Source organism: Arthrobacter sp. zg-Y1219 (genome assembly GCF_030125545.1).
Lineage (GTDB): Bacteria > Actinomycetota > Actinomycetes > Actinomycetales > Micrococcaceae > Arthrobacter_B.
On the sequence record NZ_JASKLY010000010.1, the window covers coordinates 55250 to 112329 of the forward strand.

Annotated in this window: 52 protein-coding genes (2 of these 52 running past the window's edge); 22 read left to right on the plus strand and 30 right to left on the minus strand. The window is 67.8% G+C overall.

Annotated elements, in window-relative coordinates:
- Positions 1–8, plus strand: the final stretch of a protein-coding gene (locus tag QNO00_RS06570) for an AMP-binding protein (RefSeq protein ID WP_229964710.1). It extends 1135 nt beyond the left edge of the window; 8 of the gene's 1143 nt are visible here — the last part of the coding sequence; its start codon lies beyond the left edge, outside the window; the stop codon is at positions 6–8.
- An 86-nt stretch (positions 9–94) separates the two neighbouring features.
- Positions 95–979, plus strand: a complete 885-nt coding sequence (locus QNO00_RS06575) for a 1,4-dihydroxy-2-naphthoate polyprenyltransferase (protein ID WP_229964709.1) — start codon at positions 95–97, stop codon at positions 977–979.
- Positions 980–1003: 24 nt separating this feature from the next.
- On the opposite strand, the gene QNO00_RS06580 is transcribed toward QNO00_RS06575, so the two are convergent.
- A complete protein-coding gene (locus tag QNO00_RS06580) occupies positions 1004–1312 on the minus strand; it encodes a DUF4229 domain-containing protein (RefSeq protein ID WP_229964708.1) in 309 nt (102 codons plus the stop codon).
- Between the two features lie 121 nt (positions 1313–1433).
- Between QNO00_RS06580 and QNO00_RS06585 the strand changes: the two genes are divergently transcribed.
- On the plus strand, positions 1434–1814 hold the full coding sequence (locus tag QNO00_RS06585; protein WP_229964707.1) for a PLD nuclease N-terminal domain-containing protein: 381 nt from the start codon (positions 1434–1436) through the stop codon (positions 1812–1814).
- 387 nt (positions 1815–2201) lie between these two features.
- Here QNO00_RS06585 and ccsB read toward each other — a convergent pair whose 3' ends face one another.
- From ccsB to QNO00_RS06610, 5 genes are all read right to left on the minus strand, one after another.
- Positions 2202–3287 carry a c-type cytochrome biogenesis protein CcsB gene (gene ccsB, locus QNO00_RS06590; RefSeq protein ID WP_229964706.1) on the minus strand — a complete coding sequence of 362 codons (1086 nt, stop codon included), beginning with the start codon at positions 3285–3287 and terminating at the stop codon, positions 2202–2204.
- Complete coding sequence (gene resB / locus QNO00_RS06595; RefSeq protein WP_284024013.1) at positions 3287–5146, minus strand: cytochrome c biogenesis protein ResB; 1860 nt, start codon at positions 5144–5146, stop codon at positions 3287–3289. The genes ccsB and resB overlap by 1 nt, the downstream gene beginning before the upstream one ends.
- A 39-nt stretch (positions 5147–5185) precedes the next feature.
- Complete coding sequence (locus QNO00_RS06600) at positions 5186–5989, minus strand: cytochrome c biogenesis CcdA family protein (protein WP_229964704.1); 804 nt, start codon at positions 5987–5989, stop codon at positions 5186–5188.
- A 5-nt stretch (positions 5990–5994) separates the two neighbouring features.
- A complete protein-coding gene (locus tag QNO00_RS06605) occupies positions 5995–6594 on the minus strand; it encodes a TlpA family protein disulfide reductase (RefSeq protein WP_229965045.1) in 600 nt (199 codons plus the stop codon).
- 93 nt (positions 6595–6687) lie between these two features.
- Positions 6688–7350 (minus strand): histidine phosphatase family protein, encoded by a 663-nt coding sequence (locus QNO00_RS06610; protein WP_284024014.1) that lies wholly within the window; start codon positions 7348–7350, stop codon positions 6688–6690.
- 143 nt (positions 7351–7493) lie between these two features.
- Between QNO00_RS06610 and QNO00_RS06615 the strand changes: the two genes are divergently transcribed.
- The 3 genes from QNO00_RS06615 (at position 7494) to QNO00_RS06625 (ending at position 10784) form a co-directional block, all read left to right on the plus strand.
- On the plus strand, positions 7494–8036 hold the full coding sequence (locus QNO00_RS06615) for a YceI family protein (RefSeq protein WP_284024015.1): 543 nt from the start codon (positions 7494–7496) through the stop codon (positions 8034–8036).
- A gap of 306 nt (positions 8037–8342) precedes the next feature.
- Positions 8343–9212 (plus strand): hypothetical protein, encoded by an 870-nt coding sequence (locus QNO00_RS06620; protein ID WP_284024016.1) that lies wholly within the window; start codon positions 8343–8345, stop codon positions 9210–9212.
- 375 nt (positions 9213–9587) lie between these two features.
- Positions 9588–10784, plus strand: coding sequence for a hypothetical protein (locus tag QNO00_RS06625; protein ID WP_284024017.1), 1197 nt, complete (start codon positions 9588–9590; stop codon positions 10782–10784).
- Between the two features lie 8 nt (positions 10785–10792).
- On the opposite strand, the gene QNO00_RS06630 is transcribed toward QNO00_RS06625, so the two are convergent.
- Both QNO00_RS06630 and QNO00_RS06635 read right to left on the minus strand, forming a co-directional pair.
- Complete coding sequence (locus QNO00_RS06630) at positions 10793–11503, minus strand: redox-sensing transcriptional repressor Rex (RefSeq protein ID WP_229964700.1); 711 nt, start codon at positions 11501–11503, stop codon at positions 10793–10795.
- 132 nt (positions 11504–11635) lie between these two features.
- Positions 11636–11890 (minus strand): glutaredoxin family protein, encoded by a 255-nt coding sequence (locus QNO00_RS06635; RefSeq protein ID WP_284024018.1) that lies wholly within the window; start codon positions 11888–11890, stop codon positions 11636–11638.
- 88 nt (positions 11891–11978) lie between these two features.
- On the opposite strand from QNO00_RS06635, the gene QNO00_RS06640 reads away from it, so the two are divergent.
- Positions 11979–12791, plus strand: a complete 813-nt coding sequence (locus QNO00_RS06640) for an HAD family hydrolase (RefSeq protein WP_229964698.1) — start codon at positions 11979–11981, stop codon at positions 12789–12791.
- Positions 12792–12873: 82 nt separating this feature from the next.
- Here the strand turns inward: QNO00_RS06640 and QNO00_RS06645 are convergent, their stop codons facing one another.
- From QNO00_RS06645 to QNO00_RS06665, 5 genes are all read right to left on the minus strand, one after another.
- Positions 12874–12972 (minus strand): 30S ribosomal protein bS22, encoded by a 99-nt coding sequence (locus QNO00_RS06645; protein WP_003792170.1) that lies wholly within the window; start codon positions 12970–12972, stop codon positions 12874–12876.
- Between the two features lie 147 nt (positions 12973–13119).
- Positions 13120–13332 (minus strand): helix-turn-helix domain-containing protein, encoded by a 213-nt coding sequence (locus QNO00_RS06650; protein WP_210227694.1) that lies wholly within the window; start codon positions 13330–13332, stop codon positions 13120–13122.
- 194 nt (positions 13333–13526) lie between these two features.
- Entirely contained in the window at positions 13527–14867 is a 1341-nt protein-coding gene (gdhA, locus tag QNO00_RS06655) for an NADP-specific glutamate dehydrogenase (RefSeq protein ID WP_284024019.1), read from the minus strand.
- A gap of 86 nt (positions 14868–14953) precedes the next feature.
- A complete protein-coding gene (locus tag QNO00_RS06660) occupies positions 14954–15583 on the minus strand; it encodes an ArsR/SmtB family transcription factor (RefSeq protein WP_284024020.1) in 630 nt (209 codons plus the stop codon).
- Positions 15584–15667: 84 nt separating this feature from the next.
- On the minus strand, positions 15668–16876 hold the full coding sequence (locus QNO00_RS06665) for an acetoin utilization protein AcuC (RefSeq protein WP_442860460.1): 1209 nt from the start codon (positions 16874–16876) through the stop codon (positions 15668–15670).
- Positions 16877–17017: 141 nt separating this feature from the next.
- On the opposite strand from QNO00_RS06665, the gene QNO00_RS06670 reads away from it, so the two are divergent.
- Positions 17018–18427, plus strand: coding sequence for a TrkH family potassium uptake protein (locus QNO00_RS06670; protein ID WP_229964695.1), 1410 nt, complete (start codon positions 17018–17020; stop codon positions 18425–18427).
- Positions 18420–19088 (plus strand): potassium channel family protein, encoded by a 669-nt coding sequence (locus QNO00_RS06675; RefSeq protein WP_229964694.1) that lies wholly within the window; start codon positions 18420–18422, stop codon positions 19086–19088. The genes QNO00_RS06670 and QNO00_RS06675 overlap by 8 nt, the downstream gene beginning before the upstream one ends.
- A gap of 462 nt (positions 19089–19550) precedes the next feature.
- Here the strand turns inward: QNO00_RS06675 and proC are convergent, their stop codons facing one another.
- From proC to QNO00_RS06705, 6 genes are all read right to left on the minus strand, one after another.
- Positions 19551–20405, minus strand: coding sequence for a pyrroline-5-carboxylate reductase (gene proC, locus QNO00_RS06680; protein WP_229964693.1), 855 nt, complete (start codon positions 20403–20405; stop codon positions 19551–19553).
- A 43-nt stretch (positions 20406–20448) separates the two neighbouring features.
- Entirely contained in the window at positions 20449–21279 is an 831-nt protein-coding gene (locus QNO00_RS06685; protein WP_229964692.1) for a sugar phosphate isomerase/epimerase family protein, read from the minus strand.
- Positions 21276–22313, minus strand: coding sequence for a Ppx/GppA family phosphatase (locus QNO00_RS06690; RefSeq protein WP_229964691.1), 1038 nt, complete (start codon positions 22311–22313; stop codon positions 21276–21278). The genes QNO00_RS06685 and QNO00_RS06690 overlap by 4 nt, the downstream gene beginning before the upstream one ends.
- Before the next feature lie 91 nt (positions 22314–22404).
- Positions 22405–25137 (minus strand): type I DNA topoisomerase, encoded by a 2733-nt coding sequence (gene topA, locus QNO00_RS06695; RefSeq protein ID WP_284024021.1) that lies wholly within the window; start codon positions 25135–25137, stop codon positions 22405–22407.
- Positions 25138–25309: 172 nt separating this feature from the next.
- Complete coding sequence (locus tag QNO00_RS06700) at positions 25310–27031, minus strand: DUF7059 domain-containing protein (RefSeq protein WP_284024022.1); 1722 nt, start codon at positions 27029–27031, stop codon at positions 25310–25312.
- Between the two features lie 88 nt (positions 27032–27119).
- On the minus strand, positions 27120–28892 hold the full coding sequence (locus tag QNO00_RS06705; protein ID WP_284024023.1) for an FAD-binding protein: 1773 nt from the start codon (positions 28890–28892) through the stop codon (positions 27120–27122).
- A gap of 568 nt (positions 28893–29460) precedes the next feature.
- Between QNO00_RS06705 and QNO00_RS06710 the strand changes: the two genes are divergently transcribed.
- The 10 genes from QNO00_RS06710 (at position 29461) to QNO00_RS06755 (ending at position 42900) form a co-directional block, all read left to right on the plus strand.
- Positions 29461–31668 carry an acyl-CoA dehydrogenase family protein gene (locus tag QNO00_RS06710; RefSeq protein ID WP_284024024.1) on the plus strand — a complete coding sequence of 736 codons (2208 nt, stop codon included), beginning with the start codon at positions 29461–29463 and terminating at the stop codon, positions 31666–31668.
- A gap of 71 nt (positions 31669–31739) precedes the next feature.
- Positions 31740–33893 carry an acetate--CoA ligase family protein gene (locus QNO00_RS06715; RefSeq protein WP_284024025.1) on the plus strand — a complete coding sequence of 718 codons (2154 nt, stop codon included), beginning with the start codon at positions 31740–31742 and terminating at the stop codon, positions 33891–33893.
- Between the two features lie 80 nt (positions 33894–33973).
- The gene (locus QNO00_RS06720; RefSeq protein WP_284024026.1) at positions 33974–34588 is read left to right on the plus strand and encodes a TetR/AcrR family transcriptional regulator; all 615 of its coding nucleotides are present in this window, start codon (positions 33974–33976) and stop codon (positions 34586–34588) included.
- 25 nt (positions 34589–34613) lie between these two features.
- Entirely contained in the window at positions 34614–35438 is an 825-nt protein-coding gene (locus tag QNO00_RS06725; RefSeq protein ID WP_229964684.1) for a VOC family protein, read from the plus strand.
- 86 nt (positions 35439–35524) lie between these two features.
- Complete coding sequence (locus tag QNO00_RS06730; RefSeq protein WP_284024027.1) at positions 35525–36730, plus strand: thiolase family protein; 1206 nt, start codon at positions 35525–35527, stop codon at positions 36728–36730.
- A gap of 11 nt (positions 36731–36741) precedes the next feature.
- Entirely contained in the window at positions 36742–37173 is a 432-nt protein-coding gene (locus QNO00_RS06735; RefSeq protein ID WP_284024028.1) for a Zn-ribbon domain-containing OB-fold protein, read from the plus strand.
- 2 nt (positions 37174–37175) lie between these two features.
- On the plus strand, positions 37176–38642 hold the full coding sequence (locus tag QNO00_RS06740; RefSeq protein ID WP_284024029.1) for an aldehyde dehydrogenase family protein: 1467 nt from the start codon (positions 37176–37178) through the stop codon (positions 38640–38642).
- Between the two features lie 131 nt (positions 38643–38773).
- Positions 38774–40261: an MFS transporter gene (locus QNO00_RS06745; protein ID WP_284024030.1), complete on the plus strand. Its 1488-nt coding sequence runs from the start codon at positions 38774–38776 to the stop codon at positions 40259–40261.
- A 129-nt stretch (positions 40262–40390) separates the two neighbouring features.
- Positions 40391–41875, plus strand: coding sequence for an MFS transporter (locus tag QNO00_RS06750; protein WP_284024031.1), 1485 nt, complete (start codon positions 40391–40393; stop codon positions 41873–41875).
- 131 nt (positions 41876–42006) lie between these two features.
- A complete protein-coding gene (locus tag QNO00_RS06755) occupies positions 42007–42900 on the plus strand; it encodes a MaoC/PaaZ C-terminal domain-containing protein (protein WP_284024032.1) in 894 nt (297 codons plus the stop codon).
- A gap of 87 nt (positions 42901–42987) precedes the next feature.
- Here QNO00_RS06755 and trhO read toward each other — a convergent pair whose 3' ends face one another.
- Entirely contained in the window at positions 42988–43881 is an 894-nt protein-coding gene (gene trhO, locus QNO00_RS06760; RefSeq protein ID WP_284024033.1) for an oxygen-dependent tRNA uridine(34) hydroxylase TrhO, read from the minus strand.
- A gap of 82 nt (positions 43882–43963) precedes the next feature.
- On the opposite strand from trhO, the gene QNO00_RS06765 reads away from it, so the two are divergent.
- Both QNO00_RS06765 and QNO00_RS06770 read left to right on the plus strand, forming a co-directional pair.
- Positions 43964–44614 carry a GNAT family N-acetyltransferase gene (locus tag QNO00_RS06765; RefSeq protein WP_229964676.1) on the plus strand — a complete coding sequence of 217 codons (651 nt, stop codon included), beginning with the start codon at positions 43964–43966 and terminating at the stop codon, positions 44612–44614.
- Positions 44615–44694: 80 nt separating this feature from the next.
- Positions 44695–47082, plus strand: coding sequence for a DEAD/DEAH box helicase (locus tag QNO00_RS06770; protein WP_284024034.1), 2388 nt, complete (start codon positions 44695–44697; stop codon positions 47080–47082).
- Here the strand turns inward: QNO00_RS06770 and QNO00_RS06775 are convergent.
- The 7 genes from QNO00_RS06775 to ssd all read right to left on the minus strand — a co-directional run bounded on the left by QNO00_RS06775 (position 47048) and on the right by ssd (position 52594).
- On the minus strand, positions 47048–47344 hold the full coding sequence (locus tag QNO00_RS06775) for an Rv3654c family TadE-like protein (protein ID WP_349643469.1): 297 nt from the start codon (positions 47342–47344) through the stop codon (positions 47048–47050). The two genes, QNO00_RS06770 and QNO00_RS06775, sit on opposite strands and share 35 nt — an antisense overlap.
- 158 nt (positions 47345–47502) lie before the next feature.
- On the minus strand, positions 47503–47862 hold the full coding sequence (locus QNO00_RS06780) for a TadE family type IV pilus minor pilin (protein WP_284024037.1): 360 nt from the start codon (positions 47860–47862) through the stop codon (positions 47503–47505).
- Between the two features lie 3 nt (positions 47863–47865).
- Positions 47866–48360, minus strand: coding sequence for a DUF4244 domain-containing protein (locus QNO00_RS06785; RefSeq protein ID WP_284024038.1), 495 nt, complete (start codon positions 48358–48360; stop codon positions 47866–47868).
- Positions 48361–48556: 196 nt separating this feature from the next.
- Positions 48557–49222: a type II secretion system F family protein gene (locus QNO00_RS06790; RefSeq protein ID WP_284024039.1), complete on the minus strand. Its 666-nt coding sequence runs from the start codon at positions 49220–49222 to the stop codon at positions 48557–48559.
- On the minus strand, positions 49222–50055 hold the full coding sequence (locus QNO00_RS06795) for a hypothetical protein (protein WP_284024040.1): 834 nt from the start codon (positions 50053–50055) through the stop codon (positions 49222–49224). Before QNO00_RS06795 ends, QNO00_RS06790 begins: the two co-directional genes overlap by 1 nt.
- Positions 50052–51305 (minus strand): TadA family conjugal transfer-associated ATPase, encoded by a 1254-nt coding sequence (locus QNO00_RS06800; protein WP_502863178.1) that lies wholly within the window; start codon positions 51303–51305, stop codon positions 50052–50054. Before QNO00_RS06800 ends, QNO00_RS06795 begins: the two co-directional genes overlap by 4 nt.
- Positions 51302–52594 (minus strand): septum site-determining protein Ssd, encoded by a 1293-nt coding sequence (ssd, locus tag QNO00_RS06805; protein ID WP_284024041.1) that lies wholly within the window; start codon positions 52592–52594, stop codon positions 51302–51304. Before ssd ends, QNO00_RS06800 begins: the two co-directional genes overlap by 4 nt.
- Positions 52595–52783: 189 nt before the next feature.
- Between ssd and QNO00_RS06810 the strand changes: the two genes are divergently transcribed.
- Entirely contained in the window at positions 52784–54499 is a 1716-nt protein-coding gene (locus QNO00_RS06810) for a bifunctional 3'-5' exonuclease/DNA polymerase (RefSeq protein WP_284024042.1), read from the plus strand.
- Positions 54500–54562: 63 nt separating this feature from the next.
- Here QNO00_RS06810 and QNO00_RS06815 read toward each other — a convergent pair whose 3' ends face one another.
- From QNO00_RS06815 to QNO00_RS06825, 3 genes are all read right to left on the minus strand, one after another.
- The gene (locus QNO00_RS06815; protein ID WP_442860502.1) at positions 54563–55246 is read right to left on the minus strand and encodes an NUDIX hydrolase; all 684 of its coding nucleotides are present in this window, start codon (positions 55244–55246) and stop codon (positions 54563–54565) included.
- Positions 55243–56040, minus strand: a complete 798-nt coding sequence (gene nth / locus QNO00_RS06820; RefSeq protein WP_284024043.1) for an endonuclease III — start codon at positions 56038–56040, stop codon at positions 55243–55245. The genes QNO00_RS06815 and nth overlap by 4 nt, the downstream gene beginning before the upstream one ends.
- A 73-nt stretch (positions 56041–56113) precedes the next feature.
- Positions 56114–57080, minus strand: the 3' portion of a protein-coding gene (locus QNO00_RS06825) for an MFS transporter (protein ID WP_284024044.1). It continues 407 nt past the right edge of the window; the window shows 967 of its 1374 coding nt (coding positions 408–1374); its start codon lies off the right edge, out of view — the gene reads right to left on this strand; its stop codon occupies positions 56114–56116.

A 57080-nucleotide genomic window follows, 5' to 3' on the forward strand; every position in this document is an offset into this window, starting at 1 on the left:
ACCCCTGAGCCGCAGCGCCCGGGTCTTTCGCACCGCACGGCTGCGGAAGAATAGAACGTGAACAAACCATTACTCGAGTTAAAGGACTTTGATTGTGGCTACAGCCGCGCAGTGGTTAGAAGGAGCCCGCCCCCGCACCCTGCCGATGGCGGTGGCGCCAGTCATCATCGGTACGGCCGCGGCGTACGACCTGGGTTCCTTCAAGCCCCTGCACGCCGTCCTGGCGGCGCTGGTGGCGATGCTGCTGCAGGTGGGCGTGAACTACGCCAACGACTATTCCGACGGCATCCGCGGCACTGACGACAACCGGGTGGGCCCGCTGCGGCTGACCGGTTCCGGCGCGGCGCCCGCCAAGCAGGTCAAGTACGCGGCCTTCGCCTGCTTCGGCGTGGCCATGGTTGCCGGGCTGGCCCTGATCATCCTGTCCTCCACCTGGTTCCTGATCCTGGTGGGCGTGGGCTGCGTCGCTGCGGCCTGGGGCTACACCGGCGGCCGGAACCCCTACGGCTACATGGGCCTGGGCGACATCTTCGTGTTTGTTTTCTTCGGCCTGGTGGCAACCCTGGGCACCACCTACACGCAGGCCGGGCAGGTCAGCGTTCCGGCGCTGATCGGCGCCGTGGGCACCGGACTGATTGCCATGGCCCTGCTGATGGCCAACAACGTGCGGGACATCCCCACCGACCGGGAAGCCGGCAAGCGGACCCTGGCTGTGCGGCTCGGCGACGAGGCCGCCCGGATCAGCTACGTCATGATGCTGGCGCTGGCCATCCTGCTGCCGCTGTTCCTCGCGGCTGACTATCCCTGGGTGCTGCTGGTGCTGCTGCTCATCCCGGCCTGCCTGATGCCGAGCTGGCTCATGCTCAAGGGCAAGAAGCGCCGGAGCCTCATCCCTGTGCTGCAGCAGACCGGGCTGATCAACCTGGGCTTCGCCCTGCTGTACAGCCTCGGACTGGTACTGACCCGGGTGCTCGCCTAGCTTCCGGCTGACGTTTCGCGGCGGTTAGTTGTCGCGGGGCTTGCGGTCGTTGTCGATCTTGATGTCGGGGTGGGCATCGAGCATGCTGTCTTCGGCGCCGGCGTCCTCGAGCTCGCCGCGGTTGCGGGTCGGGGGCGCGTCACCGTGGAAGCGCTTTTGCACGTTGCGGGCTGCAGCGTCGCGCATGTCGCGGAAGAACAGGTACGTGACGCACCAGGCGAGGACTGCTCCGACGATCGCCGAGAGCACCAGGCCCAGGCCCAGCCAGACGCATGCTGCGAAGAAGATGGCCACCAAACCAAGGCGGAGAGCGGTAAATTTCCAGAAAGCCACAGGGCCATTCTAGTTCCTCTTCAGCTTTGGGATGTCGTCGCTTCGGCCTCCGGGCCATAACCGACCCGCCCGGTCCGAACCGGGAAGACACAGCTGTGCCCTGCTCCACTACAATTGGTTCATGCCTCGCCTCGTGCTTTTCGGTGTCATCATCGTCGCCGCCGTAATCATCTACGCCATCATCGACTGTGTCATGTCCCGGGCCCAGGAGGTGCGCAGCATCTCCAAGGTCGCCTGGCTCTTCACTATCGTGCTGCTGCCGGTGCTCGGCGCCCTCCTGTGGTTCCTCTTGGGCCGCCCAAGAAGCGGTCCGGCGCCCAAGAACCGGGCACCCCGCCATCCCACCGCCCCGGACGACGACCCCGATTTCCTGCGCAACCTCGAGATCCGGCGCCGCCAGCAGGCGAAGGAAGCAGAGCTTAAGCGCCGTGAAGCCGAGCTGCGGGCGCGCGAGAAGCAGTCCGGGCACAAGAAGAACGACGACGAAAAGCCCAGCGCCTAGAAGCCTGCCTTAGCTCGACTCCAGCGAAACCCGCCTTCCGGCCAATCCGGGGGCGGGTTTTTTGTTGGTGCGGGGCCGGGCTTCCGGTTGGCGGGGCCGGTTTCCGCACTGGTTCCCACCGTTTGTTGACCCGTGGGGCTGATGTGGTCACACCAGTCACACCAGCCTCAAAGACTGGGAAGCCGTGCGCCCCGGACCACACGCCTGGCTCCCGCCGGCCCCCGGACCACCCGCCGGCCCCCGGACCACCCGCCGCCCCGCCGGACGCGCAGCGACCCAGCGACCCCCGCGCCGGCAACAACACGAGACAGCAAAAAACCCGCCTGCCGGCGAACCGGGAGGCGGGTTTGGAGCTGCGGGCACCGGGCCCGCGGGAAATCGAACGGGTCAGACGCCGGAGTAGCTGTGCAGACCGGCGAAGTACACGTTCACGATCGTGAAGTTGAAGATGATGCACAGGTAGCCGACGATCGACAGCCAGGCGGCACGGGTGCCGGTCCAGCCGCGCGTGGCACGGGCGTGCAGGTAACCGGCATACACCACCCAGATCACGAAGCTCCAGACTTCCTTGGTGTCCCAGCCCCAGTACCGGCCCCAGGCCTGCTCGGCCCAGATCGAACCGGCCATCACGGTGAAGGTCCACAGCACGAAGGCGACGGCGTTGATCCGGTAGGCGAAGTTCTCAAGGCTCTGCGCGGAGGGCACGATTCGCAGGAACGCCAGCTTGGACGCTCCGCCGGCGCGGATCTTGGACTCGCGGTCGGCCTGCAGCAGCTGCAGCACGGACATGGCGAAGGTCAGCGTGAACAGCGCCGACGCAATGACGGCCACCGAAACGTGGATGACGAGCCAGTAGCTCTGCAGCGCCGGAATCAGGTGGGCCACCGGCGTCGGGAAGCCGATCGTGGCCACCATCATCATGATCAGGACCAGGGCCAGCACCAGGGTTCCCAAGAAGCGCAGGTCGCGCCGGAGCAGGACCAGGAGGAACACCACGGCCACCACCAGGGCGCCGGTGGTGCAGAACTCGTACATGTTGCCCCAGGGCACGCGGTGAGCCGCGAGGCCGCGGGCGACGACGGCGGCAGTGTGGATCACTGCGCCCAGGACCGTGAGGGCGACGGCGACGCGCGCGCTGTTGCGGCGGGCCCCGACGTAGCCCATGGAGGCGTCGGCGGTCTGTGCCACCGGTGAGCCGTCGGCGTCCCAGCCGCGGACGTTGCCGTCAGCCAGATAGCTGTCGTCGCCGGAGGTTCCGGAGCGGCCGGAACCCGTGGAGCGCGAACCGGACACCGCCCCGGCCGGAACCGCTGCGGAGCTCTGCTGCGTCAGCTTGGACTCCACTGCCTTGATGGCCTTGCTGCTCTGCGCGAGGTCCCAGGTGAAGGCCAGGAACGCCACCGTATAGGCGAACGCCGCCAACAGCATGAACAGCTCGCTGTACTCAGCGAGGGTGTAGTCAATGGAGGGCATTACGAGTCCTTACCTGTTTCCTTCTCCTGAGCGGCTTTGCTGTCCGCCGCTGATGCTCCGGGCGCTGAGTCCCGGCCTGTGCTGTGTGCTCCGGTGTCCGGAGCGGATGTATCCCCCGCGCCATTGTCCTCCACCGCTCCGCTGCCCGCCAACCACTGCTTCTCCAGCAGGGTCCGGACGGCGGCTGCCTCGCTGGTGAGGCGCTGGTCTTCGCCGCGTGCCAGCAGGCCGTATTCGACCATGAGGCGCCCGTCGTCGTGGGTGCCGGTGCGGATCCAGACCCGGCGCCGCGCCAGGAACAGGGAAGCGGCCAGGCCGGCGAGCGAGAGCGTGGCAAAACCGAGGACCCACATCTTGGCGGGGTCATAGTGGATGTCCAGGGCGGCGTAGCGCTTGATGCCCTCGAACGTGATGGATCCCTTGCCCTCGGGCAGGTCGTACGTCTGGTTGGCGCCGAGGACGATGCCGCCGGCGTCCAGGGTGCGGCTGTTGAGCTCGGTCAGGTTCTCGGTGTCGAGCACGTAGACGTTGCTCGGCACTCCTTCGTCCAGGCCGAGGTCACCGTAGTAGGCGTTCAGGTTCAGCTGGGGGTTGAACGGATCCGGATCGCCGGAGTAGGAGACGCCCTGCTCATCCAGCATGGCCGTTGGCAGGAAGAAGCCCACAAAGCCCAGCTGGTCCGGCTTGGCGTCCGGAGCCTTGATCACCATCAGGGAGGTGTACATTCCGTCGCTGGGGACCGTGACAACCGGACCCTGCAGCGCAACGTTGCCTTCGCCGTCGCGCACCGTGACGACGGGCGCGTACCCGTTGCCCACCAGGTAGACGCGGCTGCCGCCCACGGTCAGCGGCGCGTTGACCTTCAGCGTTTCAGCGTGCTCGGCGGCGTCCGGGCTCTCCTTCACGGTCATCTTGGCCTCAAAGTCGAGGGGCTGGCCGTAGTGGGTCTGGGATTCCCGGTCGAACTGGACGTTGAACTCGTCGAGCTTCAGCGAGTAGGGCTCCAGCTGCTCCTCGGTGAAACTGGTGCCGGGAGTGAACGAGTCGTAGCCGACCAGGGTGTTGACGAACGACTCCCCCTCCACCACGATCTTCTGGCCGCTGTAGCCGAACAGCCCGCCGACGGCGATTGACACCAGCACGCCGATCAGGGCGGTGTGGAACACGAGGTTCCCCACCTCCTTGGCGAAGCCGCGTTCCGCGCCCACGGACGGCCGGGCGCCGTCGAGGTCGCGGACGTCCACCCGGTAGCCGCGCTTGCGCAGCAGCTGGGCCGCCTGTTCGACGGCGGAGCCGGCGGTCAGGCCCGACGACGCCGGGATCACCAGCGTGCCGTATTCCGGCAGCCGGGACAGGCGCTGGGGCGTGCGGGGAGGCTTGGACCGCATGGCCCGGTAATGGGCTTTCGCCCGCGGAATGACGCAGCCGATCAGCGAAACGAACAGCAGCAGGTAGATCGCGGAGAACCAGACGGAGGAGTAGACGTCAAAGAGCTGGAACCGGTCCAGCCACGGGCCGGTGTCCGGGTTGTCCTTCAGGTACTGGGTGACGACGGCGGGGTTGGCCGGCCGCTGCGGAAACAGCGATCCCGGCACCGCCGCCACTGCCAGCAGCAGGAGCAGGAACAGCGCCGTGCGCATGCTGGTCAGCTGGGTCCAGGCCCAGCGCAGCAGGCCCAGCGGTCCGAGGGAGGGCAGCTGGACATCGCCGGCGCCGCCCTTGCGGCCGCCTTTGCCGCCCTTGCCGCCTTTGCCGCCCTTTCCGGACGCGCCGGCAGCACTGCCGCCGTTTTTCTCGGCTTCGGTCAAAACATCCGGTTCACGGTTCAACTGGTTCTCATAGTTCTTTGAAGGGTTCATGCTGGGCAGGAGCTTTGCCAGACTGCGGTTCAAGGTTCATCAAATCGGCAGGGTCACACTATCCAACCAACCTTGGAGATTGTTGATCCAGATGTTCCAGACACCTGTGAGCATCAGGACGCCCAGGACAATGAGCATGCCGCCGCCGAACCGCTGGAGGGCGAGCCGGTGCCGGCGGAAGACGCCGAGCGCACCCATCCCCCGCCGGAATCCCAGCGCGATGAGCAGGAAGGGAAGCCCCAGGCCGAGGCAGTAAATGAAGGTCAGGAAGGCGCCCTTGGCGGCCGTGGCGTCATCACCGGAGAAGGAGAGCAGCTGGACGGCGGACAGGGTCGGGCCCAGGCACGGCGCCCAGCCCAGCCCGAAGGTGATGCCCAGCAGCGGCGCGCCCCAGAGCCCCGCCGGCGGGCGGGCGGCGATTTTGCGGTCCCGCTGGAACCAGCTCAGTCCGCCCATGAAGACAATGCCGAGCAGGATGATGGCCGCTCCCAGGACCTGCGGAATCCAGGCCTGGTCGGAACCGCGCAGCCAGCCGCCGAGCTGCCCGACGCCGGCACCGATAATGACGAAGACGGCGGAGAATCCCAGCACGAACAGACCGATTCCGGCCAGCATCCGCCCGCGGCGCTGTTTCTGCAGATCGACGCCGGTCAGCCCGGTGACGTAGCCCAGGTAGCCCGGGACCAGCGGCAGCACGCACGGTGACAGGAACGACACCAGCCCGGCCAGAGCGGCAACGGGAATGGCCAGCAGCATGGACCCGTTGAGGATGGTCTCGGCGAAGACGTTGGCTGCGGGCAGGGCTGCCGCGGGAACGGCAGCGGTTACGGCGGAGGGCACCATACCGGCTAGGCTGCCAGCGCGTCGGAGATCAGGGCCTTCAGGGTGCTCTTGTCAGCCAGCCCGAGGATGCGGGCGGCAACGCGGCCTTCGCGGTCCAGCACCAGGGTGGTGGGAACGGCCGACGGCGGCACGAACTGCGTCATGGCCAGCAGGATTCCGCCGTCCTTGTCCTGGAAGCTGGGATAGGGAATGCCGAAGGAGCGTTCAAAGGCTTCAGCCGTGCTGCGTTCGTCGCGGATGTTCACGCCGTAGAAGCGTGCCCCCTCGGGCTCGAACATTCCGTGCAGTTCCACCAGGTCCGGAGCTTCCTTCCGGCACGGGGCGCAGGCCGCATACCAGAAGTTCAGAACCACCACGTCGCCGGCAAATTCGGCGGATGAAACGGCGGTGCCGTCAAAGAGGGTGCCCTCAAGCCGCACCGCTTCACCGCGCTGGTCTGCGGCATACTCGGTGACCGATCCGTCCCCGGCGATGTAGTTCTTGTTGTCGCCGGCCTTGGCCTGGGCAGCCAGCGGATCCTCGACGGCGCAGCCCGCTGCTGCTGTCACCAAGGGCACGCCAAGAGCCAGGCCGGCGCCGAGCTTCAGGAAGGAGCGGCGGCGCATGGCATCCGGCTGGGGAGTGCTCTGAGGGTTTTTCAACTATTTCCAGCTTTCATCGCGGCGGGGCGGCCACTTCTACAACGCGTAGTAAGTCTATTATGCGCCCGGAATATTCGCAGCACCGGGCAGAAGGTCGGCGGAGGGCTCCGCATACCGGACCCCGATCAGCTTGTCGCCGTCGAACTCCAGCGTAGTGACCGAGGTCAGCGTGCACTGGCGCTGGCGGGGATCGTGCCAGAGCTTGCGACCCTCGGCGGCAAGCCGCGTGACCCAGATGGGCAGCTGGTGGCTGACCAGCACGGCCTCGGCTCCGTCCCCGCCCAGTACAGCGGCCTGCATCCGGGCATCATTGACGGCGGTCATCACGCGTTCCACCTGGGCTGCGTACGGTTCACCCCAGGACGGCTTGAAGGGGTTGTACATCAGAGGCCAGTACCGCGGGTTCCGCAGCCGGCTGGTGACGCCGGAAAGGCCTTCGAAGCGGTTGGTCGCTTCCAAAATGCGCTCGTCGGTGGTGATTTCCAGCCCAAGGGCGGCCGCGATCGGCGCCGCCGTCTCCTGGGCCCGGGTCAGCGGTGACGCGACCAGATGCACCAGCTTCGCGCCGTCGTTCTTCCGGCTTTCAAAGTGGCCGGCCACCCGGCGGGCCATCTGCTCCCCCAGGTCGGACAGGTGGAACTCGGGCAGGCGCCCGTAGAGGACTCCGTCCGGATTGAAAACTTCTCCATGGCGGACAAGGTGGATCGAGGCTCGGGACATGTCGTTAAGTTTCGCAGAGAGAGCGCGCTGAACTAAATCTGCTAAATACTTGAAGCTTGAACGAATCCGTGCAACAGTAGATGCAAATGCATGAACATGCACCGGGGATCCGCCCCGGCACCCACCAGCAACAGGAGAACAGCATGACCCCCAACGGGCTCACCACCGGTACGTGGAACCTCGATGCCTCGCACAGCGAGATCGGTTTCGCCGTCCGTCACGCCGGCATCAGCAAGGTGCGCGGAAGCTTTGACAAGGTCACGGCCGTGATGGAAATCGGTTCCTCCATCGAAGAGTCGACCATCAACGCCGTCATCGACGCCGCGTCGTTCAACTCGAATGACGCCAACCGCGATGCCCACGTCAAGGGCGCCGACTTCTTCGACGTCGAGCAGTTCCCCGAACTGACGTTCGCCGTCACCGGCATCGAAGGCTCCGGTGAAACCTACAAGGTTGCCGGGGACCTGACGATCAAGGGCACCACCCTTCCGGTCATCCTGGACACGGAGTTCAACGGCGTGGCTGTGGACCCCTTCGGCGCCACCCGCGCCGGATTCTCCGGCACCACCGTCATCAGCCGCAAGGACTTTGGCCTGACCTGGAATGCCGCACTGGAAACCGGCGGCGTCCTGGTCGGCGACAAGGTGACCATCAGCGTCGACGCGGCGTTTGTGGCGGCAGCCTGAGCCTGCCTCCGCGCACGGCCTGAACAGGCCACCTCAAAGGACATTCCGGCCACCGGCCGGGGTGTCCTTTGCCGTTTCCCCAAACCGCGTGTCCGCGATCGGCCGAGCCCCGGCGACGGACGGCGCACGCCGCGATAGGCTGGAGAAATCCGGTTGTGGTTTCCCGGCCGAGATCCGGGGCTTCGGCCGACCGGAATCTCGCGGTGCCTGACCGCACCCGACACCCAGGACCCAGACACCGCTGGAACGGAAGGACCCTCACATCCGACCAAAGCAGCGTCTGCACCAACTAGCAAGTAGGCGGCAATGAGCACACCTCCGAATAGTCCGGACCCCCGAGACCCGAACCGTCCCCGAGATTCCAACACTGCCGCCGACGAGCCGAAGTACGGCCAGCGGCTCCCCCAGACTCCCCAGCCGGGGCAGCCGGGGCACGGCCAGGGACAGTACGGCCAGGGACAGCCCGGCCAGGGACAGCCCGGCCAGCCCGGCCAGGGCCAGGGCGACCAGCCCTACACCCCGTACGGGCAGCCGGGGATGCCGAATGCCGCCGGGCAGCAGACTCCCACCTCCGGGCAGCCTTACGGACAGCAGCCGTATGGACAGAACCCCTACGGGCAGCCGCAGAGCCCGTACGGCTATCAGTCGGCGCAGCCCTCCGGGTATGGGTATCCGGGTCCCGGACAGGCCCCGGGCAGCAAAGGGGCACCACCCCGCGAGGTCATGACCGGATTCTGGCTGATCCTGGCCGCCGGGATCCTGACCCTCATCTACATGATCGCCTCGTCGCTTTCCATCTCGGCGGCAGATATTTTCAGCACGGTGTCCCCCGAGGACCGGCAGGTGTTTGAAGACGCCGGCATGACGGAAGAGACGGTGCGGAGTTTTGCCGCCACCACCGGGATCGTCATATCCCTGATCGTCCTGGGCATCTACGTCCTGATCGCTTTCCTGATCCGCAGCGGCAAGAACTGGGCGCGGATCATCGGAACGGTCTTTGCCGCGCTGTCCGTCGTCGGCGTGCTGCTCTCCCTGGTGACCGGTCTGGCGTTCTCCTCCCCCATCGAGCTGATCTCGCTGCTCGGTTCGCTTGCCGGCATCGCCGGCATCGTCATGCTCTACCGCCCGCAGGCGCAGCCGTACTTCCAGTCGCGGCCGCGGTTCGGCCCCTACTAAGCGGTACACCTCAGCTGCCGATCAACGGCACAGTTCAACGGCGAAAAGGGTCGGTCCGGAAAACGGGCCGGCCCTTTTTGTCACCTGCGCAGGCTTCAACCGTCCTCTTCTGGTCACACCGCAGGGGAAGCGCTGTAGCGTTTGATCACCCGCTGGGATGGCAGCTCAAACCCGGCGCGGAGCGTATCCCTTTTCCCGAAGGCGGCACCGAGGATGAGTCCACTTCACGCTTCCCCAAATCCACTGCGGCGCCGTGTGCAGGTGCTCGGCAAAAAGGCCCGCGGCGCCCTCGGCTCCCGGATTCGGTCCCTCCGCCGGCGGCGGCGCGCAACCACTTGGCCGACAGTGGCCGTGATCCCGCCAAGGGTGGAACCAGTGACGACGGCGGCAGAACCGGCGGTGGCGACCCTGACGGCGGAACCGGACGGGGCAGAATCGGCGGTGGCAGAACCGGCGGTGGCAACCCTGACGGCGGAACCGGAAGGGGCAGAATCGGCGGAGGCTGAAACGGCGGTGGCAACCCTGACGGCGGAACCGGAACCTGAAACGGCGGAGGCAGAACCGGCGATCGAAACGACGGCCGAGATCCTGATAGCCGAACCGATGATCGAGGAAACTCCGGCGGACCCGGACCCGGCCCCCGGGACGGCGGTGGCAACAACCCTGACGGCGGACCCGGAACCGGAGCCCGAGACGGCGGTGCCAACCCTGGTCTCGGAACCGGACCCGGAGCCCGATACGGCGGCGCCAACCCTGACGGTGGACCGAGAGCCAGAAACGACCCCCCTGACGGCTGATGAACCGGCGACGGCCACGGCGGTGCCGACCCTGACGGCAGAGCCGGCCCTCGAGACAACGCCGTCGGACCCGGGCCTGGGCCCGGAGCCCCGAACGGCGGTGGCGACCCTGACGGCGGAACCGGAAACGGACCCGGCCACACACTCCGGGACACCACCGGACGCACCACCCATCACCGCACCTGAAACCCCGCAGATGCCTCCCGGCGAAGAGGCGGCTGCACTCCCCCTGTCCGGCCGAATCCCGTTTGGCCGCACGGCGGGCGGCGTTTCAGTGCCCGCACCGCCCGCAGCCACTCCACGGCCGGCGGTGCCGGCACGGATTCCCTACCGGGAGTGGAAGGGCCGACGTCCGCGGGCAGTGGGACTGTCTTTTGCCGCCATCGTGATGGCCGGCATCATCAGTCTCGGCGGAGGCATAGCGGCGAGCCGCGCCCCGGTCACGGAACCTCCGGCCTATGCCGGCCTGCTCGAGATATTCGGCGTCGACGCCGCAGAATATGTAACCACCATCCAGACGGTCACACTCGCCACGGCCCTGGTGGTCTTCGGTCTCTATCTGCTCGTCGCCGTCCTGATACGGGAGGGCCGGAACTGGGCGCGCATCGGCGCCTCGGTCTTGGCTCCCATGGCACTGGTAGCGACCATGCAGGCCGCGGCCGTGTTGCAGGTGTTTGCCGTGCTGGTGGCAATCGCGGGACTGTCGCTGCTCTATCTGGACGAATGCAACAGGTACTTTCGACCCCGGCGCAGCCGGTACTTGAGTATGCGCTGACGGCGAGGCTAGGTGGCCAGCCGGGACCGGGCTTCGGACGCGATGTCCGAGACTTGGGCCCGCTGTGCGTGATAGGCCAAAATCTGCAATTCGGTGGCCATGTCCACCTTGCGCACCTGAACGTGGTCCGGAACCTGCAGCACCACTGGCGCGAAGCTCAGAATACTGGTGATGCCGCACGCGACCAGCCGGTCGCAGAGGTTCTGGGCCACGTCGGCGGGGACGGATAGGACGGCCATGTTGGCCTTGGCACGGTCCAGGACGCTTTCCATGACGTCGACGGAACTGACGCGCAGCCAGCCGACTTCCTGTCCGATCACCAGCTGGTCGGCGTCGAACAGGGCAACCACCTCAAATCCGCGCGACCCGAATCCCGGATACCCGGCAAGGGCCCTGCCCAGGTTTCCGGCACCGACGATCGCCACCCGCCAGTTCCGGGTCAGGCCCAGGGCGGCCGCAATCTGCTCGCTGAGGTAGGACACGTCATAGCCCACGCCGCGGGTGCCGTAGGAACCCAGATAGGAAAGGTCCTTGCGGAGCTTGGGGGAATTAACCCCCGCCGCTTCCGCCAGCTCATCCGATGAGACCCGCTCAATGCCCTCGCCCAGCATGCTGCTCAGCGCCCGCAGGTAGATCGTCAGGCGGGCCAGCGACGCAGGCGGAATATGCCGGGCGGTAACTGCACCGGCCGGTCGGCCTGGTTCCTCGGAGATGCTCACATGTCCCTATCATTTGTTGGGTACTCCCGCGGCGGGCGCGAGCCTGTGCCGCACCTGATGCTGCCCGGTACGCCAGGTCTACCCGGTTTTCCCACTCTAAGCCCGAGGCAGGGCGGGACAAAGCCCCGGATCCTAGGCTCCCAGGAGCCGGCGGATCCGAGCCTCATCAAGCTGCCAGAAATCACGCTGGACCCCGTCGATCAGGAGCACCGGTATCTCCTCCCCAAACCGGGACGTCAGTCCCGCATCGCCTTCAATGGACTGTTCGCGCCAGCTGATGGCGAGGTCAGCACGAATCCGTTCCAGAACCGCACGGGCCGCTTCGCACAGGTGGCAGCCCGGCCGGGTGAGCAGGAGGAGATCTGGGGACGTGTCCGAGGAGGTCATACTTCTAAAATAGCCGCCCGGTCCAGTACCTGCGTTCCGCCGAACGGGCGACCGTGACCCCGGCGACTTAATGCGTAGACTCAGGGGTATGCCCCGAACCACCGCAGTACGAGCCGCCGAGCCTCCGGCAGCGGCGGTCAAACCTGGCGAGGCTGCGTTCTTTGATGTGGACAACACCCTGATGCGGGGAGCCAGCCTGTTCCATGTGGGCCGCAAGATGTACCAGCGCAAGGTTTTCACGCTTCGGGAGGCGTTTGGCTTCGCCCGCAAGCAGGCACGGTTCATGCTGCAGGGCGAGAACCTCAAGGACGTGCACTCGGTGCGCGACGCCGCCCTGACTTTGGCCACGGGCCTCGCCGCGGCAGATATCAGGGTCCTCGGCGAAGAAGTCTACGACGAGATGATCGAATCCAAGATCTGGCCGGGAACCCGGGCGCTGACCGAGCAGCACATGAAATCCGGCCGTCCCGTCTGGCTGGTCACCGGCACGCCCGTTGAGGTGGCTTCAGTGATCGCGGACCGGCTGCACCTGACGGGCGCCCTGGGAACTGTGAGCGAAATCGACGACGGGCTTTACACGGGCCGTTTGGTGGGCGAATTCCTGCACGGCCCGGCCAAGGCCGAAGGCGTCAAGGTCCTGGCGGAAAAAGAAGGCCTCGACCTGGGCCGCTGCTGGGCCTACAGCGATTCCTACAACGACGTGCCCCTGCTCAGCATTGTCGGGCACCCGGTGGCCATCAACCCGGACTCCCGGCTGCGCCGGCATGCGCGGGACCGCAATTGGCCCATCTATGACTTCCGCTCGGGACGCCGGGCCGCCACCCTGGGCTTGAAGAGCGCCACCGTGGCCGGGGGCGCCTACGGGCTGTGGCGGGGCTTCTCCTGGGTCAGGTCCCGCTAGCGCCGGGAAGGCGCCCGCGCGTTTAAACAACAAACCCGCCGGCTCCGAAGTGCACGGCGGGTTTGTCCAGGAAAGATCCTGGTTACTTCTTGTTGCGACGCTGGTGGCGGGTCTTGCGAAGCAGCTTACGATGCTTCTTCTTGGCCATACGCTTGCGGCGCTTCTTGATTACTGAACCCACAGAGTCCTCACAAACTTGAAATAGTCAGACGCCGGCTCCAACGCTTCGGCACCGTTGGCACCCGCGCGTCGACACCGGCAGATAGTTGCCACGATGTAAAACGTTCTTTAACAGGGTACCGCCTCGCCGCGGTATCCAGTGACAGCGCTACGCAGTGTCCGAGCGACGGTCAATCACGGCGTTTTTCAGCACCTGCTGGACCGCTGATTCGGGCACACGGTAGGAGCGCCCGAAACGGACAGCGGGCAGCTCGCCCGAATGCACCAGCCGGTACACGGTCATCTTGGACACACGCATGACATCCGCGACCTCTGACACGGTCAGAAACCGTACGTCCGAGAAATTGCCCTCGTCTGCCATTTGCCTTGAGTTCCTTTGCTGATGTGCAACAACCGGCTGCAATGCAGCGTCAATCCGAAGACGCGGGTGCCTGCTGGGGACTGCCACTGGGTTTAACCGTCCGGTCTTCCACTCTAGTGTCTGAGGTCACCATAGTGGAAGTTCACCCGCCATCTTCAGCTGTCGACCGACCGCTTCCGCCGGGGTGCGGCGGGTTAGATTACGCCTTGGGCGAGCATGGCGTCGGCCACCCGCACGAAGCCGTTGATGTTCGCCCCCACCACGTAGTTGCCGGGAGAACCGTATTCCTCGGCCGTTCGGGCGCAGTTGTCATGGATGTTGACCATGATTTCCGTCAGCCGGCGCTCGGTGTGTTCAAAGCTCCACGAATCGCGGCTGGCATTCTGCTGCATTTCCAGCGCCGAAGTAGCCACTCCGCCCGCGTTTGCAGCCTTCCCGGGCCCGAAGAGCACATTGGCTTCCTGGAAGGCTTCAATGGCCTTCGGCGTGCAGGGCATGTTGGCCCCTTCGGCAACCGCGACAACCCCGGACTTGATCAGGGAGCGGGCGTCGCCGTCGTCGAGCTCGTTCTGGGTGGCGCACGGAAGCGCCACCGCCGCGCCGGCGTCCCAGATGGAGCCGCCGGGCACGTAGGTCGCTGAGCTGCCGCGGCGCTTGGCGTAGTCGGTCATGCGTCCGCGCTCGACCTCCTTGACCTCCCGCAGCAGCGCAACATCGATGCCCGTCTCGTCCACCACGTAGCCCTGCGAGTCCGAGCAGGCCACCACATTGGCGCCGAGCGCCTGGGCCTTGGCGATCGCATTGATCGCCACGTTGCCCGAGCCGGAGACGATGACCCGCTGCCCCTCCAGGCTCAGGTTCCGGGTCTTGAGCATTTCCTCCACAAAGAGCACAACGCCGTAACCGGTGGCCTCGGGACGAACGAGGGAACCGCCCCAGCTGACGCCCTTGCCGGTCAGCACGCCGGATTCGTAGCGGTTGGTGATCCGCTTGTACTGGCCGAACAGATAGCCGATCTCGCGGCCGCCCACGCCGATGTCGCCGGCCGGGACGTCGGTGTATTCACCGATGTGGCGGTAGAGCTCGGTCATGAAGGACTGGCAGAAACGCATCACTTCGGCGTCGGACTTGCCGCGCGGGTCGAAGTCGGATCCGCCCTTGCCGCCGCCGATCGGCATGCCGGTCAGCGCGTTCTTGAAGATCTGCTCAAAGCCCAGGAACTTGACGATCCCCAGGTACACGGAGGGATGGAACCGCAGGCCGCCCTTGTAGGGGCCGAGGGCCGAGTTGAACTCGACGCGGAAGCCGCGGTTAATCTGCACCTGGCCGTGGTCATCCACCCAGGGCACCCGGAAGATGATCTGGCGCTCCGGTTCGCAGATGCGCTGCAGAATGGCGGCTTCCCCGAACTCAGGATGCTTGCGGAGCACCGGTTCCAGAGTGTCGAAAACTTCGACGACTGCCTGATGGAATTCGGTTTCACCGGGATTGCGCCGGAAAACGTCGTCGCGCACGCTGATGAGTGTTGAGTCCATGGTTGTTATTGCTCCTTCGAGTATTTCCCACGTACTACGCTAGCGGTCCGGTGCCGGGCCTGCGACGTGTGACGGGGGAAGACGCCCTAGGAGCGACGACGTCGGAACTTCGGGAACTGCCCCAGCAGATCGGCGGCGCGTTCGGCCGCCCTGCCCACGGTGCGTCCCAGATGCTGCGCGGCGACCGGATCCCCGCCGACCGGCTGCGCTTCGGCGCTTCCGGATTCCAGTGCGGCTGCCGCGGCCGCCGCTGCCGTGCGGGGATCAGCAGTGCGGGGATCAGCTGTGCGGGACTCGGCCATGCGGGAGTCAGCCGACGACGGCCGGCCGGCAAACAGCTGCCGTCCGGTGCGGGCCGTCCCCGAGTTGTTCCCGGCGGGACTGATCCCCGTCGCGGTGGCCACTGCGGCCACTGAAGCGAGCCGTGTGTCGGGAGTCTTTGCCGCTTGGAGCGACGGAAGGTCGAAGGCCCGGAGCCACAGCACGATCTCATCCAGCGGAGCGGTCTGCAGCGAGTAGTAGCGTTTCTGTCCTTCGGCCCGCATGCTGACCAGGCCGGCCTCCCGGAGGACCTTCAGGTGCTTCGAGACGGTGGGCTGGCTGACTTCCAGCTCTTCCACGAGGGCGCCCACGGATTTATCTCCGCTGCGCAGCGCCCCCAGCAGCTCACGGCGGGTGCCTTCCGCAATGACGGCAAAAACATCATCGATGACCATGACACCCACTTTATCCGTTCCCCGGCCAAAGGCCGGTTTCGCTGCCGGGCCGGTCCGCAGCTGCGCCGCCGCGGACCGGTTTGCCTAGTCGAACCAGGGATCAAGGCCATGCAGCGGAAAGACTTCCTTGCGGGTGGCCATCACCGTGCGGTCGATCTCGTCGTTGGGGTCGTAGCCGACTTCCCAGGACCGCCACCACAGCTCAATCCCGTCGCCCATCAGCGGCGGGGAATCCTCCCCGTACCGCTCCTTGACGTACTCCCGCCACGGTTCGGGGACCGGGGTGTTGCACCGGATGCGGCCGTTGGCCGCCACTGACATCAGCAGGCTCCAGGACCGCGGCACCACGGAAACCACGTTGTATCCCCCGCCGCCCGTGGCGATCCACCGTCCGCCGCAGAGGGTGGATGCAAGGTCGGCGATCGTCAGGGCCGCCTGCCGCTGGGTGTCCACGCTGAGCCGGAGGTTGGTCAGCGGATCATCGGTGTGGCTGTCGCAGCCATGCTGACTCACGATCACGTCCGGGGCAAAAGCCTCAGCCAGTTGCGGAACCACTGCATGGAAGGCCCGCAGCCAACCGCTGTCGCCCGTCCTGGCCGGCAGCGCAACGTTGACTGCCGTTCCTTCCGCGCCGGGGCCGCCGGTCTCATTGGCGAAGCCGGTGCCCGGGAAGAGCGTCAGCCCGCTTTCATGCAGGGAAATCGTCATGACCCGGGGGTCGTTCCAGAAGATGCTCTGGGTGCCGTCGCCGTGGTGGGCGTCGACGTCGATGTAGAGGACCTTGTTGGCACCGCCGGCGAGCAGCCGGGCGACGGCGGCCGCGGCGTCGTTGTAGATGCAGAAACCAGAGGCGTGCTCGGCGGCCGCGTGATGCATGCCGCCGCCGAAGTTCACGGCGTGCAGCACATCGCCGGAGAGGACGGCGTCGGCCGCGGCCAGCGAACCGCCCACGAGCCGCGCACTGGCGTCATGCATGCCGGCGAAAGCCGGATTGTCCTCGGTGCCGAGCCCATACTTTTCATTGGTGGACCCCGGATCCGCGCTGACGCTGCGGACCCCGGCAATGTACTCGCTGCCGTGCACCGTCCCGAGCTCCTGGTCGCTGGCCACGAACGGCTCGCCCAGGGACACGCCCGGCAGGTCAAAGATCCCCAGGTCCCTTGCCAGCCTGGCGGTGAGGTCCAGGCGCAGCGGACTCATGGGATGGCCAAGCCCAAAGTTATAGTCCAGCATGGCCTCGTGCCAGATGATGCGGGTCGGCATGACCGGAAGACTGAGTCCGCGGTTGATCATGCTGAACAGGCTACGCGATGTGCGCAATACTAGGAGACTGACACCGCGGCACGCCGCCGGACGCTGCCGGCAGCCGCATCGGTGGTTTACTACTGCGCGGAGCACCGCACCCCATCTGGAACCAAGGAAACAAGCACGAATATGGCACCCATCCGGCAGCCCCGGCTGCAGCTGCGGCAGCTCAACCCCTTGCGGGCGTTCTCCGCGCTGCGCGACTTCGTGGATGCCCTGGCTGCCAGTTCCCCCGCCCGGCTGGCCCTGATTGTCTTCGCCCTGGTGATCCTGCTGTTCACCGCCCTGCTGTCGCTGCCTGCCTCGTCGAGCAGCGGTGACGTCACTCCCCTGCACGACGCCCTCTTCACCGCGGTGTCGGCTGTCTGCGTCACCGGGCTGACCGTGGTGTCCACCGCCACGCACTGGTCCGGCTTCGGGCAGGTGCTGATCCTGATCGCCATCCAGGTGGGCGGGCTGGGCATCCTGACCATGGCATCGCTGCTGGCCCTGGCCGTGAACCGGCGGCTGGGCGTGCGCGGAAAGCTGATTGCCCAGGAAGGCATGAACACCGGCCGCCTGGGGGAAGTTGGTTCGCTGCTGCGCATCGTGGTCACCACCACCGTGGCGATCGAGCTGGTGCTGGCCCTGATCATGGCCCCGCGGTTCATGATTCTGGGAGAGTCCCCCGGCCAGGCAATCTGGCATGCCGTGTTCTATTCAATCTCCGCGTTCAACAACGCCGGTTTCACCCCGCACTCGGACGGGCTGGTGCCGTACGACGAGGATCTGTGGATCCTCGGGCCGCTGATGGCGGGGGTTTTCCTGGGCAGCCTCGGCTTCCCGGTGATCATGGTCCTGCTGCAGAGCAAATTCCACGTCAAGCAATGGAATCTGCACACCAAGCTCACACTGCTTGTCACTACCATTCTGCTGGTCGGCGGCAGCGTCCTCTGGGGCGCCTTCGAATGGTTCAACACCGCCACCATCGGCGACATGAACGTGGCGGACCGGATCCTGCATTCGGTGTTCGCCTCCGTGATGACCCGGTCCGGCGGCTTCAACCTGGTGGACATGTCCGACCTGGATTCCAGCACGCTGGTCATCACCGACATGCTCATGTTCGCCGGCGGCGGCTCTGCCTCCACCGCCGGCGGCATCAAGGTCACCACCCTGGCCGTCATCTTCCTGGCGATCGTGGCCGAAGCCCGCGGTGACTCCGATGTGCGGGCCTTCGGCAGGACCATTGCGTACAGCGCGATGCGGGTGGCCATCTCGGTGGTCGTCCTCGGCGCCACTCTGGTGGCCGTGGCCACGGTGGCGCTGCTGGCCATCACCGCTGAGACGCTGGAGCCGGTCCTGTTCGAGGTGATTTCCGCCTTTGCCACGGTTGGGCTGAGCACGGGACTGAGCGAAGCGTTGCCGCCGGCCGGCAAATACCTGCTCGCCGCCCTCATGTTCGCCGGCCGCGTGGGTACCATTACCCTGGCCGCGGCCCTGGCAACCCGGCAGCGCAACACGCTGTACCACTACCCCGAAGAAAGGCCAATCATTGGCTGACAGACCAGCTCACAACGCTCCCGTCCTCGTCATCGGATTGGGACGCTTTGGCTCCGCCACCGCTGAACAGCTGGTTAAGCAGGGCCGCGAAGTCCTGGCCATCGAGCGCGATCCGAGCCTGGTCCAGAAGGCGTCAAGCCTCCTGACCCACGTGGTGCAGGCCGACGCCACCAACATCGATGCCCTCAAGCAGCTGGGCGCGCAGGACTTTTCCTCCGCCGTCGTCGGCGTCGGCACCTCCATCGAATCCAGTGTGCTGATCACCGTGAACCTGGTGGATCTGGGCATCGAGCACCTCTGGGTCAAGGCGATCACTTCCGCGCACGGCAAGATCCTGACCCGGATCGGCGCCAACCACGTGATTTATCCGGAGGCCGACGCCGGCCGGCGCGCGGCGCACCTGGTCGGCGGCCGCATGCTGGACTTCATCGAGTTCGACGACGACTTCGCCATCGTGAAGATGTATCCGCCCCGGGAAACCCAGGGCTTCACGCTGGGCGAGTCCAACGTGCGTTCCAAGTACGGGGTCACCGTGGTGGGCGTGAAGTCACCCGGTGAGGACTTCACCTACGCGCGGGCAGACACCAGGGTGTCGTCCCGCGACATGCTGATTGTCTCCGGACACGTGGACCTGCTCGAGCGGTTCGCCGCCCGCCCCTAGCATTCTGCGTGTCCGTCCCGGGGGGTTCTTTCCATCCTGCGGGCGTTCCCGCACCGAGAGCGCACGTATGGCGGCTTCCACGCCGGGCGGCGCCATCGCCGCGCACCGAGAGCGCACATATGGCGACTTCCACGCCGTTTTGGCCACCGGAGCTGCACTCTCGCGAAACCGAGCCCGCCATATCTGCACACTCACGACAGCCGTCTCACCGAGAGCGCACGTAGGGCGACTTCCACGCCGGGCGGCGTCACCGCGGCGCAACGAGAGCGCAGCTTTGGCGACTTCCACGCCGTTTTGGCCACCAGAGCTGCACTCTCGCGAAACCGAACCCGCCATATCTGCACACTCGGGACAACCGGCGCACCGAGAGCGCAGCTATGGCGACTTCCACGCCGGGCGGCGCCATCGCGTCGCACCGAAAGCGCAGCTATGGCGGCTTCCACGCGGACCCGGCCGACGCCGCTACTTCTGCGCGGCCGAGAGCTCCGCGGTGATCTCCGCTGCCCGCTCGGCGGCGGCACGGGCCCCGCGGGCCACGACATCGGGCAGTCCCTGCTCGTCGAAGCTGCGGATGGCGGCCTCGGTGGTGCCGTTGGGGCTGGTCACGGCGCGGCGCAGCACACCGGCATCGGCGCCCGGCTCGGCGAGCATGTAGCCGGCACCGGCGACGGTGTCGCGGGCGAGGACCGCCGAGAGCTCGGGATCCAGGCCCAGCTCCACGCCGGCGCGGGCCATGGCTTCGGCCAGGTAAAAGGCGTAGGCCGGACCGGAGCCGCTCACGGCGGACACGGCGTCGACCTGCTCTTCCGGCACCTGGACCACACGGCCGGTGGCGGACAAGAGCTCGGCGGCCAGCGCCATGGTGGCCTCGGTGGCGTTGGTGCCGGCGGAGATGGACACGACGCCGCGGCCCAGCCGGGACGGCGTGTTGGGCATGGAGCGGATGACGGGCTGGCCGGCGGGAAGCCCCGCTTCCAACAGCTCCAGGGAGACAGCCGCGGCCACGCTGATCACCACGGTGCCCGGACGCAGGGCGGGGGCGATTTCCGCCAGGAGCGCCGCGACGCCCACCGGCTTCACTCCGACGACGACGACGTCGGCGCCCGCTGCCGCGGTGCGGTTGGCTTCCGGGTCATCGTTGCTGGCCAGCACGGTGAGGCCGGCGTAGCGTCCGCGCAGTTCGGCTGCCCGTTCGGGGCGCCGCACGGTGGCGCTCACCTGTGCGGGCGGCATCCCGCCGGCGAGGATTCCGCCAAGAATGGCTTCGTTCATTGAGCCGCAGCCCAAAAAGGTCAGGTGGGTATGTCCGGTATCCATGCCCCCGATTCTGTCACGGCACCCCGCGGGGCTCCGTATCGGGCTACTCCGAGATCTGGCCCAGGTTCATGCGGGCGAAGTCCAGGGTCTGCTTCAGCTGGTCCTCCCGCTCGCCGGCGCCCTTGACCTTGCGGGTACTCACTTCAATGGCCACCACGCCGGTGTACCCGGTTTCGCTCAGGTACTGCAGGGCTTCGGCGCAGCGCTGGGTGCCTTCACCGGGCAGCATGTGCTCGTCGCGCCCGTTGGGCGTGCCGTCGGTCAGGTGCACGTGACGCAGGCGGGAGCCGAGCTTGCGCAGTTCCTCATAGGAATCCATCCCGGCGATCGCGGCATGGGAGAAGTCCCAGGTGACGTGCTCGTAGGGTTCCGTCACCGGATTCCAGTGCGGCAGGTAGGCCTTGGCTTCGCGGCCGCGGACCCGCCACGGGTACATGTTCTCCACGGCAATGGTTACGCCGTACTGCTCGGCGATGTGCCGCACGCCCTCGGCGAAGTTCTCCGCGTAGCCGGACTGCCAGCGGAACGGCGGATGCGCCACCACTGTCTTGGCCCCCACCTCGGCGGCCATCGCGGCGGACAGCTCAATCTTGGTCCAGGCCTTGCCCCAGACCTGCTGGGTCAGCAGCAGGGTGGGCGCGTGGATGGCCATGATGGGCTGTGAGTAGCGCTCGCTGAGTGCGCTCAGGATCTGCGGGTTTTGGCTGTCGTTGCTGCCGGTAACCATGATCTCCACGCCGTCGTAGCCCAGGTCGTGGGCGACGGCGAAGGTGTCGTGCACGCTCAGCGGATAGACGGAGGCGCTGGACAGGGCCACCGGGATGAACGGGGCGGTGTCCTCTTCCGTCAGGGAAATCTCTGGTGACGTGGTCATTCAGCTGGACTTTCCGTAGAAGTGGCTGTCAGGGGCGCCATCTCCGGCACCCGTTCCGGGAGGCGGCTGTCCGGCAGGGGGCTGTCCGGCAGCGGGCCGTCTGATTCGAAGCGCAGGGTGTCGAAGCGCTGCAGGATCAGCCCCTCGCGCAGCGCCCAGGGGCAGATCTCGAGCACCGGAAGATCGAAGGCTTCCATGGCCGCGTGGGCCGTCATGGCACCGGCGAGCACCTGCGACGCGCGGATCGGGGACACGCCGTCGAGGTTGCTGCGGTCGCTGATGCTCATGGTTTCCAGGCGCTTGGTCCACAGTCCGAGGTCGGTGCGCTGCAGCTGGCGGCGCACGTAGGGCCCGGCAGCGGACGGGGCGGCACCGGTGATGCGGGCCAGCGAGCGGAAGGTCTTGGACGTGCCGACGGCGAGGTTCGGACGGCCGCAGGCAGCAAACTCCGCCGCGGCTTCCTGCACCGCTGCCCGGATGTGCTTGCGCAGCTTCTTGATGCTCTTGGCCGTGGGCGGATCGCCCGGAAGCCAGTCGCGGGTCAGCCGTCCGGCACCCAGCGGCAGGGACAGCGCGGTCTCGGGAAGTTCGTCGGCGCCCTGCGCCATTTCGAAGGATCCCCCGCCGATGTCCAGGTCCAGCAGGGTGCCGGCGCCCCAGCCGTACCAGCGGCGGACGGCCAGGAAGGTCAGCGACGCCTCGTCGGCGCCGCTCAGTTCCTTCAGCCGGACAGTGGTTTCGGCCTCCACCCGGGCGAGCACGGCCGCACCGTTGGGTGCTTCCCGGATCGCCGAGGTGCAGAAGGAGAGCAGGTCCTGGGCGCGGTGGCGGCGGGCAAACTCCCCGGCTTCCGCCACGAAGCCGATCAACTCGCGCTGCCCCGCTTCGGTGATGGCGCCGTCGTCGTCGAGGTAGGCGATCAGCGACAGCGGCCGCTTGTGGGAGGCAAAGGGCACCGGCCGGGCACCCGGATGCGCGTCCACCAGCAGCAGGTGGACGGTGTTGGACCCGATGTCGAGGACTCCTAAGCGCATGACACCATTATCCCGCGCCGAAGGGCAGCTCCCGTACACGGCAGCTGCCCTTCGGCAAACATGGGAACGGCGGCCGGATCCCGTCAGCGGCCTACTTCTTGGCCGGTGCGCGCTTGCGGGCCGCCGGCTTGCGGGCGGCCGGCTTCTTGGCCGGACCCTTTTCGCGCTTCTCCGCCAGCAGCTCGATGGCCTGCTCGCGGGTCAGCTCTTCAATGGCCGTGGACCGGGGCACCGTGATGTTGGTGATGCCGTCGGTGATGTACGGACCGAAGCGGCCGTCCTTGACCACAATGGGCTTCTCCGACACCGGATCCGTGCCGAACTCCGCCAGCGGAGCCGCTGCCTGCCGGCCGCCGCGCTGCTTGGGCTGGGCGTAGATTTCCAGCGCCTGTTCCAGCGTGATGGTGAAGATTTCCTCTTCGGAACCGATGGAACGGGAGTCAGTGCCCTTCTTCAGGTACGGGCCGAAGCGGCCGTTCTGCACGGTGATCTCGTTGCCCTCGGCGTCGGTGCCCAGGACGCGCGGGAGCTTCATCAGCTTCAGCGCTTCCTCGAGCGTGACGGTTTCCACGCTCATGGTTTTGAACAGCGAGCCGGTGCGCGGCTTGGCCTTGACCGGCTTCTTCGGCGGCTTGGGCTTGCCGTTCTTGTAGTACTCCACCGGCTGGTTCGCCAGGTCCTCGGCGGTGACCTCGGGGATCAGCTCGATGACGTACGGGCCGTAGCGGCCGTTGCGGGCCACGATGGTGCGCCCGGTTTCCGGATCCTCGCCGAGCACGCGTTCCTCCGGTCCGGCGGTTTCCATCAGCTCGATCGCCTTTTCGGCGGTCAGCTCATCGGGGGCCAGGTCCTCGGGAACGTTGGCGCGCTCGGGCTCGGTGCCTTCCGGGGCGTCGGCGGGCAGCGGGCGTTCCAGGTACGGGCCGAACTTGCCCACGCGCAGGGTGATGCCCGGCGCGATCTCGATCGAGTTGATCGCCTTGGCGTCGATTTCGCCCAGGTCGTTCACGATCGTGTGCAGCCCGGTGTCCACGCGGTCACCGTAGTAGAACTGGTTCAGCCACTCCACGCGGCCGGCCTCGCCGCGGGCAATGCGGTCCAGGTCCTCTTCGAGTTCGGCCGTGAAGTCGTAGTCCACGTAGTTGGTGAAGTGCTCCTCCAGCAGCCGCACCACGGAGAATGCGATCCAGCTGGGCACCAGGGCCTGGCCGCGGTTGGTGACATAGCCGCGGTCCATGATGGTGGAGATTGTTGCGGCGTAGGTGGACGGGCGGCCGATGCCGAGCTCTTCGAGCACCTTCACCAGCGACGCTTCCGTGTAGCGCGGCGGCGGGGAGGTCTCGTGCCCGACGGCGTTGAGGTCCGCTGCGGTGAGCGCGTCGTCGGCCTTCAAAACCGGCAGGCGGGCGCCCTCGGTGCCTTCGGCGTCGTCGTCGCGGGCGGCGTCGCGGCCCTCCTCGTAGGCGGCCATGAAGCCGCGGAACGTGATGACGGTGCCGGAGGCCGAGAACTCGGCGTCCCGGCCGTCGGAAGCCACGGCGCCCAGGCGGACGGACGCCGTCGAGCCCTTGGCGTCGGCCATCTGCGAGGCGACGGTGCGCTTCCAGATCAGTTCGTAGAGCTTGAACTCGTCGCCGCGCAGCGAGGAGGCGACCTGCGCCGGCGTGCGGAACGAGTCACCGGCGGGGCGGATGGCCTCGTGGGCTTCCTGCGCGTTCTTGGACTTGCCCTTGTAGACGCGGCGGGCCTCGGGCACGTATTCCGGGCCGTAGAGTTCAGAGGCCTGCCGGCGGGCGGCGTTGATGGCCTGGTCCGACAGCGCCGGGGAGTCGGTACGCATGTAGGTGATGTAGCCGTTTTCGTACAGCCGCTGCGCCACCTGCATGGTCACCTTGGAGGAGTAGCGCAGCTTGCGGCCGGCCTCCTGCTGCAGGGTGGAGGTGGTGAACGGTGCGGCCGGACGGCGGGTGTACGGCTTGGTGTCCACGGAGCGGACAGAGAACGACGCCGACGCCAGGTTGGCGGCCAGCGAGGTGGCTGCCGCTTCGTCCAGGTGGGCCACGGACTTGGCCTTGAGCTGGCCGAGGTCGCTGAAGTCCTTGCCGGTGGCAACGCGTGCGCCGTCCACGGAGACCAGCTTGGCCTTGAAGGACTCGGCGGCATCGGTGGCGAAGGTGCCCAGCAGGTCCCAGTAGGAGGCGGGACGGAACGCCATGCGCTCGCGTTCGCGCTCCACCACCAGGCGGGTGGCCACGGACTGCACGCGGCCGGCGGACAGGCCGCGGGCCACCTTGCGCCAGAGCACCGGAGAAATCTCGTACCCGTACAGGCGGTCCAGGATGCGGCGGGTTTCCTGCGCGTCAACCATGGCGACATCGACGTCGCGCATCTCCAGCAGGGCGCGCTGAATGGCTTCCTTGGTGATTTCGGGGAAGGTCAGGCGGTGCACCGGAACCTTGGGCTTGAGCACCTGCAGCAGGTGCCAGGCAATGGCTTCGCCTTCGCGGTCACCGTCAGTTGCGAGGTAGAGTTCGTCGGCGTCCTTGAGGGCGGCCTTGAGCTCGGCGACCTTCTTCTTCTTGTCGGCGGAGACCACGTAATACGGCTCGAAGTCGTTGTCCAGGTCGACGGCGAACTTGCCGACTCCGGTCTTCTTCAGCTCGGCCGGCAAGTCCGACGGCTGCGGGAGGTCGCGGATGTGGCCCATGGAGGCCGTCACCTCGAAGCCCTCGCCCAAATAGCCGGCAATGGTCTTGCCCTTGGCGGGAGACTCGACAATGACTAACTTCTTGCCGGTCTTCTTGTCGCTCGCCTTAACTGGCACTGTTCTCCTACGTAACAAAGGTGGTTCAAAGGGTAAGGGGCCGTGCCCGAGCTCTGATGCCTGGCCCGGTTCATCCTCAGACAGTATGCGGGATGCCCCAGACCTAGGGTAACTGCATTGAATGGGAGTTGCTGACTGGCCTCCCAAAACACCGCGGCCGGGCCGGCGGGTGTCAGGGAGCCGCGGGAACCAGGAATCCGTCCAGCACCAGGTTGCGGACCTCGGCTTCCAGACCGCGGGCAAAGTCCGGGTCCGGACGCCCCAGCAGCGCCGCGAGGGCACCGATGATCTGCCCCGTCGACAGTTCGCCGTCGCAGGCGGAAACGAACCCGGTCAGCTCGGTGCTCATCAGGTTGGTCCGGCGCAGGCCCGCACCCTGGCGCAGCAGGATCACGCCCGGGTGCTCCGCGCCGGGACGGGCGTGGCGCTCCTCCGTCACGTCGTCGGCCACTTCCAGGTGTTCATTTGCCAGCGAGGGGTGCGCGGCCAGCCAGTCAAACCGCGCGACGGCGGCGCCCAGGTGCGGTCCCACGGGCTGTTCGAGGGCGTGGGTAATCTCCTCGAACCGGCGCAGCGGCGCGGAGGCCGGGTCGGCCCGGCGGCGCAGGAAGAGGGAGCCGAAGCCGACGGCGGCCACTTCCCGGGAGGCGAAATCCGCCAGATACGCGGCATAGGACGCCAGGTACTCGCTGCGGTCCCGGTTCTCGGCGGCGTCCCGCAGCCACATCTCGGCGTATTCGGCCGGTTCCAGCACCTCGCGCTGGATTACCCAGGCATCGGTGTCCGGCGGCAGCCACGCCTCGATGCGAGCTGACCACGGAGCGGGTCCGGCGGCGCCGGTTTCGGTTGCCGGGATGTCGGCAAAATCACTCGCCCGGATCTCCCAGTTGCCCAGCATCTGCGCCGTGCCGCCCGGAACGAGCACCCGGTGCAGGGTCCGCACCAGCGTTGCCACGATTTCGTCGCCGGCCAGGCCGCCGTCACGGTAGGTGAAGCGGCCCTCCGGATCCTCCCCGGCGCCCCGCGGGGTGATGACGAACGGCGGGTTGGACACCACCAGGTCAAACCGCTCTCCGGCCACCGGTTCCAGCAGGCTGCCCAGCCGCAGGGAAACCCGGTCGTGGAGCTGCTGCGGATCCACCTCCAGGGCACGGGCGTTCAGCAGCAGGTTGAAGCGGGTGAAGGCGAGCGCGCGCGGCGAAATGTCCGTCGCCGTGACGTGGCGGGCATGGCGGAGCAGGTGGAACGCCTGGATGCCGCAGCCGGTGCCCAGGTCCAGCGCCCGGTCCACGAGCCGGCGGACGGTCAGCTGGGCCAGGCTGAGCGAGGCCTGCCCGATGCCCAGCACGTGGTCGTGGCGCAGCACGCCCGGGCGCTGGTGGGCGCCGAGGTCACTGGCCACCCAAAGGTTGCCGCCGTCGGCGACGGGTCCGGCGTCAGGTGTATCAGTGTCGGGCTCGGCGGTCGTGTCAGCGTCCGCGGAGTCGGCGGGGTCAGCGTCGGTGATGCCGTACGGCCGCAGGTCGACGGCGGCGCGGAAGGCCCCGCCGTCGTCGGCCGGCGAGGGCTCCAGCAGTCCCAGCGCCAGCAGCCCCTCGGTCCGGGTCCGGGGAAAAGCGCGGTCCAGCAGCGCCCGGCCCAGGTCCTCTCCGGCCAGCCAGAGCAGGATCATCGCGTGCACCGGCGCCGGATCCTGTCGTTGCGCCTCTTCCCGGCAGCGAAGGACCGCCGGCACCAGCTGGTCACGGCCGAGCGCGGCGGCGGCGGACTCCCCCAGGAAGTCCGCCACCCCGTCAACTGTGTAGCGGGCCTCCGCCAGGTCCGAGGCGAGAGCCTCGAGCAGCGGAAGGTTGAAACTCTGGGGCGCATCGGGAACACCGGCGAAATCAGTCACCGCTCCAGTTTATGGCCGGCCGCGGCAGCCCCGGTGCCGGTGCTCCCCTGCGGTGCCCCTCTCCCGGCGGCCCTCTTCCGGCGGCCGGCTAGGCGCCCTGCAGCGCTTCCACTGCGACGGCCCTCTTTCCGGCCGCGGTGGTCCGGCCCGCTGCGTGCAGTGCGCCCCGATATCCGAACACCACGGCCGGGGCAATGGTGGCTCCGGCGCCGGGATAGGTGCGTCCCATGACCGAGGCGGTGGTGTTGCCCGCGGCGTAGAGGCCCTCAATCACCGAACCGTCCTCCCGCAGCACCCGGGCATCCGGATCCGTCACCAGGCCGCCCTTGGTGCCCAGGTCCCCGGGGTAGAGCCGGACCGCGGTGAACGGGCCGTTCTCCAGGGCACCCAGATTGGGGTTCGGCTTCACGCTCGGATCCCCGTAGTAGTTGTCGTACGCGGTGTTGCCCCGGCCGAAGTCCTCGTCCACGCCGGTGCGGGCAAATCCGTTGAACCGCTGCACTGTGGAGACCAGGTTCGCCTCGGGAACCCCCATCTGCCGGGCGAGCCCGGCCAGGGTGTCATCCTTCAGGAGCAGCCCTTCGGCAGCCCACTTCTTCCGCCCGACCATGATCGCGGAGAACAGGTAGCGCCGGGTGTGCCGGGCTTCCATCACCAGCCAGGACGGATTGGCGGGCACCGTGGCGTTGCGTTCAAGCATGTGGTGCCCGAAGTCCACGTAGGACTCGGACTCGTTGAGGTACCGCACGCCCGAGGAGTCCACAACCAGCGAATGCGGCATGGACCGCTCCGCCAGCGAGAAGGCGACGCCGCCGCCGGGGGCCACGGTGGACGGCCCCCACCAGGCATCGTCCATCAGCGCGAGCGCTCCTCCTCGCTGCGCCACCAAGTCGATCACGTCCCCCTGGTCTCCTTCCGGAGCCGACGAATATTCCTGGTCCAGCCCGTGGTACTTTTTGCGCCACTCGGCGTTCCGGGCAAATCCGCCGGCCCCCAGCACCACACCCTTCCGGGTGCGGATCCGGACCGGGCGCCCGCGGTGGGTGACGATGGCGCCCACCACGGCGCCGTCGTCGTCCTGGATCAGGTCAAGCAGCGGGGAAGACAGCCAGACCGGTGTCTGCTGCTGCCGCACAACGTGCATGAGCGAGGAGGAGAGGGCACCGCCCAGCCCGTACAGCCGCTTGCCGCGGGCCAGTCCGCCGAGGGTGCGGAAGACAAAGCGGGCGCCGCGGATGAAGCCGCTGGGCGTGGACCAGGCGCGGGACAGTTCCCAGACGTCGTCGGTCGCCAGCGGCACCGGAATGCCCGACTTCGCGGCGCGGGAGGATTTAAACCACGTGCCCAGCGCCTTGGTGTCGAAGGCTTTGACCTCCAGCGACCGGCCGATCATGCCGCCGGGCTTGTCGGGGTAGTAGTCCGGATAGTCCTTGGACCGCATCCACCGCACGCCCAGCGACGAGAGTAGGGTGACGACGTCGGGAATTGAGGTCAGGAACGCGAGCTTGCGCTCGCGGGAGGAGACCGGCCCGACGTCGGCGATCACCGTCTCCATGTAGGTCAGGGCCTTCTCGGTGCTGTCCGGCACCCCGGCCTTGGCCATGAGCGGATTGTTCGGCATCCACAAGCCGCCGCCGGAGACGGAAGTGGTGCCGCCCCAGACGTCGGTGCTTTCCACCACCAGGACGTCCTGTTCCTCCTCCGCGGCCGTGATCGCCGCCGTCAGGGCCGCTGCGCCGGTGCCGACCACCAGGACGTCGACAATGCGGTCCCACTCGTCAAAGACATCCGTGTCGGCGGTTGGTTGGGTGTTTTCGGTGCGGTTGATGTGCTCGGTGCTGTCTGCGTACTCCTGCGTCATGTCTGTCCCCTGTGGCCGCTTTCCCCCGGACATCGATGCCGGAAGTAGGCCGCATGCTACATGCCCGCCAAACGGCCCGCACGGGCAGTTGCAAACGCCTGAAGCACCGGCCTTCGGAGCGGCTCGCAGGCTTCTTCGGTTCGGGATTCCCCTGCCATTTCGGGCGTCCCCCGCTGCTTCGGGATTCCCCTGCCATTTGGGGCATCCCCCGCTGCTTCGGGATTCCCCTGCCATTTCGGGCGAATCCAGCCGGTCCGCAGTGGTAGGAAACGCCCCAAACGGCCGGTTTTTCCCGGAACGGGTTTTTTATGCAGACCGACCGCAGCGTTCCCGTCAGGCTCCAAGTTGCCGCGTCCGGCGGTTCCCGGGTTCCCGGCCCCGATGTCCCTCCGGCCCTGGTCCCCCGGCCCAAATCCCCGGCTACGTGCCGTTCCTGCAACACCAACCAAGCAGAGTGTTGCCTAGGTCACATTTGTGAACTAGAGTCCAGATTCAGTTTGTGATCCCCGACAGACGCCGTCCGTGTGCCAAAACCGGACCGGCGAGTTCATGACATTGGAGTCATTACATGGCGCTAGCCCTTACCGAAGAGCACACGGACCTGTGTGCCGCGGCCTCCGATTTTGCCTCCCGCTTCGCCGACACGCTGGCGACACGCGAACAGCTTCCGGCGTACGGGGCAGGCGAACCGGCGCCGTACTGGGATGAGCTGGTAAAGAACGGCCTGCACTCCCTGCACATCAGTGAAGAACACGGCGGACAGGGTGGAACGGTGGCCGACACCGCGATTGTGGTGGAGGAGTTCGCCCGCCGCCTGGTGCCCGGCCCCTATGTCTCCACAGTTCTTGCCAGCGCTGCCGTGGCGGCAGCCGGCGACTGCAAGGCCGCGACGCGCGGGCTGGCCGAATTCGCGGAGGGGGCACGGGGTGCCCTTGTGCTTCCCGCCGGCACAGTCAGCGCAGCAGCGGCCGACGGCGGCTGGGAACTGCGGGGCACGGCACCGGTGCTCTCGCTGCTTTCGGCCGACTTCCTCGTCATCGGATTCGCCGCCGGCGGGGATACCCGGTTTGCGCTGGTCGATGTCCGGAGCGCCGGGGTCAGCCGCACGGCCGTTCCCTGCACCGACCTCACCCGCGACGCCGGCACGCTCGAACTCACCGGCCTGCTCGTCGGCAGCGAGGAAATTCTGGAAGGCCTGAGCGTCGTCCACGTGGAAACCCTGCAGGCCGGGCTGCTTGCCGCCGAAGCTTCCGGCATCATGCGCTGGGCTGTCGAGGCATCCACGGCGTACGCCAAAATGCGGGAACAGTTCGGCGCCCCGATCGGTTCCTTCCAAGCCATCAAGCACAAGTGCGCCAACCTCCTGATAGCCGCGGAGCTCGCCGCCGCCGCTGCGTGGTCCGCCCTGGTCTCGCTCGACCAGGACGAGGACCAGCAGAAGCTGGCGGCCGGCGCCGCGATTTCGGCCGCCATCGTCCCCTCGGTGGAGGCCGTCACCGAAGCCGTGACAATCTTCGGCGGCATTGGCTTCACCTGGGAGCACGACGCCCACCTGTTCTGGCGGCGCGCAATGACCCTGGGGGCGCAGGTGGGATCCCTGAGCGAACGCCTTGTCGCCACGGGCAAGACGGCCCTCCAGCTGGACCGCCGCATCGACATCGAGCTGCCGGATGAAGACCCGGCATTCCGCGCACGCATCGGCCAGCTGCTGGACCGCGCGCAAACCCTGACAAATGAGCACGACGGCGGCCGCTGGTACTCCCGCGGATCGCAGCGGACCTTCCTGGCCGAGGAGGGGCTCGCCGCCCCGCACTGGCCGGCACCCTACGGACTGGGCGCCACACCGGCGCAGCAGGTGGTCATTTCCCAGGAGTACGCACGCCGCGGGCTGACGCCGCCCTCCTCCGTGATCGGTGAATGGGCGATGCCGACCATCCTGGCGTACGGCAGCGACGCTGTTAAGGAGCAGTTCGCGCTGCCGACCCTGCGCGGCGAGCTGATCTGGTGCCAGCTCTTCTCCGAACCCGGCGCAGGCTCCGACCTGGCCGGCCTGGCCACCCGCGCCGTCAAGGTGGAGGGCGGCTGGGAGCTGAAGGGGCAAAAAGTCTGGACGTCCGGCGCCCATGAGGCCGACTGGGGCATCTGCCTGGCCCGCACCGACAAGGACGTGCCCAAGCACAAGGGCCTGAGCTACTTCCTCATCGACATGCGAAGCGCCGGCGTGGAAGTCCGTCCCCTGAAGCAGTCAACCGGCGACGCGGAATTCAACGAGGTCTTCCTTGATTCGGTCTTCGTTCCCGATGCCTATCTGCTCGGAGAACCCGGGCAGGGTTGGCGCATCACCGCCACCACGCTGCAGAACGAACGGACCCAGATTTCCTCCGGCGTTTCGGTGGGAACCGAAGAGGCGCTGCGCACCATGATCAGCCAGGGCAGGTACTCCGGCAGTGAGGACGCTGCCTTCACCTCGCTCGGCCGCATTGCCGCCGTCAGCTCGGCCATCGGAGCCCTGAACCTGCGGGAGACCCTGCGCCAGGTCAACGGCATGCAACCCGGAGCGGGATCCTCGCTGGCCAAGGTCGCCCATGCCCGGCTGACGCGCGAGGCCGCGTCCCACGTCCTGGCGCTGGCCGGACCGGGTGCGCTCTTCGCCTCGGCACCGGGCGATGCAGTGACCGGCCAGCTCGCCGTTCCGCAGGTCCTGATCGGCGGCGGAACAGTCGAAATCCAGCTCAACGTCATTGCCGAACGCATCCTGGGCCTCCCCCGGAGCTAGCCCTCCGGATCCTTCCCTACCGGCCCGAGCCGGGAAACCACATCCATGTTTCACCGAAAGGAGCGTTTCGCATGACAACGTTGACGAGCGAAACCGGCAGTACCCAGAACCTCGATTCCACCCGGCTGCGGGAACTTCTTGAGCCGAAGTCCATCGTCATAGTGGGGGCCAACACCAGGTCCACCTGGTCCCACTTCACGTACAGCAACCTGGTCTCCGGCGGGTTCGAGGGAGAGCTCTACCTGGTGAACCGCCGCGGCGAGGACTGCCACGGCCAAACCAGCTTTGCCTCGCTGGCCGATCTGCCGGAAACCCCGGACCTGGCGATCGTGCTCACGGGAACGAATTCGCTCGAAGACATTTTGGAGGAGGCCCGGGTCAAGGGCATCCGCAACCTGATCCTGCTGGCCGCCGGATTGGGAGAAGCCGGTGCCGAGGGCGCCGCCCTGCAGGCGCGTCTGGTGCAGAACGCACGTGCTGCCGACCAGCTGATCCTGGGGCCGAACAACCTTGGTTTCATCAACTCCCACGCCAAGGTCGCGGCCTTCAGCCACATGACCCAAATGCCCATGATCAGCGGCGGTGTGGGCATCGCCAGCCAGTCGGGTGCCTTGGCGATCTACTTGCTGCCCTACATGGCATCACGGGGCGTGGGCTGCTCCACTGCGGTGACCGTCGGCAACGAGGCGATGATCTCCGCCATCGATGTCATGAGCGTGCTCGTCGACGATCCCAACACCAAGGTCATTGCCGCCTACCTGGAACAGATTTCGGATCCGGCGCAGTTCCTCAACGTCGCGGACCGCGCCCGGGCCGCCGGCAAACCGATCGTCATCTTCAAAGCCGGCCGCAGTGAGGCCTCAGCCCGGGTGGCGGCAGCCCACACGGGCTCGCTGGTGGGCGACGACACCGTCATCGACGCCGCCTGCAAGCAGTACGGCGTCATCAGGGTCGAGAACATCGAGGACCTGGTCGCCACGGCAGGCCTGATCGAAGCCTACGGCGCCCTTCCCGGGCCCCGGATGGCAGTGATCACCGGCTCCGGCGCCATGTGCGCCCTGGTGGCGGACAAGGCCGACGCCGCCGGGCTGGAGCTGCCTGCCCCGCACCAGGACACGGTGCAGGGCCTGCACGATGCCGGACTGCCCACCTTCTCCACCGTGAACAACCCGATGGACACCACCGGTTACGTCTCCGTTGACCCGACCATCCTCACCAAGGCCGCCCAGTGCTTCATCGACGACCCCAACTACGACTTCGTGGTGGTCAACGGATCGTGGCCGGCCAACCAGGCAATGGCGGACATGGGCCGGCCCACGCAGGATGAAATGCTGCGCCAGCTCACGTCCTCTCCCAAGCCGGTCATCGCGATGAGCTTCCTGCCCACCGAGGTTACGGAGTTCGGCCGCGCCTTTGCCGCCGAGCACGGCTACCCGCACGCCTCGGATTCCTTTGACCGCGGCATCCCGGCCGCGGCCCGCAGCGCCTGGTGGGGACAGCGCGCCGCCGAGCTGGCCTCGGACGGCGAGCTGCCCGCGGCGCCGGCCATCACCAAGCCGGAAGGCGCTGAGCAGTGGACCGAGGTGCAGAGCGGAGAATTCCTGCGCAGCCACGGGGTGCCGTACATTCCCGCCGCCATTGCCGCCTCTGCAGAAGACGCGGTGGCCGCCGCCGAATCCATGGGCTACCCGGTGGTGCTGAAAATCGCTTCCGAAGATATCGCCCACAAGACCGAGGTCGGCGGCGTCCGGCTCATGCTGCAGGATGCTGAAGCGGTGACCGAGGCCTACCAGTTCATCCAGGCGTCCGTGGCCAAGCTGGCGCCGGAGGCCCGGATCCAGGGCGTGGCCGTCTCGCCGATGCGGCCGGCCGGCACCGAGCTGCTGGTGGGAGTTGTCCGGGATCCGCGGTGGGGCCTGGTGCTCGCGGTTGGATTTGGCGGCGTCATGGTGGAGCTGCTCAAGGATTCCGCTGTGCGTCTGCTCCCGGTGGGACCGGCGGAAATTCGCCGGATGCTTGAATCGCTGAAGGGAATTGAGCTGCTCACCGGGTTCCGCGGCGGCGAGCCCACCGATCTGGATGAGCTGGCGGCGGTGATCTTTGAGATTTCGCAGGTTGCCGTGGGGCTCGGCGATGAGCTCGAGGAACTCGAAATCAACCCGCTGCGGGTGGCCGGAAACCAGATTGAGGCGCTGGATGCATTGATCCGCTGGAAGGACCGGTAACGCGGTGTGCGGGATCTCGGGACGCCAAACGGCGGTGGTAGTTTTGGGTGTCCACCGGATTCCCCAGCAGGAGGCAATTGATGGTTCGGCAACTCACACGCGAAACCACCGAGCTTCCCGCCTACCAGGTGGAACGCAGGCAACGGATTCTGGACGCCGCGAAGAAACTGCTCCGCGTCAGCGACTACGACTCGATCCAGATCCGCGACGTGGCGTCCACGGCGAACGTGGCGCTGGGAACGCTGTACCGGTACTTTTCGTCCAAGGAGCACCTGTACGCGAACGTCGTCTACGACTGGGGCGTGCCGTTCAATTCCGCGGACCAGGGCTGGGCGCAAGGCCTGCGCACAACGGAGCGGGTTGCCCGGCGCCTGAAGCAGGCTTTGGCTGCCTTCGAGCGGCAGCCGAACTTTTACAAGGCGATCCTCATGCTGCGCACCTCCTCCGATCCGGAAGTGCGCGAACTGATGGAGCAGCTGGTGCTGGTCCTCGAGGAACCGTTTCATGCCGACTTCTCGACCCTGTCGCCGGACGAGGCTGCGGATGTCACCGCCATGGTGTGGGCCGTCCTCATGGATCTGGTCTCCCGCGTGTTGGCAGGCAACAAGACCGTTCCCGAAGCCACCCGGGTTTTGGACCGCTTTGTGGCAATGATCGGGCTCAGGCTCGAACAGGCCGAAGCCGAACGACGCTAGCCCCTGCTTCCCGACGGGCGTTCTCATGAGCGCCCATGAGCTCGACCACGTCGCCTTCGCCGTTCCCGCGTGGGGCGCCGCCGGAGAGTTGCTGCATCGGGAGCTCGGGGCGCGTTTCGCCAGCGGCTTCAGCCTGCCGGCCTTCAGCCCCTGCCAGGTTGCCCTGGCGGAGGACATGCGGCTGGAGTTGCTGGAACCGGGCAGCTCACCCGAGTCCTTCGTGGAACGCTTCCTCTCCGAGAACGGCGGGCAAGCGGCACCGCACCACATCACCTTCAAGGTCCGGAACATTTCCGCTGCCATCGCGGGGGCGCGGGCGGCAGGCATAAACCCGATCCTCGTCAACACCGAATACCCGCAGTGGCAGGAAGCGTTCCTGCATCCCCGCGATACGGGTCTTGGATTCCTGACCCAGATGGTTCAAACGTCCCAGTCCCTGGAGGAAATCACCGAGGACAACGAGTTCAACACTGCCTGTCCCTGGGTGGAAACCGAATCCCCGCAGGCCCGGGTGCCCGTGGTCTTCGGCCTGGTTACCAATCTGCAGCGGGCGGAGTACGTGCTCCGGGACGTCCTGGGCGCCGTCGCCTTTTCACTGCCCCTGCGCGCCGGCGAACCGGCGGCCGGCGGGTTCCGGTGGTCCCAGGGTGCGGACCTGGTCCTGCAGGAAACCACTGACTCCACCGGCGTCTCGGGCCTTCGGGCCCTGGGCTTCGTGGCGGCGGACGAACCCTGGCACGGGCCCGAACACGCCGGCCTGCTCGAAGCACTCGGGGCAGGAACATTCCATCCGGAGCTCGGAATTCGGATTTCGTCCCTGCGGCTTCCGGCTCCGGCACATTCCGGATAACCAGGCCCGTCAAAGCATCCGAAAACTCCAAGGCACCGGCACCACGCCGTCCGCCTTTGCACACCACCAATGAGGAGAACAGACCTATGGGACTTCGTGGAGAAGCCGCAATCCTTGGCTATTACGAATTGCCGCCAGAACGCAAACTCGCACGTGAAAAAACCTTCAACCTGGAACAGTGGGCCCGGCTCTCCAAGGCCGCCCTGGACGACGCCGGCCTGGACGCCACGGACGTCAACGGCATCGTGACACCCCTGATCGGGGAAGCGGACATGTTTGTGCCCTCCACCATCACCGAGTACCTGGGCATCAACGCGAATTTCGCTGAAATCGTCGACCTCGGCGGGGCAGGTTCCGCCGCAGCGGTCTGGCGGGCCGCCGCCGCCGTGGAACTCGGACTGTGCGACGCCGTGCTGGTCACCTTCCCCGGAACCCACGACGTGCCAACCGACGCACGCAAGCCCTACGTGATGGACGACAAGATGTACTTCGGTGCCTCCTCCAACGCCTACGGCTCCCCGCAGGCCGAGTTCGAAATCCCGTACGGCAATCTGGGGCAGAACGGACCCTACGGCCAGATCGCCAAGCGCTACGGGCACGAATTCGGCTACGACGAGCGGGCCATGGCCAAGATCGCCGTGGACCAGCGCACCAATGCCTGCGCCACCCCGGGGGCCATCTTCCACGGCAAGCCGATCACCATCGACGACGTGCTGGCCTCGCCCATGGTCGCCGACCCGCTGCACATGCTCGAAATCGTCATGCCGTGCCAGGGCGGTGCGGCGATTGTCATCGGCAACGCGGAGATGGCCGCCAAGTCCAAGAACCGCCCGGTCTGGGTCAAGGGCTTCGGCGAGCGCGTCCCCTACAAGACTCCGACCTATGCAAAGGACCTGATGCATTCGCCGATGATTCACGCGGCGGAGCAGGCCTTCACCATGGCCGGCATCGAACGCAGCGACGTGGACATGGTCTCGATCTACGACTGCTACTCCATCACGGTGCTGATGAGCCTGGAGGACGCAGGCTTCACCGAGAAGGGCAAGGGCATGCAGTTCGTGAGCGAACACGATCTGACCTTCCGCGGCGACTTCCCGATGAACACCGCCGGCGGGCAGCTCTCCTTCGGCCAGGCGGGCATCGCCGGCGGCATGCACCACGTCATCGACGGCGTGCGCCAGATCATGGGCCGCGCCGGCGAGGCACAGGTTGCTGAGTGCAACCGCGCCTTTGTCACCGGCAACGGCGGCATCATGAGCGAACAAACGGCACTGATCCTCGAAGGCGAATAGGACTACACACCATGAGCACCGCATACACCCCGCCGGTCCTGCAGCGACCGATGCCGGTTCCGACCCCGCTGACCAAGCCGTTCTGGGACGCGCTGGCCGAGCACCGGGTCCGCATCCAGTACTCCCCCTCGCTGGGCGAGTACATCTTCTACCCCCGGCCGCTGGCCCCGGGAACCCTGGCCGATGACTTGGAGTGGCGGGAGATTTCCGGAGCCGGAACCCTCTACACGTACACCATCTCCACCCGCCCGGTGGCCCCGCACTTCGCCAACGAGGGCACCCTCGTCCTCGCGGTCGTGCAGTGGGACGAGGGTCCGAAATTCTCCACCGAACTGGTCAACGTGTCCCACGATGACATCAAGGTGGGCATGCGGGTAAAGCCCGTGTTCTGTGATTACCCCGAAGCAGGAATAACCATGCTGCGCTACGAACCGGAGATCTGAACATGACAACCACCACCGATTTTGTCCTGCCGCCCGTTACCCTCCGTATCGGCGGCGAGGCGCGCACCACCGGCGCCGGCGTCCACACCCACATCAATCCCGCCACCGGCAAGGCCGGTGCACCGGTCCCCCTGGCCGGTGTGTCCGACGTCGACGACGCCGTCAACGCCGCGCATCAGGTCTTCGCCGTGTGGCGGGCCACGCCCGCCGGAGCCCGGTCCAAGGCGCTCCTGAAGCTGGCGCAGCTCGTGGAGGAACACACCGAGGACTTCGTGGAGCTGGCGATCGCGGACAACGGCATTGCCCGTTCCAACGCGTATCCCACGGTTACCGCAGCCACGGACTGGATCCGGTACTACGCCGGCTGGGCCGACAAGCTTCCGCTGGGCCGGATCACCTCGGTGGTCGGCGCCGGTGGGTCCTTCGGGCACACGCTGCGCCAGCCGTACGGCGTGATTGGCGCGATCATCACGTGGAACGCTCCGCTGATGTCCCTGGCCATGAAGGTTCCCGCTGCTCTTGCCGCAGGCAACACAGTGGTGGTCAAGCCCAGCGAACTGACGCCCTTCAGCGCCATGCTCTTCGCCGACCTGGTCACCGAGGCCGGCATCCCGGACGGCGTGTTCAACGTCATTCCCGGCGGTCCCGAGGCGGGAGCGGCCCTGGTGGAGCACAAGCTGGTCAAGAAGGTGACCTTCACCGGCGGCCCGGACACGGCACGCAAAATCAGCGCTGCCTGCGCGAAGACCTTCAAGCCGGTGGTGCTGGAGCTGGGCGGAAAATCCGCCAACCTCGTCTTCGCCGACGCTGACCTCGAGGCGGCAGCCATGCACTCGACGTTCATGGCCTTCGGCATCATGAGCGGCCAGGCCTGCGCGCTTCCCACCCGGCTGCTGGTCCAGGACTCGATCTACGATGCGTTTGTGGCGACGATCGGCCAGATCGCCGCCTCCTTCCCCGTCGGTGATCCCCAGGACATCGGCACGGTCTGCGGGCCGGTCATCAACGAGGCCGCCATCGAGCGGATCCACTCGATGGTGGGCCGGGCCCAGGAAGAGGGCGCGCGTTTGGTCACCGGCGGGCAGCGGCTCGCCGGCGATCTGGCCGACGGGTTCTTCTATCCGCCGACCGTCCTGGCCGACGTGGCTCCGTCCAGCGAGCTGGCCCAGAAGGAAGTCTTCGGACCGGTGCTGGCCATCACCCGCTTCAGTGACGAGGCCGAGGCAATCGCCCTGGCCAACGGCACCGATTACGGGCTTTCGGGCTACATCTGGACCGGCGATGCTCGCCGCGCCATCCGCGTCACGGAAGCCCTGGAAACCGGTGAGGTAACCGTCAACGGTGCCATGAATGCGGTGGCCGAACGCCCCTTCGGAGGCATCGGCCACTCCGGCACCGGCAACGAAGGCGGCTTGGAGGGACTCGAGGAGTTCTTCTGGACCAAATCAGTGGCCTACGGCAACGGCTAACCCCAAACCCCACCACGCAACACAACACCGCAGCATCGCACCACCTTTCCAAAGATCGTCTGCTCCACCGCAGCCCGATATCCGTCGGCCGGCGTCGCATTCTTTGACCTCATACGAAAGGCAGGACACCGATGTCCTCCACCACACGGGCGCTCAAGCGTCCAGGCTTCGCACCAGTTGTCATAGTCCTGGTTCTGGCCGAAATCATCTCAGCCTTTGAACTGTCCATGATGTACGTCATGCTGCCGACCCTGATTCGGGATTTCCAGGTGGACGCCAACACCGTCGCCTGGGTTGTCACCGCTTATCTGCTGGTTTCCGCCTCCGCCGCAGTGCTGGGCGGACGCTTCGGCGACATGTACGGCCGGCGGAAGGTGATGGTCATTGTCCTGGTCGTCGCCGCCATCGGTTCACTCATCTCGCTGCTCGGCGGATCCCTGGGCATGATCATCTTCGGCCGCGCCATTCAGGGTGTGGCCGGTGCGGTTCTGGGCCTGGCCTTCGGGCTGGCCCGCGAGCACCTCGACGAGAAGCGGGTCCCGGTCGGCATTTCGATGGTCGGTGCCTCCGCCCTCATCGCCGGCGCCGGCGGCTCGATGATCGCAGGCTTCATGATCGATCTCTTCTCCTGGCACGGAATCTTCGTCTTCGCTGCCGTCCTCGCGGTCATTGCCGCGCTGGCCATCCAGCTGGTTATTCCGCGTGACACCAACGCGGCCACCAGCGACAAGCCCGACTACATCGGCGCCATCCTGCTGCCCATCGCGGTCAGCGCTCTCCTGCTGGGTCTTTCCAACAGCTCAAAGACCGGTTTCATGTCGGTGGAGTTCCTCGGTCTGATCGGCCTCGGCCTCGCCGCTGCCGCAGTCTGGGCGTGGTGGGAGCTGCGGGTGGAATCCCCGATCGTGAACCTGCGGATGTTCAAGAACCGGCAGATTGCCCTGGCCATGACCGCCACGGTGTTCGCCGCGATCGGCCCCCTGGGCGGAGTGTCCGTTCCCTCGCAGATGATCATGCAGTCCCCCTCAGTGCTGGGCTACGGCCTGGGCCTCACACCAACCTCGGCCGGCGTCCTCATCTGCCTCACCGCACTCGTTGGCTTCGCTCTCTCGCCCCTGGGCGGAAAACTTGCCTTCCGTTACGGCGCCCGGATTGTCTTCATCGCCGGGCTGGTGCTGATGGCCCTGGCCATTCCCGTCATCCTGCTCACCTACGGCAACACGATCGTCTACCTGCTCGCCATGACCATGAACGGCGTCGGCATCTCCCTCACCTACGGTGCGCTGCCGAACCTGCTCATCGAGGTCGTGCCGGAATCCCACACCTCGGAAACAGCGGGAACCAACACCATGATCCGCAATGTCGGCCAGTCCGCCGCCATCGCAATCGGCGCCTTCATCCTCGCCAGCAACACCGACCCGACCACCAAGGCCATTTCGCAGGAGGGCATCAGCGGCGCGCTGATCCTTGTCCTGGTCTTCGGAGTGCTGGCAGTGGTCATGGCACTGATGCTGAGCCGCAATCCCAAGCCGTGGGTCCCCGAGACAGTGGGGGAACGCGACATCCGCCGCGGCACCACCACCGCCGATCCGGAAGACATCGTTTCCGCTTCGGCCTAACTCCTGCACCCCTGGTCCGGCAGAGCGCCGACTCTGCCGGACCAGAGCCAGCCGCTGGCATGCATCACGTCCCCGACGCGGTGCATGCCAGCGGTTTGGTTTATCCCTTCCACGAAAGGCGGGACGCCGATGTCCTCCACCACGCGGGCGCTCAAACGCCCCGGATTCGCCCCGATTGTCCTTGTCCTGGTTCTGGCCGAGATCGTCTCGGCCTTTGAACTGTCCATGATGTACGTAACGTTGCCGACCCTCATGCGGGACTTCCAGGTCGATGCCAATACCGTCGCCTGGGTGGTCACCGCATTCCTGCTGGTTTCGGCCTCCGCCGGAGTCTTGGGCGGACGCTTCGGCGATCTGTACGGCCGGCGCAAGGTCATGGTCATCGCTCTGGCCATCGCCGCCATCGGCTCCATCGTTTCGCTGCTCGGCGGCTCACTGGAAATGATCATCCTGGGACGCGCGATCCAGGGCGTCACCGGCGCTGTACTGGGCCTGGCCTTCGGACTGGCCCGCGAACACCTCGACGAAGAGCGGGTTCCGGTCGGCATTTCGATGGTCGGCGCCTCGGCGCTCATCGCCGGCGCCGGCGGCGCACTCATCGCCGGATTCATGATTGACGCCTTCTCCTGGCACGGAATCTTCGTTTTTGCAGCCGTGGTGTCGATCCTGGCCGCGGCCAGCGTCCAGCTGGTCATTCCGCGCGACACCATCATTCCCAGCCAGGACAAACCGGACTTTCTCGGCGCCGTCCTGCTCCCCATCGCGGTAAGCGCCATTTTGCTCGGGTTCTCCGGCAGCTCGAAGACCGGCTTCGCTTCGATGCAGTTCATCGGCCTGATCGGCATCGGCATCGCCGCTGCCGCTGTCTGGGCCTGGTGGGAGCTGCGGGTGGAGTCGCCAATCGTGAACCTGCGGATGTTCAAGAACCGCCAGATAGCCCTGGCCATGACCGCGACCGTGCTCGCCGCCGTCGGCCCCCTCGGCGGCGGCAACGTTCCCGCGCAACTCATCATGCAGTCGCCGCCGTCGCTGGGCTATGGGCTGGGCTTCTCGCCCACCGCAGCCGGTGTCCTGATCAGCACCACCCTGCTGGTGGGATACTTCTTCTCACCGCTGGGCGGAAAACTCGCCTTCCGGTACGGCGCCCGCACGGTGTTTATCGCGGGTCTGGCACTGGTGGCCCTTGTCGTTCCGGTCATTCTGCTGACCTACGGCAACGTCGTGATGTTCGCCGTGGCGATGGTCTTCAACGGCATCGGCATCTCGCTCGCCTACGGAGCGCTGCCCAACCTGCTCATCGAGGTGGTGCCGGAGTCCCACACCTCGGAAATCGCCGGAACCAACACGCTGATCCGCAACGTCGGCCAGTCCGCCGCCGTCGCCATCGGCGCCTTCATCCTGGCCAGGCACACGGATCCGGCGACCACGGCCGTGGCACAGGACGGCATCAGTGCCGCCTTTATCTTCGTGTTTGTTTTTGCCGCGCTGTCAGTGGTGGTGGCACTGATGCTGCGCCGCACGCCCGCGCAGTGGGTACCGGAAACGGTCGGCGAGCGCGACCTCCGCCGCGGCACCGCAGCGGATCCGGAGGGCGTGGTCTCCGCCTCGGCCTGACCGCCTCCGAATGCCGCAACGACCGGAATTTAGAACTTCGTTATAGTAATTTTTAGTAACCGGCGACACATTTTTGTGCCGGCAAACCGCACGGGACATCGGCCCGTGAGACTCCTGAAAGAGGGAACGTTATGGCGATCCATACGCAGAACATCGGGAAGGTCTCCGAGGGTGCTCCGGTCAGTTGGGACTCCAAGGACGCACTCCTCTACGCACTGAGCGTGGGGGCTGGCGCCCGGGACCAGACCGCCAACCTCGCCTTCACCACGGAAAACTCCCGCGACATTGAACAGAGCGTGCTGCCGACCTTCGCGGTGCTGCTGGGCGGATCCGGCGGATCCATGGACGAGCTCGGCGATTTCAAGCTGTCCTCCATCCTGCACGGCGGCCAGGCCATTTCCGTGTACCGCACGCTGGCCACCAGCGGCACCGTGATTCCGCGCAGCTTCATGAGCGCCGTTTACGACAAGGGCAAGAACGCCGTTATCGAGCTCACCACTGATCTGCTCGACGCCGAGACCCGCGAGACCGTGGCGGCCTCCGTCACCACCATGATCATCCGCGGCGAGGGCGGCTTCGGTTCAGCACCGGCCCCCTCCGACGGATGGGAGCTGCCGGAGCGGCCCGCCGATCTTGTGGACATCCAAAAAACCACACCCGACCAGGCGTTGCTTTACCGTCTCAACGGGGACCGCAACCCGCTTCATTCGGATCCGGCCCTCGCAGCGATGGTCGGCTTCGAGAAGCCGATCCTGCACGGGCTGTGCACCATGGGCTTCGCCGGACGCGCAGTGCTGGAAGGCGTGGCCGATTCCGACGCCGATGCCTTCGGCTCCCTCAACGTCCGGTTTGCGGCACCGGTGGTTCCCGGCGACGAGCTGACCACCAGCATCTGGAAGACCGATGCGGGAGCCGTCTTCCAGACCCGCATCGGAGACACCGTGGTCCTGGACCGCGGCACCTTTGTGCGGCGCGACGCTGACACGCCCCGGGACACGCAGCTGGCCGAAGCAGCAACGGCCTAGCACCGCTCCTCCCACCAGCCCCGCGAGATGGCACTAAGTGCTCTTCTCAGCGTTCAGAGACGCACCTTCTGCCATCTCGCGGGGACGTTACTCGGTGCAGCCGTCCGGGCAGCGCAGCGTCTGCGGGTCCGCGGCGCAGTCCGCGCAGTACAGGGTGAGTTTCCGGCAGGAGGGGTTGGAGCAGTTCTCGAACTTGCTCGTGGGCGCCTCGCAGCGCACGCACTGGCCGATTGTGACGGCGTCCTCGGTGAACTCCGTGTGCATCCGCTTGTCGAACACGTACAGGGAGCCTTCCCACAATCCCTTGTCGCCGTAGGCCTCGCCGTAGCGGACAATGCCGCCCTGCATCTGGTAAACCTCCTTGAAACCGCGGTTGACCATCAGCGAGGACAGCACCTCGCAGCGGATGCCGCCGGTGCAGTAGGTGACCACCGGCTTGTCCTTGAGGTCGTCATACTTGCCCGAATCCAATTCAGCGATGAAGTCGTGGGTGGTGGCCACGTCGGGGACCACAGCCCCCTTGAAGCGGCCGATCTGCGCCTCGAAGGCGTTCCGCCCGTCAAAGAAGACCACTTCCTCGCCGTCGGCCTTCTTTTCCTCGACCAGTTCGTGCAGCTGCTCCGGCCGCAGGTGCGTGCCGCCGCCCACCACGCCGTCCTGGTCCACCTTGAGCTCGCCGGGAGCGCCGAAGCTGACGATTTCCTTCCGCACCTTGACGCTCAGGCGCGGGAAGTCCTCGGCTCCGCCCTCGGAGTATTTGATGTCCATCTTTTTGAAGGCCGGGTACTCGCGGGTGGCCTTTACATATGCCTTCACGGCGTCGAGGCTCCCGCCCACGGTTCCGTTGATTCCGTCGGGTGAGATGAGGATGCGCCCGCGCATTCCCAGTTTCTCGCAGAGGGTGCGCTGCCAGAGGCGCACGGCCTCCGGATCCGGGAGGGGCGTGAAGGCGTAGTACAGTGCAATTCGATTCAAAGCCACTCATCAAGGGTAGACCGCGCCAAGACCCGCTATTTCATCAGCACCCGTACCTTTCGCCTGCCGGCACCGTTAGTGTTCATCCATGAGAGTGCTGAACGACGATTTGCTCGAGACCTGGGTCACCGGCTGGGCGCAGGCCCGCGGTTACCAGACCCGCCGGGAGGGCCGCTTTCTGTCCGCCTTCCTGCATGACAGGACCAATGACTGGGAGTACTTCGCGCTGGAGCCCTCCCACGATGAGTTCGCCGCACTCGCGTCCTCCGCCCGGAAGAGCCCGGGCCGGCTCTTCACCATCGTGACCAGCAGCATGAACGAGATCCACGGCGCCGCCTTGGTGCACGGCCTGAGCGTGCGCTCCGCGGACGAAGTCTTCATGTTCCTGGAGATGGCCGGGCAGGACATCGAAGACCCGGTTCCGCTGGACGGCTTCGAGACCGAAACCGTGCGCGGCCAGAAGCTGGGGACCGTGATTGTCACGGCCGACGGCGAGCCGGCGGCGCGCGGCAGCGTCGCCGTGGTGGATGACCTGGCTGTCTACGACCGAATCATCACCGAGCCGCAGTTCCGCCGCCGCGGGCTGGGCAGCTACGTCATGCGTGCCCTCACCGCAGTGGCGCTGGAACACGACGTCGACGCCGGCCTGCTGGTGACCACGCCGGAAGGCCTGGAGCTCTACAGGTATTTGGGCTGGGAGAACCTCGCCAGCGTGGTGATGTTCGAGCCGAAGCTGTAACCGTTCCGCGCAGTTCAGCCTGCGGCTGAGCAGCCGCGTTGAACTGCAGTTGTTCCGCCGGCCGGTGGGAGAATTGCACAGTGGCCCTACATGATTCCCTGATCCCCCTGCTCGGCTCCGGCGCCGACCCGGAACAGCTGGTCCATGTCCACGAAATTCCGGCCCGGAAGGCTGTTCCGGTGCCGTGGCCGGACTGGGCGCACCCCGACGTCGTTGCCGCGTATTCCCGGGTGGGGGTCCACGAACCGTGGCGGCACCAGATCGAAGCCGCGCAGGCGGCGCACGCCGGCGAACACACGATCATTTCCACCGGCACCGCGTCGGGCAAATCCCTGGCCTACCTGCTGCCGGTGCTCGACGAAATCCACCGCACCGCGCTGGATGACCGGGTCACGCTGGAGCCCACCGGATCCGTGGCCCTCTATCTGGCACCCACCAAGGCCCTCGCCGCCGATCAGCTCTCCGCCGTGAACGCACTGCAGCTGCCCACCGTGCGCGCGGACACGTACGACGGCGACACCGACCCGGGCGCCCGGCGCTGGATCCGGGACCACGCCAACCTGGTGCTGGCCAATCCGGACATGCTGCATTTCGGTGTGCTGCCCAACCACGCCTGGTGGGCCCGGTTCTTCCGCCGGCTCAAGTACGTCATCATCGACGAGGCGCACAGCTACCGCGGCGTGTTCGGTTCCAACGTGGCCAACCTGATGCGCCGGCTGCGGCGGATTTGCCGGTACTACGGCGCCAACCCGGTGTTCATCGGTGCGTCCGCAACGTCCGCGGATCCGGCTTCTTCCTTCGGCCGGCTGATCGGCGGCGAGGTCACCGCGGTGACCCGGGACGCTTCTCCGCACGGAGCCACCACCGTGGCGCTCTGGGAGCCGCAGCTGACCGACCTCAAGGGTGAAAACGGTGTTCGCTCCCGCCGGACGGTGATTGCCGAAACCGCGGATCTGCTGGCCAACCTCGTGGCCGCGCAGGTCCGCACCATTGCCTTCATCAAATCCCGGCGCGGCGCCGAAACCATCGCCACCATCACCCGGCGGCTGCTGGACGAGGTGCATCCCTCGCTGCCGGACCGGGTGGCGGCGTACCGCTCCGGGTACCTGCCCGAGGAACGGCGCGAGCTGGAACGCCGGCTGCGCAGCGGCGAACTGCTGGGCATTTCCAGCACCTCCGCATTGGAGCTGGGCATTGATATTTCCGGGCTCGACGCCGTGCTGGTGGCCGGCTGGCCGGGCACCCGGGCGTCCCTGTTCCAGCAGATCGGGCGCGCGGGCCGTTCCGGACAGGATGCTCTGGCCGCCTTTGTCGCCAGCGACGACCCCCTGGACACGTATCTGGTGCACCATCCGGAGGCGATCTTCGACATCTCCGTGGAAGCCACAGTCTTCGACCCCTCCAACCCTTATGTCCTGGGCCCGCACCTCTGCGCCGCCGCGGCGGAGATTCCGCTGACCCCGGACGAGCGGGAGCTGTTCGGTCCCACCGCCGCCGGCCTGCTGGATCAGCTGGTGGAGCAGGGCTATCTGCGCCGCCGGCCCTCGGGATGGTTCTGGACCCATTCCGAAAGCGCCGCCGCCATGGTGAATCTGCGCGCCGACGGCGGCGGGCCGATCAACATCGTGGAGTCCGACACCGGCATGCTGCTGGGCACCATGGACTCGCCGCAGAGCCAGTATCAGGCCCACACCGGCGCGGTCTACGTGCACCAGGGCCAAACCTTCATGGTTGATGAGCTGAACGAGGCGGATCACTGCGCCATGGTGACCCGCGGCAACCCCGAGTTCTACACGCAGGCCCGGGACGTCACCCAGATTGAGGTGATGGAGACTGAGCGGACCTCGCAGTGGGGCGAAATCCGGGTCTGCTTCGGAACCGTGAAGGTCACCACGCAGGTGGTGTCCTTCCAGCGCAAGGCCCTGATCTCCAACGAGATCCTGGGTGAGGAACCGCTGGAGCTCGAGGCCAAGGAGCTGTTCACCAAGGCCGTCTGGTTCATCATCGACGAGCACCTGCTCACCAACGCCGGCATGATTCCGGCCGACTTCCCCGGTGCCCTGCACGCCGCCGAACACGCCTCCATCGGCATGCTGCCGCTGATCGCCACCTCCGACCGCTGGGACATCGGCGGCGTCTCCACGGCGCTGCACGCCGACACGGAGAAGCCCACCATCTTCGTTTACGACGGGCATCCCGGCGGCGCCGGCTTCGCGGAGCGGGCCTACGAGGCTGCCGAGCTGTGGCTGACCGCCACCCGGGACGCGATCCGGTCCTGTGAATGCGAGCGCGGCTGCCCGTCCTGCGTGCAGTCCCCCAAGTGCGGCAACAAGAACAATCCGCTTTCCAAGGCCGGGGCCGTGACCCTGCTGCAGGTGCTGCTGGATTCAGCCCGCGGCCGGGACGCCGATCCGGCCGCCGCCGGCGCGGCTTTCACGGGGGCGGGCCCGCCCGGGCGTGCCCGGTAGCCGGCCACGGCAGCAGGCGGACTCCGACCTCGGTGTTCACCTGCACGCTCTGATCTCCGGCGCTGACGGCGCATCCGCCCAGTGCGGCGCCGTTCCGCGCCGCCACTTCCCCCGCCACCGCACACGGGTCCCCCGCCCGCAGGCCCCGCACGGTATCGGCAGCTGCCAGTGCTGACAGGTCTGCCGCCGTGGCGGCCTGGTTGGCCGCCACCGCCGACTGCAGCAGCAGCAGGACGGCGCCGAACAGGATCAGCAGAACCACCCCCGCCCCCAGCACCAGCACCGTGCCCGCCCCGCGCTCAGATGTTCCTCCGTTCCTCCCTGGTGGACCGCCCTTCCTGACCCATGAACTGCCTTTCCTCCATCGTGGATCTCCTTGCCTCCTTGGTCTTCCGTCCCCGGATCCCCTCGCTGCACCGTTCACGGCAGCGATTCCGGAAGTGCAGTGGCGGTGGCGGTCAGCACCAGCGGCAGCCGGTCCAGCAGCGGCGCGGCCACGGTTGAGCCGACCTCCACCAGCAGCCATTGCCCGTCGGCCGAGATGGTCACCCGCGCTTCGGCCCCGGCGATCCTCCGGGCGGCAGCCTCGGCCTCGGCGCTGTCTCCGCGCATCACTTCCCGGGCTGCCGCCCGCGCCGCCTCCTCCACCCGAAGCTGCGTCACCCCTGCGGCGACCCCCGTCAGCACGGCGGCCAGCAGCAGTGCCACCGCGGGCAGTCCCACAGCCAGTTCTGCGGTGACGGCGCCGAGGGAGGAGTCCTGCGGATCCTTCCGGCGCACCGGTTAGCCCAGGGTGAGCGCGCTGCGGATCAGCCCCATCAACAGGGACCGCACCTCTCCGCTGCCCAGCACGGCAACCAGCAGGGCGGCGAATGCCACGGCGGCCAGCGTGGCAATGGCATATTCCGCCGTGGCCATGCCCGCTTCGCGGTCACTGAAGTTCCGGCGGCGCCGGTCCGCCCTGCTCGCCCGCCCCCGCGCCGCACTGTTCCGAGTCACACTGTCCCGAGTCGCACCGTCCCGGGCTGCCGGATCCAGCTTCGGGTCCGGATCCGGTTTCGGGTCCGCCTCCAGCTTCGGGTACAGGACCGTGACGGTGCCCGGTCCCCGGCCGGACCGGACGGCAGAGAGCTGCGGGAGCGAGCTGTCGGTCGCGTTGCACCCGCAAGGCGCCCCGTCGGCCGCAGGCCCTGGAGCTCCTTCGGCGCTGAAGAGCGGCGCACCGGCAAAGCTGCGGCCCGGTTGCGCCGTGGTGATGGATTTGCTCAAAACTGACATGGTTTCCTCCTGATGGTTCGCTGGCATGACTGGCTTCCCCGCTTCTGAGGCGCCGGGCCTCCGAAGCGATGAATCGATCCTCCATCCGGCGTCCCGGGGCCAAAAGGAACGGGCCCGCCGTTCCGGATAACGCCTGCCGCCAAGTCGGGTGCGGGTCGATTGTGGAGGGAAGGACGAGCAACGGCCGTCCGAGCCGCTACGGAAATGCGGGCAGCAGCGACAGCAGCAGCGGCACCACCGTCAGGGCCAGAAACGCCGGCAGCGCGCACAGCCCCAGCGGCACCACCAGCCGGACGCCCAGTGCCGCAGCCCGGCGCTCAGCTTCGCGGGCCCGCCGGCGCCGGAGCTGGGCTGCCTCCGCCAGCAGCACGGCGGCCGACGGTGCTCCGGTGGTGGCGACAAAAGTCAGGGCCGCGCGCAGCTGGGCCGTCGGAGCCTTGGGCGGCACCGGACCTCGCCGCGGGAACCGGAACGACGGCGAGCCGGAGGAATCCGGCGCGGCCGGCACGGGATCGGGTTCGGCCAGGTCCCATGCCGCCGCCCAGGGGGCACCTAACGCCAGCGCCGCCTGCACCCGCCGCAGGCACACGGCGGTCCCGGAATCCACGACGTCCGCCAAGACGCCCAGTGCCGGCAGCAGGGATTGTCCGGCATCCAGCATCGCCGCCACGAGATCCAGCATCAGCGCCGGGTCACTAATTCCCGTGCTCTGGAGGGTGGCCTGCCCGGGGGCGTCCGGCCGGCCGAAACCCTGGGCGGGTCGGGCTGCGGAGGCCCCCGCCGGCCCGGTGCTTCTGCCCGGCAGCCACAGCAGAAGCGCGAAGGCACCGGCCAGGAGCACGGCGACCAGGACACCCGGCATCAGGGTCCCGCTGCCTGGCGGACCAGCGCCCGGGACCAGAACCTGCCGATCAGCGACAGCGCCGCACCGGCAGCCGCGGCCGCCCAGCCCAGCGGGCTGCCCGCCAGGACGGCCAGGGGATCAACACCCAGCAGATACCCCAGGCCGAGCCCGCCCACGGGCAGCCAGGTGAGCAGCCGGACCGTTGCCTGCGGTCCGGCCAACGCGGTTTCGCGGGCCGCCTGCTGGTCCAGGCCGCTTTCCAGCTCCGCCGCATACCTGCCCAGAACTCCGGCCAGGGGCGCACCGCTGCGCTCCGAGACACTCACGCAGGCGGCCAGTTCAGTCCACAGCCCGTGCAGCGAGGAGGAACTGTCGCCGTTCCCGCCCGATCCCCGGCCGCGCCAGATCCTCCCTGCCCGGCCGGACCGTGGGGCGCCGGCCGCAGCGGCCGTCCGAAACACCGGCACCGGGCTCAGCCCCAGGGACGCAGCTTGGGCGGCTGCTTCCAGGACCGGCAGCAGTTGGGCCGCCAGAGGCCCGTGGGGTGCGGCGCCGGGGCCGCCCGTCTGCAGGGCAGCCGCATCGGCCCACAGCTGGTGGGGCGCCCGGCCCGCGGCCAGCAGCCCGGTGAGCTGATGGATGAGCAGCGGAAGGTCCTGCACCTGCGCATCGGAACGGGCTCTGCGGGGCGATGCACGCGCCGAGGGTCCCGGCCGCCGAATCTGCTTCCCACCGGCCCGCTCCACCCTCCGCCCGCCGGACACCGGAAGGCGCCCTGCCGCTGGGCGGGAACGCGGCAGCAGCAGCAGCGCAGCGCCCCACAGCAGCACAGCGGTGCAAAGGCCCGTCACGGGGTCAGCGTTTCGTGCCGCATGCCGGCCGGCCCGTTTCCGACACCGCGGCTGAGGCGTTCCTGCAACGCCGCCCATCCGGGACCGTGGCTGTTTGCGGAGGAGAACGGCAGCAGTGCCGGGACGGTTAGCAGCCGGCCGTCGGATGACGCGGCGACGACGGCGATCTCGGCGACCCGGCGCCCGGCTGCCTCGCGGCCCAGATGCACCACCACGTCCAGGGCGCTGGCCGCCTGCAGGTTCAACGCGGTGCTGCTCATTCCGGCCAGAGCGCCCAGCGCTGCCAGCCGGGCGGGCACGCTGGCGGCGGAGTTGGCGTGGATCGTCCCGCCGGCGCCGTCGTGCCCGGTGTTCATCGCAGCGAGCAGCTCCCGGACCTCGGCGCCGCGGCACTCGCCCACGACCAGCCGGTCCGGACGCATCCGCAGCGCCTGCCGGACCAGCTCGGCCTGGTCCACCGACCCGGTGCCCTCCACGTTCCCGTGCCGGCTCTGCAGCCCCACGACGTGCGGATGCCTCGGATCCAGTTCGGCGGCATCTTCGACCAGCACCAGCCGCTCCCGGGGATCGCTCAGCGACAGCAGCGTGGAGAGAAGGGTGGTCTTTCCGGTGCCGGTGGCACCGCTGATCAGGAAGTTCAGCCGGGCCGCGACCATGCGCCGCAGGACGCCGGCGCTTTCCGGATCCACGGTGCCGCCGGCCTGCAGTTCCTCCAGCGTGAAGGTCAGGGTCCGCCGGATCCGGATGGACAGCAGCGTGGAGCCCGTGGAGACCGGCCGGAGCACGGCATGTACCCGGTAGCCGCGCAGCTGCACGTCCACGCAGGGATTGGAGTCATCCAACCGGCGTCCCCCGGCCGCTATCAGCCGCGCGGCGAGGGCCTGGACTTCGGTGTCGGACCCAAACCGCAGCCCGGTCAGTTCCAGGCCGTGGCCGCTGTCCACCCAGACGCGGTCCGGGCCGTTGACCAGGATGTCGCTGATGCCGGGCAGCAGCGCCAGCTCCTGCAGCGGCCCCAGCCCCTGCAGCTCAGCCTGCACCCGGTCCACGGCCCGCAGCGCTCCCTCGGCCCCCAGCAGCCGGCCGCTGGATTGGACGGCAGCGGCCAGCCGGGCCCGGGTGACGGGTTCGCCGTCGTCGAGCATCTGCCGGCGCACCTGCCGCACCATCGGCGCGTCTCCGGCCCGCTGCTGCTGCGGGTCCGCAGCCGCGGACGGGAGCGCGGCTCGGCGTCCCCGCGGCGGGTTCATGGCCGGGCACCCGGGGCCGGGATGGCCGATTCCGGAAGGTCGGGAGCCAGCTGTTTGACCAGCTGTCCGGTGACCCGCCGGATCCGTTTCCGGCGGCCGCGCTCCAACAGGAGCCCGCGTGCTTCGGCATGTTCCAGGTTCCGCAGCGCGGGCAGGTAGCCGGCGAGGGAGAGCCCGACGGCGTCGGCGGCGCGGGCTTCGTCCAGCCCGTCCCCCAGCGGCCCCCGAACCACCACTGCCTGGGGAACGGCGCCCAGGCTGCGGCGCAGGGATTGGGCGGCCAGCAGCGGCCGGAGCCGCCCGGGGACCACCAACAGCAGCGCATCGCAGGACAACAACAGCTGGCCCGGCCGGTGCCGGGCGCAGTCCACCACGGTCAGGGCAAAGGCCGCCCGGGCTGCGTCCATGACCGCACGGATGCTCTGCTCGGCTGCCTCTTCGCCTCCGTCCGGTTCGGCGGATGCAGTTCCCTCCGCCGCATCGGCAGCTGCAACCCCGGGGGTGCCGGACAGCAGCGCAAATCCGGAGACCTGGGGCAGTGCCGACATCAGCTGGACCGGGTTCAGCGACCCGCGGACATCCGCCAGATCCGGCCAGCGCACTCCGGGGACTTCGCCGCTGCCGAGGCTGGCGTCGAGCCCGCCGCCGTGCGGATCGCCGTCGACCAGCAGGGTGCCGAGGCCTTGGTCAGCAGCTTCATGGGCCAGCCAACACGCCAGGCTGGAGGCCCCCGCACCCCCGCAGCCTCCGATCACGCCCAGGACGTAACCCGCCGCCAGGAGACGCCGGCGGCTCAAATATTCGGCCAGCCAGCCGGAGGCCGCCGGCAGGACCGCTACCCGGGCGGCCTCCAGGCGTGCCGCCGCCTCCCACAAGCCCGTGTCCTGCACGGTGCCGACCAGGATGGTCTCGGTGCCCCGCCTCCCGGCGCCCCCGGGCCGCCAGCGTCCGGTCCGTTCCGGCGCGGCCAGGTCGCTGCCCAGCAGCAGCACCTCCGGGTTCCGGCCCAGTGCCGCCTGCACCTCCGCGAGCACCTCCAGCTGCAGGCCGGCCGCTGCCGCCACCCGGGATACTTCATCGGTGAGCCGCTGCGACTGGCTGACCAGGATCACCGGCGTTTCGGTTTCCCGGCGGCGAACCGCTGCAGCGCGGGACGTGGAGCGGGTCGGCGCCCGGGAGCCCGCGCCCCGCTCCGACCGCGAGGGGCTTCCCCCGCCCGGGCCGTCCGGTGCCGCCACGGCGGCCCGGCGGGACTGGGCCGCCGGTACCCACAGCTGTTCCTCTGTCATGCCGTGAGTCTTTCCCGCTACCGGCAGGGACACGGCGGCAGCCGTGGCATCTGGGGACAAAAGGCGGTTCCGAGGCGGTTGTGCAGGAGAAGCCGCCCGCTCCGCCGCGGATGCCTGCACCCGAGGCCCGGGCCCCGCGCCGCGGGTGGCACACACCGACCATCCCCGGCCAGCAGGGACAATGGAAGCATGTACGTTGTCCTCACCCCGGCCGGTTCCGCTCCTGCCGCCGGTTCCCTGCAGCTCCAGGAGACCGACGACGCCGGGCAGCCCTCCGCAGCCCCCGCCGTCGTCGTGCCCGCCCTGCTCGCTGCCGTGGTCGGCGACTACGAGGACCGCACGCGGAACCTCCGCTGGGTGTTCAGCAGCACCCGCGAGGTCTATCCGCAGCTGCTGCGCGCCGGCGTGCGGGTCGAGCGCAGCCATGACCTGGCCCTGGTCCGCGGCGTCCTGCGCTTTTCCGAAGCCGCCGCGCTCTCCCCCTATATTGAGGCGCTGCGCGCCGAGGCTCCGGAGGGCGACGCGGACCTGCTCCCCCGCCAGTTGCTGCCGGTCCAGCCGGCGCCGAACCAGAGTTCGCTCTTTGAGGAGCTGGAGGGCTTCGACGACCCGGCGGCAAAGCGCGGACCCTCGCTCGAGGATCAGGTCACCGAGCTGCAGGCCCAGCTGGCCGCCGTCGCCGGCTCCCCGGCACGGCAGCGCCTGGCGCTGCTGCTGGCCGCGGAATCGGCCGGCGGCCTGATCGCCGTCGAAATGGAACACGCGGGCCTGCCCTGGCGGCGCGACATCCACGAAGCCATGCTCGCCGCCGAACTCGGTCCTCGCCCGCCGGAGGGACAGCGCCCGGCCCGGCTGGAACAGCTGGCGGCTGAGCTGCGGAACAAACTGGGCAACCCCGGCTTCAACCCCGATTCGCCGCAGGAGCTGCTGCGCGCCCTGCACCGGGCCGGCATCGAAGTGAAAACCACCCGGTCCTGGGAACTGCAGCAGCATGAGCACCCCGCCATCACCCCGCTGCTGGAATACAAGCGGCTCTCCCGGCTGCTGACCGCCAACGGCTGGACCTGGCTTGATGCCTGGGTGGCCGAGGGCCGGTTCCGCCCCGAATACGTGGTGGGCGGCGTGGTGTCCGGCCGGTGGGCCTCGCGCGGCGGCGGCGCCCTGCAGATTCCCCGCTACGTGCGCGACGCCGTCCGGCCCGACCCGGGCCACAAACTGATCGTCGCCGACGCCGCCCAGCTCGAGCCGCGGGTGCTCGCCGCTCTGGGTCGGGACGACGCGCTGGCCGCCGCGGCCCGCGGCAAGGACCTCTACCAGGGCATCGCCGACCAGAACTTCAACGGCGACCGCGCGCAGGCCAAAATGGCGATGCTCGGCGCCATGTACGGGGCGACCTCCGGCGAAGCCGGCCGGCTGATGCCCGCCCTGACCAGGTCCTATCCGCAGGCGATCGACGTCGTCGAGCGCGGCGCCCGCGCCGGAGAAGCGGGCAAGACGGTCAGCAGCCATCTGGGCCGCAGCTCGCCTCCGGTCTCCGACCGGTGGCTGCGCGCCCAGCAGACCGCATCCGCCGAGGAGCAGCGCCGCGCCGATTCGCTGGCCCGCTCCCAGGGCCGCTTCACGCGCAACTTTGTGGTGCAGTCCACCGCGGCGGAGTGGGCGCTGTGCTGGCTCGCGGAAATACGACGGCGGCTGCGGGCGGCGTCGGTGTCCTCGCCGGCCGGGGAGCTGGTGTTCTTCCTGCACGACGAGGTCATGCTGCATGTGCCCGAAGCCCGGGTCGCGGAGGTCAGCGCCCTGGTCAGCGACGCGGCGGCGGCCGCAACCCGGCTGCTGTTCGGCCGGATTCCGCTGGAGTTCCCGGTGGTCGCGGTGACTGTGGATTCCTACGCCGACGCCAAGTAGCGGCCGCCGGGGGCGGTCCGGACGTCCCCTTTCCTGCGGCGACGGCGAGCACCCTTCCGCAGGCTAAAGGTCCGGAATGACTTCCCGTTCCTCGTCCCAGGGCAGGGTCCACCCCAGTTCATCCAGCACGGCGTTGAGGATGATTCCGGTAAAGCCCCACACCAGCACCCCGTTCACCAGGAACGCCGGAGAACGGTGCGCACGCGCGCCGTGGCTCAGCACGGCGGTCCGCCGGTTCTCCGGATTGAGCAGGTCCGCCACCGGGACCCGGAACACGGAGGCAGACTCACCGTAGTCCACCACGTCCACCGGCGTGGGCCGGTCCCACCAGCCCAGCACCGGCGTCACCAGGAAATTACTGATGGGCAGCCCCACCTCCGGGAGCGTGCCCAGCACGACGACGCCGTCCGGGTCCAGTCCCGTTTCCTCCCGGGCTTCCCGCAGGGCTGCGGCCTCCGGCCCGGCGTCCTCGGCATCGAGCGATCCGCCGGGGAAGGCCACCTGTCCGGGGTGGTCGTTGAGCGTTGCGGCCCGTTCGACCAGCAGGACGTCGAGTTCGTCGGGCACTCCGGCGGAACGGAAGTCCGACGGCTTGTCGTCCAGATTGCCGAAGAGGATCAGCACGGCGGCGCGGCGGGCCGCGGCCGGGTCGACGCTGCGGCGCAGCAACTCCAGGTTCGCGTCGAAGGAGGTGGTGCGGGCGGCGGCCGCGGCGCCCAGCGCCTTCAGGTCCGCGTAAGCACTCACGCTTCGAGTCCGTAACCGGCGGCCCGCAGCTGGGCGCGGGTTTCGGCGGCCATCATCCGGGCGTGCAGCTCCTCGCGGCCCGGAGCGAGCTCATATTTGAGCAGTTTCCGAGCCTTCTCGGGATCGGTTTCGCCCTCGCCGTAGGAGGGGCACAGCGCCGCGACGGCGCAGGCTCCGCAGGCCGGGTTCTTGGAATGGCACACCCGCCGCCCGTGAAAAACCACCCGGTTGGACAGCGGCGTCCAGTCCTTGGGCTCGAACAGCTCGGCCACGTCCTCCTCGACCTTCACCGGGTCCTTGGACGTGGTCCAGCCGAAGCGGCGCGAGAGGCGGCCGAAGTGCGTGTCCACCGTGATGCCCGGAATTCCGAAGGCATTGCCGAGCACCACGTTGGCGGTCTTGCGGCCGACACCGGGCAGCGTGACGAGCTCTTCGAGCTTGTCCGGCACCTCGCCGTCGTACTCATCAACCAGCCGAGTGGACAGCGCCTTGATACTGGCGGCCTTGGCGCGGAAAAAGCCGGTGGGCCGGATCAGCTCCTGCAGGTCCGCTTCGTCGGCCTCGGCCAGTGCCTTGGCGTCCGGATAGCGGGCGAACAGCGCCGGCGTGACCGCGTTGACCCGGATGTCGGTGGTCTGCGCGGACAGCACGGTGGCGATCAGCAGCTCGAAGGCGTTGGTGAAGTCCAGCTCCGCCACGGCATAGGGATACAGCTCCCCCAGCGTCCGGTTGATCTTCCGCGCCCTGCGTTTGATTGCCAGCAGGGAGGGATCACTCCCGGTTGCCTTAACCACGTCCTCGTGTCCTTCTGTCGCGCCGGATCGGATGGTGCTGCTGCTGGGTGCTGCGTGCGGGAGAGGTCCCGGCCTACTCGCCGGAGTCCTCGCCGACCCGCTCGATGTTGCTCAGGTCCCGCAGCACGCCGATGCGGCCGGTGCGCTTGTCCTGCACCAGGAACTCGTTGCCGCGGTCTTCGAGCCCCAGCTCCCAGTCGCCCGGGTGGAACATGAACAGCGGCAGCCCGGTGCGCTCGTCGACAATCTGGCGGGGGGTGCCCACGGCGAACCAGAACGCCTCCACCACATTCTCGGATTCCTCGCGGGTGGCGCTGATGGAGTCGCCCGACGACGACGGCGAGATCAGGGGCGATGCCTGCGTGGCAGGTTCCGCCTCGAACCGCTTTACCTCGGACTGCGACGTTTCGGGCGAGGCGGCCCGGGACTGCTGGGCCGGAACCACTGGGTTGACGGTGGTAGCGGCGATGGCATTCTCACGGCGCGGAGCCGGGGCTGCCGCTTCGGTGATTGCTGCCGGGGCGCTCCGGACCGCGGCGGATTCGCTGCGGGCCGGTTCGGCGCCGGAGGTTTCGCCGCCGGAGGTTTCGCTGCTGCCGGTTTCGCTGCCGACAGCGTTGCCGCTGCTCGGAGTTGTTGCGGCCGTGGCGCCGGCAGCCGGTGCGCTGCCTTCGGGAATGCCGTTCGGCGCCGGTGTGCCGGCGTCGGACTTGCGGCCGAACAGTCCGGTCGGCGCGAGCTTGGTGCCGATCCCGGCAAACCGGGACCCGGCGGGCCGGGACTCAGCCGGCCGGGACTCCGCGGAAGCGGCCTCTGCATCGGCGGGCACTGACGCACCGGCCTCCGAGGTCCGCGCCGGAGTGGCCGGAGCAGCCGGAGCAGCCGGACGGCGGCGCAGGCGCACGGCGTCGCGCGCCATGACGTGGGCGGGCATCTCGGCGCGCTCATCGAACTCGCGGGAGAACGGAGGGATGTGCGGGGCGAGCGTCGTTGCTGCCACCAGGCCGAGGGCACCAATAAACGTCAGCAGCGTGCCGACG

What these genes read in the sequence shown, in the direction of transcription:
- QNO00_RS06585 (WP_229964707.1), top strand. Translation starts at nt 1,434, where the DNA reads ATGCCTCGCCTCGTGCTTTTCGGTGTCATCATCGTCGCCGCCGTAATC.
- ccsB (WP_229964706.1), bottom strand. Translation starts at nt 3,287, where the DNA reads ATGCCCTCCATTGACTACACCCTCGCTGAGTACAGCGAGCTGTTCATG.
- resB (WP_284024013.1), bottom strand. Translation starts at nt 5,146, where the DNA reads ATGAACCCTTCAAAGAACTATGAGAACCAGTTGAACCGTGAACCGGAT.
- QNO00_RS06600 (WP_229964704.1), bottom strand. Translation starts at nt 5,989, where the DNA reads ATGGTGCCCTCCGCCGTAACCGCTGCCGTTCCCGCGGCAGCCCTGCCC.
- QNO00_RS06605 (WP_229965045.1), bottom strand. Translation starts at nt 6,594, where the DNA reads ATGCGCCGCCGCTCCTTCCTGAAGCTCGGCGCCGGCCTGGCTCTTGGC.
- QNO00_RS06610 (WP_284024014.1), bottom strand. Translation starts at nt 7,350, where the DNA reads ATGTCCCGAGCCTCGATCCACCTTGTCCGCCATGGAGAAGTTTTCAAT.
- QNO00_RS06615 (WP_284024015.1), top strand. Translation starts at nt 7,494, where the DNA reads ATGACCCCCAACGGGCTCACCACCGGTACGTGGAACCTCGATGCCTCG.
- QNO00_RS06620 (WP_284024016.1), top strand. Translation starts at nt 8,343, where the DNA reads ATGAGCACACCTCCGAATAGTCCGGACCCCCGAGACCCGAACCGTCCC.
- QNO00_RS06635 (WP_284024018.1), bottom strand. Translation starts at nt 11,890, where the DNA reads ATGACCTCCTCGGACACGTCCCCAGATCTCCTCCTGCTCACCCGGCCG.
- QNO00_RS06640 (WP_229964698.1), top strand. Translation starts at nt 11,979, where the DNA reads ATGCCCCGAACCACCGCAGTACGAGCCGCCGAGCCTCCGGCAGCGGCG.
- QNO00_RS06650 (WP_210227694.1), bottom strand. Translation starts at nt 13,332, where the DNA reads ATGGCAGACGAGGGCAATTTCTCGGACGTACGGTTTCTGACCGTGTCA.
- gdhA (WP_284024019.1), bottom strand. Translation starts at nt 14,867, where the DNA reads ATGGACTCAACACTCATCAGCGTGCGCGACGACGTTTTCCGGCGCAAT.
- QNO00_RS06660 (WP_284024020.1), bottom strand. Translation starts at nt 15,583, where the DNA reads ATGGTCATCGATGATGTTTTTGCCGTCATTGCGGAAGGCACCCGCCGT.
- QNO00_RS06665 (WP_442860460.1), bottom strand. Translation starts at nt 16,876, where the DNA reads ATGATCAACCGCGGACTCAGTCTTCCGGTCATGCCGACCCGCATCATC.
- QNO00_RS06670 (WP_229964695.1), top strand. Translation starts at nt 17,018, where the DNA reads ATGGCACCCATCCGGCAGCCCCGGCTGCAGCTGCGGCAGCTCAACCCC.
- proC (WP_229964693.1), bottom strand. Translation starts at nt 20,405, where the DNA reads ATGGATACCGGACATACCCACCTGACCTTTTTGGGCTGCGGCTCAATG.
- QNO00_RS06685 (WP_229964692.1), bottom strand. Translation starts at nt 21,279, where the DNA reads ATGACCACGTCACCAGAGATTTCCCTGACGGAAGAGGACACCGCCCCG.
- QNO00_RS06690 (WP_229964691.1), bottom strand. Translation starts at nt 22,313, where the DNA reads ATGCGCTTAGGAGTCCTCGACATCGGGTCCAACACCGTCCACCTGCTG.
- QNO00_RS06705 (WP_284024023.1), bottom strand. Translation starts at nt 28,892, where the DNA reads ATGACGCAGGAGTACGCAGACAGCACCGAGCACATCAACCGCACCGAA.
- QNO00_RS06710 (WP_284024024.1), top strand. Translation starts at nt 29,461, where the DNA reads ATGGCGCTAGCCCTTACCGAAGAGCACACGGACCTGTGTGCCGCGGCC.
- QNO00_RS06715 (WP_284024025.1), top strand. Translation starts at nt 31,740, where the DNA reads ATGACAACGTTGACGAGCGAAACCGGCAGTACCCAGAACCTCGATTCC.
- QNO00_RS06720 (WP_284024026.1), top strand. Translation starts at nt 33,974, where the DNA reads ATGGTTCGGCAACTCACACGCGAAACCACCGAGCTTCCCGCCTACCAG.
- QNO00_RS06725 (WP_229964684.1), top strand. Translation starts at nt 34,614, where the DNA reads ATGAGCGCCCATGAGCTCGACCACGTCGCCTTCGCCGTTCCCGCGTGG.
- QNO00_RS06730 (WP_284024027.1), top strand. Translation starts at nt 35,525, where the DNA reads ATGGGACTTCGTGGAGAAGCCGCAATCCTTGGCTATTACGAATTGCCG.
- QNO00_RS06735 (WP_284024028.1), top strand. Translation starts at nt 36,742, where the DNA reads ATGAGCACCGCATACACCCCGCCGGTCCTGCAGCGACCGATGCCGGTT.
- QNO00_RS06740 (WP_284024029.1), top strand. Translation starts at nt 37,176, where the DNA reads ATGACAACCACCACCGATTTTGTCCTGCCGCCCGTTACCCTCCGTATC.
- QNO00_RS06745 (WP_284024030.1), top strand. Translation starts at nt 38,774, where the DNA reads ATGTCCTCCACCACACGGGCGCTCAAGCGTCCAGGCTTCGCACCAGTT.
- QNO00_RS06750 (WP_284024031.1), top strand. Translation starts at nt 40,391, where the DNA reads ATGTCCTCCACCACGCGGGCGCTCAAACGCCCCGGATTCGCCCCGATT.
- QNO00_RS06755 (WP_284024032.1), top strand. Translation starts at nt 42,007, where the DNA reads ATGGCGATCCATACGCAGAACATCGGGAAGGTCTCCGAGGGTGCTCCG.
- QNO00_RS06765 (WP_229964676.1), top strand. Translation starts at nt 43,964, where the DNA reads ATGAGAGTGCTGAACGACGATTTGCTCGAGACCTGGGTCACCGGCTGG.
- QNO00_RS06785 (WP_284024038.1), bottom strand. Translation starts at nt 48,360, where the DNA reads ATGTCAGTTTTGAGCAAATCCATCACCACGGCGCAACCGGGCCGCAGC.
- QNO00_RS06790 (WP_284024039.1), bottom strand. Translation starts at nt 49,222, where the DNA reads ATGCCGGGTGTCCTGGTCGCCGTGCTCCTGGCCGGTGCCTTCGCGCTT.
- QNO00_RS06800 (WP_502863178.1), bottom strand. Translation starts at nt 51,305, where the DNA reads ATGAACCCGCCGCGGGGACGCCGAGCCGCGCTCCCGTCCGCGGCTGCG.
- ssd (WP_284024041.1), bottom strand. Translation starts at nt 52,594, where the DNA reads ATGACAGAGGAACAGCTGTGGGTACCGGCGGCCCAGTCCCGCCGGGCC.
- QNO00_RS06810 (WP_284024042.1), top strand. Translation starts at nt 52,784, where the DNA reads ATGTACGTTGTCCTCACCCCGGCCGGTTCCGCTCCTGCCGCCGGTTCC.